Source organism: Gymnodinialimonas ulvae (genome assembly GCF_037543845.1).
GTDB lineage: Bacteria > Pseudomonadota > Alphaproteobacteria > Rhodobacterales > Rhodobacteraceae > Gymnodinialimonas > Gymnodinialimonas ulvae.
Genome location: NZ_JBBIFX010000005.1, coordinates 1 through 54,970, shown reverse-complemented (window position 1 = coordinate 54,970; position 54,970 = coordinate 1). Strand labels below are relative to the sequence as shown.

At 64.8% G+C, this 54,970-nt stretch carries 38 protein-coding genes; 15 read left to right on the top strand and 23 right to left on the bottom strand.

Translation table 11 applies throughout. From position 1 onward, the window contains the following. Nucleotides 1-189: hypothetical protein (locus tag V8J83_RS18940; protein ID WP_339988094.1), on the bottom strand; the 189-nt coding region annotated here is incomplete at its 3' end. 441 nt (nt 190-630) lie between these two features. Then, nucleotides 631-1,563: a sulfotransferase domain-containing protein gene (locus V8J83_RS18935; protein WP_339988092.1), complete on the bottom strand. Its 933-nt coding sequence runs from the start codon at nt 1,561-1,563 to the stop codon at nt 631-633. A gap of 102 nt (nt 1,564-1,665) precedes the next feature. On the opposite strand from V8J83_RS18935, the gene V8J83_RS18930 reads away from it, so the two are divergent. Next, nucleotides 1,666-3,105: an O-antigen ligase family protein gene (locus V8J83_RS18930; RefSeq protein ID WP_339988090.1), complete on the top strand. Its 1,440-nt coding sequence runs from the start codon at nt 1,666-1,668 to the stop codon at nt 3,103-3,105. Between the two features lie 12 nt (nt 3,106-3,117). Here V8J83_RS18930 and V8J83_RS18925 read toward each other — a convergent pair whose 3' ends face one another. The 3 genes from V8J83_RS18925 to V8J83_RS18915 all read right to left on the bottom strand — a co-directional run bounded on the left by V8J83_RS18925 (nt 3,118) and on the right by V8J83_RS18915 (nt 6,582). Continuing rightward, on the bottom strand, nt 3,118-3,987 hold the full coding sequence (locus V8J83_RS18925; RefSeq protein WP_339988088.1) for a glycosyltransferase family 2 protein: 870 nt from the start codon (nt 3,985-3,987) through the stop codon (nt 3,118-3,120). A 168-nt stretch (nt 3,988-4,155) separates the two neighbouring features. Further along, complete coding sequence (locus V8J83_RS18920; protein WP_339988086.1) at nt 4,156-5,187, bottom strand: ParB N-terminal domain-containing protein; 1,032 nt, start codon at nt 5,185-5,187, stop codon at nt 4,156-4,158. Between the two features lie 12 nt (nt 5,188-5,199). Then, nucleotides 5,200-6,582: an AAA family ATPase gene (locus V8J83_RS18915; RefSeq protein WP_339988084.1), complete on the bottom strand. Its 1,383-nt coding sequence runs from the start codon at nt 6,580-6,582 to the stop codon at nt 5,200-5,202. 418 nt (nt 6,583-7,000) lie between these two features. On the opposite strand from V8J83_RS18915, the gene V8J83_RS18910 reads away from it, so the two are divergent. Together V8J83_RS18910 and V8J83_RS18905 are read left to right on the top strand one after the other, a co-directional pair. Continuing rightward, the gene (locus tag V8J83_RS18910) at nt 7,001-8,050 is read left to right on the top strand and encodes a replication initiator protein A (protein WP_339988081.1); all 1,050 of its coding nucleotides are present in this window, start codon (nt 7,001-7,003) and stop codon (nt 8,048-8,050) included. A gap of 158 nt (nt 8,051-8,208) precedes the next feature. Continuing rightward, nucleotides 8,209-8,970, top strand: a complete 762-nt coding sequence (locus tag V8J83_RS18905) for a sulfotransferase family 2 domain-containing protein (protein WP_339988079.1) — start codon at nt 8,209-8,211, stop codon at nt 8,968-8,970. A gap of 42 nt (nt 8,971-9,012) precedes the next feature. Here the strand turns inward: V8J83_RS18905 and V8J83_RS18900 are convergent, their stop codons facing one another. The 3 genes from V8J83_RS18900 to V8J83_RS18890 form a co-directional block, all read right to left on the bottom strand. Next, nucleotides 9,013-9,597, bottom strand: a complete 585-nt coding sequence (locus V8J83_RS18900; RefSeq protein ID WP_339988076.1) for an acyltransferase — start codon at nt 9,595-9,597, stop codon at nt 9,013-9,015. Continuing rightward, nucleotides 9,594-10,724, bottom strand: a complete 1,131-nt coding sequence (locus V8J83_RS18895) for a glycosyltransferase family 2 protein (RefSeq protein ID WP_339988074.1) — start codon at nt 10,722-10,724, stop codon at nt 9,594-9,596. Before V8J83_RS18895 ends, V8J83_RS18900 begins: the two co-directional genes overlap by 4 nt. Before the next feature lie 145 nt (nt 10,725-10,869). Continuing rightward, nucleotides 10,870-12,150, bottom strand: a complete 1,281-nt coding sequence (locus tag V8J83_RS18890) for a right-handed parallel beta-helix repeat-containing protein (RefSeq protein ID WP_339988071.1) — start codon at nt 12,148-12,150, stop codon at nt 10,870-10,872. Nucleotides 12,151-12,254: 104 nt separating this feature from the next. Here V8J83_RS18890 and V8J83_RS18885 point away from each other — a divergent pair, with 104 nt between their 5' ends. Both V8J83_RS18885 and V8J83_RS18880 read left to right on the top strand, forming a co-directional pair. Continuing rightward, nucleotides 12,255-12,791: an acyltransferase gene (locus V8J83_RS18885; RefSeq protein ID WP_339988069.1), complete on the top strand. Its 537-nt coding sequence runs from the start codon at nt 12,255-12,257 to the stop codon at nt 12,789-12,791. Nucleotides 12,792-12,832: 41 nt separating this feature from the next. Continuing rightward, a complete protein-coding gene (locus V8J83_RS18880) occupies nt 12,833-13,546 on the top strand; it encodes an SGNH/GDSL hydrolase family protein (protein WP_339988067.1) in 714 nt (237 codons plus the stop codon). Here the strand turns inward: V8J83_RS18880 and V8J83_RS18875 are convergent. From V8J83_RS18875 to V8J83_RS18855, 5 genes are read right to left on the bottom strand one after another with little or no spacing between them, the layout of a single operon-like run. Continuing rightward, nucleotides 13,516-14,457, bottom strand: coding sequence for a hypothetical protein (locus tag V8J83_RS18875; protein WP_339988066.1), 942 nt, complete (start codon nt 14,455-14,457; stop codon nt 13,516-13,518). The two genes, V8J83_RS18880 and V8J83_RS18875, sit on opposite strands and share 31 nt — an antisense overlap. A 43-nt stretch (nt 14,458-14,500) precedes the next feature. After that, on the bottom strand, nt 14,501-15,961 hold the full coding sequence (locus tag V8J83_RS18870; RefSeq protein WP_339988065.1) for an oligosaccharide flippase family protein: 1,461 nt from the start codon (nt 15,959-15,961) through the stop codon (nt 14,501-14,503). Then, nucleotides 15,961-16,785 (bottom strand): tyrosine-protein kinase family protein, encoded by an 825-nt coding sequence (locus V8J83_RS18865; RefSeq protein WP_339988064.1) that lies wholly within the window; start codon nt 16,783-16,785, stop codon nt 15,961-15,963. Before V8J83_RS18865 ends, V8J83_RS18870 begins: the two co-directional genes overlap by 1 nt. A gap of 18 nt (nt 16,786-16,803) precedes the next feature. After that, nucleotides 16,804-18,369, bottom strand: coding sequence for a GumC family protein (locus V8J83_RS18860; RefSeq protein ID WP_339988063.1), 1,566 nt, complete (start codon nt 18,367-18,369; stop codon nt 16,804-16,806). Then, a complete protein-coding gene (locus V8J83_RS18855) occupies nt 18,366-19,406 on the bottom strand; it encodes an ExeA family protein (protein WP_339988062.1) in 1,041 nt (346 codons plus the stop codon). The genes V8J83_RS18860 and V8J83_RS18855 overlap by 4 nt, the downstream gene beginning before the upstream one ends. A gap of 526 nt (nt 19,407-19,932) precedes the next feature. On the opposite strand from V8J83_RS18855, the gene V8J83_RS18850 reads away from it, so the two are divergent. From V8J83_RS18850 to V8J83_RS18810, 9 genes are all read left to right on the top strand, one after another. Further along, entirely contained in the window at nt 19,933-20,628 is a 696-nt protein-coding gene (locus tag V8J83_RS18850) for a sugar transferase (RefSeq protein ID WP_339988061.1), read from the top strand. Between the two features lie 163 nt (nt 20,629-20,791). Further along, nucleotides 20,792-23,263 carry a tetratricopeptide repeat protein gene (locus V8J83_RS18845; protein ID WP_339988060.1) on the top strand — a complete coding sequence of 824 codons (2,472 nt, stop codon included), beginning with the start codon at nt 20,792-20,794 and terminating at the stop codon, nt 23,261-23,263. Between the two features lie 148 nt (nt 23,264-23,411). After that, nucleotides 23,412-24,029, top strand: coding sequence for a polysaccharide biosynthesis/export family protein (locus V8J83_RS18840; protein ID WP_339988059.1), 618 nt, complete (start codon nt 23,412-23,414; stop codon nt 24,027-24,029). A 27-nt stretch (nt 24,030-24,056) separates the two neighbouring features. Next, nucleotides 24,057-25,487, top strand: coding sequence for a hypothetical protein (locus tag V8J83_RS18835; protein ID WP_339988058.1), 1,431 nt, complete (start codon nt 24,057-24,059; stop codon nt 25,485-25,487). A gap of 2 nt (nt 25,488-25,489) precedes the next feature. After that, on the top strand, nt 25,490-26,146 hold the full coding sequence (locus tag V8J83_RS18830) for a rhomboid family intramembrane serine protease (RefSeq protein WP_339988057.1): 657 nt from the start codon (nt 25,490-25,492) through the stop codon (nt 26,144-26,146). Nucleotides 26,147-26,257: 111 nt separating this feature from the next. Then, nucleotides 26,258-27,712: a UbiA family prenyltransferase gene (locus tag V8J83_RS18825; RefSeq protein WP_339988056.1), complete on the top strand. Its 1,455-nt coding sequence runs from the start codon at nt 26,258-26,260 to the stop codon at nt 27,710-27,712. Between the two features lie 131 nt (nt 27,713-27,843). After that, a complete protein-coding gene (gene xrtD, locus V8J83_RS18820) occupies nt 27,844-29,472 on the top strand; it encodes a VPLPA-CTERM-specific exosortase XrtD (RefSeq protein WP_339988055.1) in 1,629 nt (542 codons plus the stop codon). Between the two features lie 75 nt (nt 29,473-29,547). Next, nucleotides 29,548-30,963 (top strand): mannose-1-phosphate guanylyltransferase/mannose-6-phosphate isomerase, encoded by a 1,416-nt coding sequence (locus V8J83_RS18815; RefSeq protein WP_339988054.1) that lies wholly within the window; start codon nt 29,548-29,550, stop codon nt 30,961-30,963. Nucleotides 30,964-31,022: 59 nt separating this feature from the next. Then, nucleotides 31,023-31,709, top strand: a complete 687-nt coding sequence (locus V8J83_RS18810) for a YdcF family protein (protein ID WP_339988053.1) — start codon at nt 31,023-31,025, stop codon at nt 31,707-31,709. A 70-nt stretch (nt 31,710-31,779) separates the two neighbouring features. Here V8J83_RS18810 and V8J83_RS18805 read toward each other — a convergent pair whose 3' ends face one another. From V8J83_RS18805 to V8J83_RS18785, 5 genes are all read right to left on the bottom strand, one after another. Next, nucleotides 31,780-32,193 (bottom strand): hypothetical protein, encoded by a 414-nt coding sequence (locus tag V8J83_RS18805; RefSeq protein ID WP_339988052.1) that lies wholly within the window; start codon nt 32,191-32,193, stop codon nt 31,780-31,782. 173 nt (nt 32,194-32,366) lie between these two features. Further along, nucleotides 32,367-33,935: a hypothetical protein gene (locus V8J83_RS18800; RefSeq protein ID WP_339988051.1), complete on the bottom strand. Its 1,569-nt coding sequence runs from the start codon at nt 33,933-33,935 to the stop codon at nt 32,367-32,369. 1 nt (nt 33,936) lies between these two features. Further along, nucleotides 33,937-35,412 (bottom strand): phage tail protein, encoded by a 1,476-nt coding sequence (locus V8J83_RS18795; protein ID WP_339988050.1) that lies wholly within the window; start codon nt 35,410-35,412, stop codon nt 33,937-33,939. 18 nt (nt 35,413-35,430) lie between these two features. Next, on the bottom strand, nt 35,431-36,507 hold the full coding sequence (locus tag V8J83_RS18790) for a hypothetical protein (RefSeq protein WP_339988049.1): 1,077 nt from the start codon (nt 36,505-36,507) through the stop codon (nt 35,431-35,433). A gap of 12 nt (nt 36,508-36,519) precedes the next feature. Next, nucleotides 36,520-36,780 carry a spike base protein, RCAP_Rcc01079 family gene (locus V8J83_RS18785; protein ID WP_339988048.1) on the bottom strand — a complete coding sequence of 87 codons (261 nt, stop codon included), beginning with the start codon at nt 36,778-36,780 and terminating at the stop codon, nt 36,520-36,522. A 433-nt stretch (nt 36,781-37,213) separates the two neighbouring features. Between V8J83_RS18785 and V8J83_RS18780 the strand changes: the two genes are divergently transcribed. Further along, on the top strand, nt 37,214-38,050 hold the full coding sequence (locus V8J83_RS18780) for an alpha/beta hydrolase (protein WP_339988047.1): 837 nt from the start codon (nt 37,214-37,216) through the stop codon (nt 38,048-38,050). Here the strand turns inward: V8J83_RS18780 and V8J83_RS18775 are convergent. The 5 genes from V8J83_RS18775 to V8J83_RS18755 form a co-directional block, all read right to left on the bottom strand. Next, nucleotides 38,022-47,348, bottom strand: a complete 9,327-nt coding sequence (locus V8J83_RS18775; RefSeq protein ID WP_339988046.1) for a non-ribosomal peptide synthetase/type I polyketide synthase — start codon at nt 47,346-47,348, stop codon at nt 38,022-38,024. The two genes, V8J83_RS18780 and V8J83_RS18775, sit on opposite strands and share 29 nt — an antisense overlap. Nucleotides 47,349-47,383: 35 nt before the next feature. Beyond that, nucleotides 47,384-51,868, bottom strand: a complete 4,485-nt coding sequence (locus tag V8J83_RS18770) for a MupA/Atu3671 family FMN-dependent luciferase-like monooxygenase (RefSeq protein ID WP_339988045.1) — start codon at nt 51,866-51,868, stop codon at nt 47,384-47,386. A gap of 114 nt (nt 51,869-51,982) precedes the next feature. Next, on the bottom strand, nt 51,983-52,792 hold the full coding sequence (locus V8J83_RS18765) for a hypothetical protein (protein WP_339988043.1): 810 nt from the start codon (nt 52,790-52,792) through the stop codon (nt 51,983-51,985). A 42-nt stretch (nt 52,793-52,834) separates the two neighbouring features. After that, the gene (locus V8J83_RS18760) at nt 52,835-53,608 is read right to left on the bottom strand and encodes a 4'-phosphopantetheinyl transferase family protein (protein WP_339988041.1); all 774 of its coding nucleotides are present in this window, start codon (nt 53,606-53,608) and stop codon (nt 52,835-52,837) included. Next, a partial coding sequence (locus V8J83_RS18755) for a thioesterase domain-containing protein (protein ID WP_339988040.1) occupies nt 53,605-54,970 on the bottom strand: 1,366 nt, incomplete at its 5' end. The genes V8J83_RS18760 and V8J83_RS18755, both read right to left, overlap by 4 nt.

Sequence of the window (54,970 nt, the reverse complement as noted above, 5' to 3'; positions counted from 1 at the left end):
GGACGTGATGTGAACCGGATTCGATCCGCCATTGGTCAGAAAGATCTGATCGTCCGGCGAGAAGTTCCCGGTCAGGTAAATCGTGCCGCCACCGGGTGTGGTGGACAGCGTTGCATAGGCATCTGCGAGTGCAGATTCGGAGTCGACAAAGACGCCGGGCGCCCCTGCAGCTACAGTCGTGAATGGCATGGCGCTAACTATCCCTCATAGCGTTTCGACGTTCGTGTCCCAAAACGTTCCATGATGGCAGTAGAGGTTGAAACAAAGGCCTCAATTAGGCGAAAATTTGCTTGAAATCGAAAGAGTGTGGCGGCAATCCGCCAAATAAGGCACGGGCCTGCTAAGCGCCTGAAAAACGACACGGAATCTTGCGGTTTGAGCCCTAATCAGGGGCCGGATTGCCGCATTTTGCTGCGCTGCAGCGTCCAGATCACGGAATTGAAACAATTATCCCAACGGCTTACGGCACAAGGGAGGCAAGTGGGCATAATCCCGCCACTTGAGCCCGCAGGACGCCCCCCCCCTCAACCTATACGGGCGCGCGCAACACCGATGCACGCCCCCTGCCCGGCCAACAGCAAAGCGGCCGCCGGACCTTTGGCAGGCCAGGACAGGGTCCGGGGACGGCGCTTAATGCGGGTCGTAGTCGAACTTGCGCAGCACCGGGCCAAGCTGCACCTCGATATAGTCGAGATGCTCGGGCGACAGTTCCTCGCGCCACTGCTCCTTGCGGCCCGAGCGGATGTGCTGGTGTTTGGCCTGGGCCGCGTCCTTGTTGCGGCCGGTCCGGCGCTTGGCCTCGAACAGGCGCATCAGCTCGACCCCGATCTCGGCCTGATCCTCGGGCACGCCGAAATGGGCGAAGATATCGTGATAGAGCTGATCACGCCCCTCCCCCATCAGGTCCTCATATGGGACCTCGAGAATATCGGGATTGTCCATGTCCCAGTTCTCAAGCTGCTCACGGTAGAAGAAGATGAAATGGTCGATCTCCATGAACAGGCCGGTGCGGGTGTCGGCCGCCTGCATCTTCTGCTGATAGCTGCGCCCCTGGTCATCGGGGCGATGCACCCAGGTCTCGTTGGTCCATTTGTGATAATGGTAGCCCGACACGATCATGTCGCGCGGATCACGCATCAGGTGGATGCCGCGATACGGCGCCAGCGACGGCAGTTCCATCTTCGAATGGTTCGACAGGAACAGACGCGTGTCGGCGGCGGGCTGTTCCAGGCTGATCTTCTCGAACTTCAACCGCGTGGCATAGGCAAAGAACCGCAGCACCGCGTTGAAATAGGTCGTCATCGCCTTGTGATGGGTGCCGACCCACAACAACGGCTGCCCCTCGGTATGGCCCTGGGCCTGCGCGCGCACGGCCCGCAGACGTGGCAACAAGCGCCAGAATTCCGGATCCGTGGCGAGACCCTTGTTCTTGCGCAGGAACACCGGCAATTGCTTGCGGTACATCGCCAGCTTCGACACCTCGACAGGCGGGCCAAACCCGGCCTCTGTCATGACATCTGTCCGGCCCTGCGATGCATCCCACCGCGCCATGTCTTGCGCCAAAGCGTCGTCCTCCAAAGATTTTTACCGAAACGCCACATCAGGACGATAGGCCTGACCATGCAGCTATGTTAAACGGCGCTCGGTTTAACACAAAGAGACAACGTGACAAGTCAGGTCAACCCACCCGGGCCCTCCCTGCCGGGCCGCTCCGGTGCGCTCAACATAGCGCGCGAAACGCTATCCAAGCCGGTGGTGTTGGCGTTGTTCATTGCCTGCGCGACACAGCCCTATGGCCTGGCGCTTGGCCCGCTGCTGATCGGGCCCTACCGTCTGGTGCTGCTGCTGATCGGGCCGATCCTGATGATTCAATGGCTGTCGGGGCGCTACGGGCGCCTTCTGCCGCCCGATTTTCTGGTCCTGGGCTATGCGACATGGGTTCTGGTTGCGCTGGCGGCCAACGGGCAGATGGGCCGCGTGGTGGAATGGGGCGGGTCGCAATTCATCGACACCTTCTTCGCCTATCTGCTGGGGCGCGCGGCGATCAGGACCAAGCAGGATTTCTACTTCTTCACCCGCGTCTTTCTATGGGTGCTGCTGTTCCTGTTGCCCTTTGCGATTCTGGAAAGCGCGATGGGGGTGGTGATCCTGATCCGCCTGGCCGAGGCCATACCTCTGGTCGAGGCGTTCGGCATCGTCACGCTGGAATATCCGCCGCGCCTGGGCCTGTTGCGGGCGCAAACCGGCGCGGTCCACCCGATCCTATACGGCGTCATGTGCGCCATGGGCTTTTCCTTCGGCCTTCTCGGGCTGGCCCATAGCCCCGGCAAACCGGGCCTTTTCAAGCGGTTTGCCATGACCTCCGGCAGCTATGTCGGCACCTTCTTTTCGCTGTCCTCGGGCGCCTTCGCGGCGGTCGGCGTGCAGGGTTTGCTGATGCTGTGGAACTGGCTGCTGCGCAAATGGAAGGCGCGCTGGAAGGTCTTGGGATGGGGCTTTGTGGTGGCTTATATCATCGTGGATTTCGTGGCCGCCCGCCCGCCGGCGCTGGTCTTCGGGCGGATGATCTCGTTCAGCGGCTCAACCGCGTGGAACCGCTACATGATCTGGCAATTCGGCTCGGCCGAGGTGATGCGCAACCCGATCTTCGGCATGGGCATCTTCTCGGACTGGCAACGCGCGCCGTGGATGCCATCGTCGATCGACAACCAGTGGCTGCAGGTCGCCATGCGCTTCGGGCTGGTGGGAATCGGGCTGCTGATGGGGGCCTATATCTACATCCTGTACAAGCTGATCCGGATCGATTTCTCCAACAACCCCGAGATGGATGCGATCCGCAAAGCCTTCGTCTTCACGCTCATCGCGCTGTTGATTTCCTATGGCACGGTCGCGGCCTGGCATATCCAGTGGTCCATCCTGCTGCTGCTTCTGGGGGCGACGACATGGATCTTCAGCACGCCGCCGGAAGCCCATGGCACAGACGAAGACGAGAACGCAGCCCCCGCCGATGGACGCCGCGGCGCCACGCAGCACGCGCGCCCCATCGACGCCCCGAGATACAGCCGGTTCCCGACGCAGCCCCGAGACAAGCCGCCCGGCCGCTAAGACGCGCCGCGCTCAGATCCCGCGCCCGGCCGCCTGCAGGATCATCCAGACCATCCGCTGCATCCGCAGCCTGAGCAGCGTGCCCGCCGCGCGGCGCTTTTCCAACCCGCTCAGCGCGCCATGGCGCAGGATACGCGGCAGATGCGCCGCCACGCTGACCGGCATCAACAGCGCCTTCAGAAGCCATTTCACCCGACCCATGGGGGCCGCCCGTGCCAGGCCGAAGCCTTCCTCGGTCATGCGCCGCCACTTCTTTTGCAGCGCAGGCCAATCCGGCCGCGTCGGATGCGCCACCACCAGCGCCGGATCATAGCGCAGCGTCGCCCCCGCAGCGACGGCACGACGGCACCAATCGACATCTTCCGACAGGCCCACGACCATCGGGCCGGTGGCCTCGAAGATTGCGCGCGCGGCGACCAGGTTGGCGGTGACCGAGAAGCCGTCCTCGCGGATATAGCGCTCCTGATCGAAGGCAAAGACGGTCTCGAACGCCTCCGCGCCGGACCGTGGGGCCGGGGTCTCGTCAAAGACCTCGATGCGGCCGCCACTGACCACATTCGCATCGCCCGTGGCGATCTCACGGGCGCGCGCCAGCCAGCCCTCGGACGGCACGCAATCGGCATCGAGCAGGAAGATCCACAGCGCGGTGGTCACCTCCACCCCCTTGTTGCGCGCCGCCGCCGCGCCGCGTTCGGGCTGCGTGACGAAGCGCACCTGCGGATAGGTCGCCTGCAACGGGGCCATATCGACGGGCGAGGCATTGTCAGCCACGACAACCTCGGTTCCGCTCAGATCCTGAACCACAAGCGCGGCGAGACACCGTTCAAGACGCTCAAGGTCGTTGAAATGGGGAATGATGACCGCGTAATCGGGCGCTGGCATGGCTGTGGTCTCCGTCGCTCACGTCTGGTCCGGATCAAGCCGTTCCGGGGTGATCCGATGCCACGGTTTCGCGCGCGAAACCACCCTCTTATCAGCGCTTGCGGCGCCGGCTGACCTGACCCGGGCGCGCCCCGCTTCGCGGACCCGGCTTCCTTGTTTCAAAAATACTCAAAATCCCCGGCGGCGCAGCCACTCCGCCAGCGCTTCTTCCAGCGCGCCATCGACGCCAGGACCGCTCAAGGTCAGGCCCGAACGCCCACGTTTGAGCCTGATCCCCGGCACAACCTCCGGCGCGGCATCGCCCCGGGCGGGCCGCGTCTTGGAGGTCGCCTTGGGCCCGGCCACCGAAGCCGCCCCACGGGTCAGGGCGGCCATCTCTTCTTCGGGATTGGCCGGGGCCGCCATTGACAAGGCATCGGTGATCTCGGTGCGCGCGCCCGCCTCCAGCGCGCGGGCCAGCTTCAGACCCAGCCGCTCGGGGATCGCCGAAGGATAGGCCAGCCAATCCTCCAACCCTTCATAGACCCGGACGAAAGACCGGATTTTCGAGCGTTTCGCCTTGGACGCGGCGGCAAACAGCACATCGATGGCGGCGGACGCATCGTCAAACACCCCCGCCTCAGCCGCCCGCGCGGCGACGCGGGCGCGCTCATAATAGCTCAAGCCCACGCGGATCTCGTTTTCCTCGACCATCGCGACATAGGCCTCGGCGGCGGTGTCGGGCTGGCGCAGCATGGCCAGAACGGTGGCAAATTTCTCGTCCCCCGTCTCGGCATGGAGCTCGCGCAGCGCCATCAACCGCCGCCACCCCGAGATCAGCCCATAGCGCGGCCCGAGATGATCGGGTCCCATATCGCGCACCTCGATGGGCACTTGCTGCCCGCGCTGGCGCAGACTTTCGAGAAGGGCGGCGCTATCCTCGGAAAGCGTGCTTTCGGTGGCGGCGGTTGCGGGCAGGCGGTCGCGCAACAGATGCCCCGCCTCCACATCCGCCAGCGGCAGCGACAGGATCAGCCGCCCCTCGGCGCGCGCGGTCTCCATCGCTTGCGTCACCTCGGCAAGGGCGGCGCTGGCGGCGGCGTCGCCGGCCATATCGGCAATGGGCGCACGGCGGGCGCTTCCCGATGCAGATACGTCCCTATCCTGCAGGTTAGGCTCTGCCTGAAGCGCCATCGGGCTCAATCGTTTGCGTTTGGCCATACTCTCGCCTCCCTATTCCGCCGCATCCGCACGCGCCGCCATTTCGCGGTGCCAGATCCCCACCAGAAGCCGTTTGAACCCGGCATAGGTCTCATCGAACGTGGCGCGCCCGCGGGCATAGGTGTCGCGGTTGAAATCGCGGTAATCGGCCTCGTAGATGCCATGGACCTGTTCGCCCGCCTGCCCGATCAGCGCGGTGAAATCCTGCCGGTGGGGGCTCAGCGTGCGGCCCATATAGGCCTGGATCAGGGCCGCCATCTCGGCCTGTTGCCCGGCGTCATAGCGGGTCACGACGGCGCGCACCGCATCCCATTCAAAGCGCAACTCATCCCGGCCCAGGGCCCGTGCGGCCATGTTCTCCCCCTCTTCGATGGAGGCGAAGGTCGTATGCAGCATGTCGAAGAAGCGGCCCGTGGAATCGAATTCCAGAAACGACGCCCCCAGCGGCACCAAAAGGATATCGGCCGCCGCCAGCCCGTTGATCGTCAGGTATCCCAGGGCAGGGGGCGTATCGAGGAACACCAGGTCGTAGTCATCGAGCACCCCGTCGGCCTCGAGACTGTCCGAGAGCGCGTCCCACAGCTTCCAGCCGCGCGCCGCCATGCGCCAGACCGGCACCTGGAACTCGGACCAATAGAGATTGAGCTGCGCCCCGATGAGGTCGATGTTGGGCCAGTGCGTCTTGGTGATGAGATCCTTGGCCCCCATCCCCAGCGCCTCTGTCAGGACCTCGTCCATCGGTTGCGGGGCCTCGCCACGGTCAAGCCTGCGCTGGTTCTCGCGGCGCAAATGCCGCCCGTAATGGCGCGCCAGAAGCGGGAAGACGGTTTGCCATTCATCCTCGATCTTGCCGCCGAAAATCGACGTCATGGAACCCTGGCTGTCGAGATCGATCACCAGCACCTTGTAGCCGTCCAAAGCCGCCGACATCGCCAGATGCGCCGCGGTCGAGGTCTTGCCGACGCCGCCCTTGAAATTGGCCACGGCGACCATCTTGGCCCGCGCGCCTTCGGGGCGGTACGGCAGGTATTCCTTCGCCTTCGAGCCCTCCGCCCCGAAATGCGCGCGCAGCTTCAACACCTCGTCGAGGGTGAACCACTTCGCGCCGTTCTCGGTATCGGAATGGCCCTGGGGCAGGGTGGGGTTCTGGCGCAGGACGCGGCGGAAATGCGCGGGCGCGACAGGGATCAGGTATTTGGTGATCTCCCAGGTCGAGAAACGACGCAGAACCTTTTGGCCGGTTTCATCCAGACCGCGGCCCGACAGATCCTCCCGCCCCCGCGCACAGGCCTCGGCGATGGCGTGGAATCCATCGGTGCCACAGGGGGCGCCAAGCTCACTTGCCGCGAGGCGTGCGTCGATGTTGAAATACGGAGGAAGGGTTTCGCTGCTCATGGCTGTGCCCCTTGTTGTGTTTGATGTTACGCCTTTTCGCCAGTGTGCCGTAAAACGCATCACATGGGAAGATACTCCGAACACTAAAAAATTTTAATATTTTTCAATGCCTTATAGAGGCCTCCTGTCCGCCAGCGCTTCAGCGCCAATTCTTAATGAAGTTATATTTATGTTATTAAGATAGTTACGGATCTGACGGCCTGTCGCCAAAGCCTTGATTAAAAATGGTTTTCTGCCGCTTATCGAAGTCATGGTGACTCTGATCCCACGATAGGGCGACTCTCAAAACCCGAAAGCCCGACTCCGATCCCACGATGTCGGACTAGGCAGAATCGCCGCTGCTGATTAAGCTGGGTGTCAATGAAACGACGAAGGGATCCTACAGGTCCCTCACCCCAGATCACAGGCCCGAGCAGTCATGGCCCCACCTCTTTCGCGCGCCGCCGCTGGCGGTTCCACACGGGCATCCGGGTCCGGGCCAAGCGCCTTTGGCGGCGACCTGTTCGTCTGTGATATCCTCGCCGCCGTGCCCAAGCATGACATCGCCTCGATGGAGCATCCGGTCTTCTCGCTGTCGACGCGGCCTGATCGCCGGGTGCTGGAGTACGACCACCGCGGCACCCAGGTCACGATCACGCCCTCGGTCAAGGGGCGGGCCACGATCTTCGACGCCGATATCCTGATCTTTTGCATCAGTCAGCTGATGGCCGCGATCAATGCCGGGCGGCCGACCTCACGGGTTCTGACGCTGACGGCCCATGATCTTCTGCTGGCCACGGGGCGCGAGACCAGCGGGGATGCCTACCGGCGCCTGCGCGACGCGTTCGAGCGTCTGGCAGGCACACGCATCACCACCAACATCACCACCGGCCCCAAGGATGATCCGCGCGAGGTCACCACCGGCTTCGGCCTGATCGAGGCCTGGGAGATCGTGCGCCGCACGCGGGCCGGGCGCATGGTGTCGGTCACCGTGACGCTGAGCGAATGGCTCTATAACGCGGTGCTGGCGAAATCGGTCCTGACGCTGAGCCGGGAGTATTTCTCCTTGCGCAAACCGCTGGAGCGCCGCCTTTACGAGATCGCGCGCAAACATTGCGGCACGCAGCCCACCTGGCGCATCTCGGTGCCGGTCCTGTGGAAGAAATCAGGCTCTACCTCGCCGGTTCGGGTCTTTCGCGCCATGCTGCGCGAGAGCATCCGCGCCGATGTCCTGCCCGATTACATCTTCACCGAGGAACCCGGCGACATCATCTGCGTCACGCCGCGCGCCGCGGTGATCGAACCGGGCGAGGGGCCGATCCTGTCGCCCGATACGCTGGAGGCCGCGCGCGCGCTGCGCCCCGGCGAAGATGTCTATGCGCTTGAGGCGCGTTGGCGCGGGGTGTGGGCCGCGACCGGCCGGCCCCGACTGCGCGCGCCCGACAAGGCGTTCCTGGGCTGGCTCAAGGCGCCCTCGTCGCGCGGCTAGGGGCGCGCCCGGCGCGCAATCAAAGGCTACGCGAAAGACAGCGTTTCGGCAAAAAGTGACCGATGGTCCGGCTCATGCGTTGACAACAGGGGGGCTTTCCCCTTTGTGTTCAACCTGTTCCGGGGGGCCGTGAAACGTTAAAATGAGCCGTATTATTCATGCCTATCGTTCGTGCTGGCCCGCTTCTGGTCTACTTCGCCCATGTTCCCAAATGCGGTGGCTCTGCCATCGAGGCCTATCTGGCTGAACGCTTCGGGCGCATCGCCCTGCTGGACACGCGCCACCATGCCAATCCCGCCGACAAACGCTGGAGTCGGACCTCGCCACAGCATATGTCGCTTGAGGTGTGCCAGCGGCTGTTTCCCGACGGGTTCTTCGATCACAGCTTTGCCGTGGTGCGCCATCCGGTCTCGCGGCTGATCAGTGCCTACCATTTCCAGAAGGAAATCGAACAGCTCCCCTCGGCACGCGCCGGGTTTTCGCAATGGCTCGACGTGTTGCCCGAGATGATGGACGAAGATCCCTTCGTCTTCGACAACCACACCCGCCCGATGGTCGAACTGGTCCCCGAAGGCGCCAAGATCTTCTATCTGGAGCATGGGCTGGATGCGCTGGTGCCGTGGTTCGATGCGATCACCGGCCGCAAGGATGCCCCGCGCGCCCTGCGCCCGGCCAATGAACGCAAGGGCCGCAAGAGCGACGGGGTCAAGGTCGCCCCCAGCGCCGATGATTTGGCGGTGATTGAACGGCTCTATGCCGCCGATTTCGCGCGCTTCGGCTATACCCCGGGCCAGAAAGCGCCCCATGCGCAGCCACCCGAGCTGAGCCCGGATTTCATCGTCGAGCGGGACGCGGAACTGGCCCGCGCCGCGCGCCCCGGTGCCTGGCTGCGTGAGAAGCTGACCCGCGCGATGCGCTGAGGCCGCCGGGTTTCGCGCGCGAAACCGGGTCTGTCATGTGGGTCAGGCGGGCTTTTGACGCTGACCCACCACCTTGGCGGGAATGCCCACCGCAATGGCATAATCCGGGATCTCACCGGTCACAATGGCCCCTGCGCCGATGATTGCACCGTCGCCGATCCGCGCACCGGGCAACACGATCACCCGCGTCGCCAGCCAGACATCGCGGCCGATGATGACATCGGCCTCGTCCATGGCCTGCTCGGTGACGGGGGTGCCATCGTCAAAGCGATAGCCCGACGCTGTCACCATCACCTCGGGGCCGAACAATACGTCATCGCCGATCACGATACGCCCATGCGCGGGCCCGGCCCACAGCGTCGTGCGCGCGCCGATAGAGGCCCGCGCGCCGATCTCGATGCGTTCGGCATTGGAGAACAGCGCATTGGGCGAGATCTTGGCACCGGCCCCGATGGTCAGTTGGCGGCGCGGCTGCACATGGGAGTAATTGTAGTAATTCACCAGCCGGATCGCATGCAGATAGGCGCGCGGATCGAAAGCCGAGCCGATCAGGCGCAGCGCGCGGGCCAGCGGGGATTTCCGCGCCTTGTGGGCGGGGGCCGGAGGGGGAACGCGGGTGTCGGTCATGGCTGGGTCCTGTAGGGGGCGAAGGCGAGGGCCCGGGCCTCGGGTGACAGGCGGCCGCGCACGGCGGCGGGCGGCGGGCGGTCGAGGCTTCCGGCGAGAAGGGCCGCGGCCTCGGCCCGGTGGCCCTTGAGCGCATATTGTCCGGCCTTGGCGAGGCTGTAGGCCAGTGCTGTCAGCCGCGCACCGGGCAGGTGACGGCGTACGAAGCGCATCCGGCCACGATGTTTGAAATATTGCGAAAACGGCCCCGCGACACGGTCCAGCGTGGGCGAGCCGATCGCGGTGCCTGCGCGGTGATAGACCACGCCGCCCGCGCAATAGGCGTAGGGCAGGGTGGCGGGCCTGCGATAGGCCCAGTCGACCTCTTCGTAGTAGAGGAAATAGTCTTCAGGCATCGGGCCCACGGCCTCGTAGAAGGCGCGGCTGGCCACCATCGAGGCACCGGTGATGAAGTCCATCGTGGCGGGATCGGGCGCATCGGTCGCGGCATGGCTTTGGCCCAGGTGGACATTGCCGGTGACGCCGGTCCTGGCATTCACGGTGCCGCCGTCGATCTGGATCGTGTCGGGGTCATGGGTATAGATCACCCGCCCCCCCATCAGCGAAAACGGCCCCGTCTCGGCGCTGGCGAAGGCCAGCGCGGCCCCCGGCGCTGCGGCCCCATCGGGGTTGAGGATCCAGAAGCGGTCGGCCTGACTATGGGCGGCCAGATGCGCCAGGCCGCGATTGACCCCGCCTGCGAACCCTGCGTTCAGCCCCGTCTCGATGAAGGTGAGCGCGGGGGCCTCGGGCGTGCAATCGGGGCAGGGCGCGCCCTCGGGGGAGAGCCGCACCGGCTTGGCGCAGGCGCTCAGCGGGAAGGGCATGTCGGCGGGGGCGGTGAACGGCGCGGAGCCGTCGGCCCAGGCGCGGATCGCCTCGGGCGTGCCATCGGTGGAGCCATTGTCGACCACGACCACATCAAGGGCCACATCGCCGGCCTCGGCCATCAGGCTTTCGAGGTTCTCGGTGATGATATCGGCGGTGTTGAAGGTCACAACCACCACGCCCAATCGGGGGCGGGGGCCGGTCTGGGGGCGGGGGCCGGTCTGAGGGCGCGGCGCGGCTTGCGTCGGGGTGGCGTTCATTCGGCGTCTTGTCCTGTGATTTGGCGCGCGTGATGCGGTTCGGTCAGGGGCGGTGATACGGGGCTTCGGAGAGAAGTCTAGGGGAGATTTGGCCCGCTATGCCAAGGCTGTGTGGCATCCCTATGGCATGGCCGTGCAGCCGGGTTCAGCCGTCCGGTTGCGAGGCCGGGGCCCCCGTGCCGACCCAAGTGCTGTCGGGCCGCAAGCGCCAACCATTGGGTCCGATATCGCCGCCCTGAACCACATCCATGAAATGGCGGCCCACGAAATTCGGATCCGTCGCCGTCCACGACATCAGGATGTTGTCGGCCAGCCGCACCTGCGGCCCGTGCAGGATACGGGTGGTGATGTTGCCGGTCACGGCGGCGTCGGTGATGTCGTCTGACAGGCGGATACGCGGAAAGAACGACGTGTCGCCGTCTTCCTTGATGGTGACGGCCGCGCGGTTCCACAACAGCGTGTTGTCTTCGATACGCACGTCCTGCGCGCCGGTGACGCCGATGCCGTTGGCCGCACCGGTGTAGATCAGGTTCTCGGTGATGGTGATATCGCGGTAGACATGGGCGCGGTCGCCGCGCGCATAGACCGGGTTGCCGAGCCAGATCGCCTGCACCGCGACGCCATTGCCGGTGTCCATGATGTTGCCGGTGATGGTGATGTCGTGGCTGATGATCTCGGCGTTGCGTGACCACATCTGGATGAAATCGGAATGGGTGAATTCGTTCGGCGTGGCCGAGAAATCGTGCATGTAATTGCCTTCGATGCGCACATCCGAGACGCCCACGATGCGAATGCCGTCGCCCTGGATCGCGGTGATCTCGTTGCCGATCACGCGCAGGCCCACGGTCTCCTGGAAGGTCAAACCCTGCTCATAGCCCGAGATATGGTTGCCGGAGACGGTGATGTCGCGCGCGTGGCGGATCATCGACAGCCGCTCGCCCAGGACCGCCGTCGGATCGGCGGGGTCGAACACGATCGAGCCGTTGGAGGTAAAAATCGAGTTGATGATCTCGATGCGCGAAGATTGGGTGATGTCGATGTCGCGCATGAAATCGGGCCGGGTCGCGCCGGTGCTGTCGACATGCACGCGAGAGATGCGCACATTGTCGACCGCGTCAAAGGCGATGCGACTGACACGCACCGGATCTGCGGGATCGGCGGAGGTGATGTGGACGGGATTGTCACCGCCCTGCTCAAGCGCGATCTCGCCCAGGCGCGGAAATCCGGGGGCGAGGTAGATCGTGCCACCCGCTCCGTCCCAGGCCGACAGATCGAGATAGGCCTGCGTCAGGGCCTGCGGCGTCTCGACGGTGACCTCCGGGCCGGTGGGCTCGGCGGAGATCCCGGCCCGCGCGGGCAGGGGGACGAGGGGGCCGGTGAGGGCGAGGGCGAATACAAACAGCAACGGGAACAGACGCGGTGTCATAGAATGGCCAATTTCCAAAGAATATGTTCAAACACTTCGAGCATAATATCAGATCCGGATGATCCGGATAGACAAAGCCGCTTTTTGCCGCGAGATACCCTTTCATGACTGATCATTCCAATACAGATGCGCCTGACACGGCTGCGCCGCAGCCGCCCCTGAAGAAGGCGCGCAAGCGCGGGCTGAACAAACTGGGCGCGTTGCGCAATGTGCTTGTGGATATGCGCCGGCTTGTCCTGACGCGGGTGTGGGGGATGGATTTGCACCCCACGGCGCAGTTTTCGCTATCGGCGAAGTTCGACAAGACCTTTCCGATTGGCGTGCATGTGGGCGAGAAATCCTATGTCGCCTTCGAATCGCGGATCCTGACCCATGACCGGACGCGGGGGCTCTATCTGCATACGCGGGTCGGGCGGAATTGTTTCATTGGCGGGCGGTCCCTGATCCTGCCGGGGGTGGAGATCGGCGACAATTGCGTGGTCGGCGCGGGCTCTATCGTGACGAAATCGGTGCCGCCGCGCTGTGTCGTGGCGGGCAATCCGGCGAAGATCCTGCGCGAGAATATCGAGGTCGGTGACTATGGCCGCTTCCTTGAGGCGGATCAGACCGAGGCACGCCTGGCAGAGGAGGGCCGGGCCTGATCCGGGCGCTGATCGGCCTGCTGCTGGTGGGAGTGGCGGCTGTGACGGTTTTCTGGGCGGGGCCGTTGTGGCGCGGGCCGGAGCCTGTCGTGGCCGCGCCGCGCGATCTGCCCCTGACCCCGCGCACCCTGCCGGACGGCACAGCCCCCCTGCGCATCGTGGCCCTTGGCACGTCTTTGACGGCGCGCGGGCCCTGGCCGGATCACCTGGCCGCGCGGTTGGCGGCCTGCCTGGACCATTCCGTTGAAATCATCCGCATCGCCCGGCCCGGGGCCAATGTGTCCTGGGCCGCGCATCCCGACCGGATCGCCGCGGTGGTGGCCGAGGCCCCCGATATCGTGCTGCTGGAATTTGCCATCAATGACGCCGATTTGCGCGACGGGCTGGCGCGGGAGGCGGCCGATGCGCTGACCCGTGGGCTTTTGGAAGATCTGGCCGAAGCGGTGCCCGAGGCCGCGCTGATCGAGATGACGATGAGCCCTGCCAGAGGCGCGCGCGGCCTTCTGCGGCCCGGCCTGGCGGCGCGCTACGGTGATGTGGTGGCCCGGGGCGGGGATGCGAACCGGGGGGTGGTGGATCTTTATACGCGCTGGATTGCCCTTCCGCGCCATCAGCGCGGGCTGGCCGACGGGCTGCATCCCGACCCTTCGATTGCCGCGCAGGTCACCGTGCCACCGCTGGCGGCGTATCTGGCGGAGGGCTTTGGTGCCGCCTGCCCGCAGGATCAGCCGTTGGAGCCGTTGCCACCCTCATAAGCCGACAGGTCGATCGGATGCGCTACGATCTCGGCCAGCCGCGCATTGGAGGCGGCGAATTGTCCGCCATAGGTGCGCCGGACATAATCGGTGACGGGCCGTTTGGCCCCGAACAGGGTCGAAAACGGCGGTCGTCGCAGCAGGGAAATCGCCCGCCTGCGCATCTTGAAGCCCGATGGATCGACCGCCAGGAACGGCCCCGGCGTCACCGGGCTGCGGTAAAAGTGGTTGAGCCTGCGATGCACCGCCACGGTATATTCGGGATAGCTGGCCCCGCGCACCTCGCGCAGCGCCTCGGTCAGGCCCGCATAGGCGCTGTTGCCCGCAAAGCCCGCCAGCGCGGTGCAGGCGGCCTCCATATCGGCCTTCAGGCTTTCCTGGGTCATCACATGGACATTCTCGGCCCCGAAGAGTTCCTGATAGAGCGCGATCAGCCGGTCATATTCGAAATGCGTATGTTCGAAGCCGAAGAAGCCGGGCCAATCGGTGCCTTCGAAAAACCGGTCATAGGGCAGGGTCCCGCCGCGCAACACATATTGCATGTAGACCGAGGGCAGGATCTTCAGCTGCGCCCGGATCGAGACCAGGATCTTGGCATCGGGCGCGATCGCCTTGAGCCGGTGGGCATAGGTATCGCTCATCTGGCCGCCGAAGAACGGATGACCCGACAGGATCTCGGAGGAGACCACGGCCACATGCCCCTCGGGCAGGCCGGCGCGGCGCTCGGCGATCAGGGCCCGCATCGCATCGGGCGTGAACGTCAGCCCATGGGGCCGCACCGCATGGGTGAAGATCTCGTCATGGTCGGCGAGCATCCGATACCCCTGCGCGGGCTGGAACAGCTTGGTCTGCATCCAGGTTGTGGCGGTCTTGTGATAACCGATGTGGATCAGGAGCGGCGTGTCGGACATGGGAACTCGTATCGGGTTTGGGATCGGGTTTCGGGGTAAAGCGTCAGGCCGCCTGTGTCTTTCTCTTGCGGGAACTCAGGTAGGCTTTCGTGTCGCGCATCGTCCAGCCGCACAAGCCCAGAAGTGCCACGCACAGCGCCGCCAACGTCCATCGCGGGACGCCCGCAAGTGCTGCGATATCGCCATGGGCGGCAAACAGGGCGGCGGTGATCAGCAGGGCGAGAACGCAGCCGACCACCGGCCAGAGCCGGGCCAGCGCCACACCCGCGCGCCAGCGGGTCAGCACCAGCGAGGCGATCACGCCGCACATCTCGCCCGCCGTGGCGATCCAGATCACCAGGAGCAAATCCCCGGTCTCGACCGCGGCCCACCACGACAGCGGCAGGCTGAGCACGCGGAAGGAATTGGCGACCATGGCGTTTTCGGTCTTGGCGCGGGCCAGCGACACGACCGCGCCGCCGGCCTTGAAGACGCGCATCGCCTGCAGGATCGCCAGCCACACCATCAGCGGCACGAGGGCGGCGTATTTGTCGCCGAGCGCCAGCGTCACGAAGATCTCGCCCAACAGCACCACACCGACGACCAGAAGCGCGCCGTTGAAGAAATTCGCCTCGATCGTGGCGCGGGCGAGCGGTTGAAAGCGCACGTCGTCGTCCTGGAGCTTGGAGAGTTGCGGCAGGAAGAAGCTCTGCACGCTTTTGGCCAGCACCATCGTGGGCGTCAGCGTCAGGGTGAAGCCCATCGCGAAAATGCCGAGGACCGCCATGCCCAATTCGCGCCCCACGACGATTTTCTCGCCATTGAGCACCACGAAGATCAGGATGTTGTTGATCAGGAGCGGCCAGCCGAACCGCACGACCTGACCGATGACACTGCGATCAAGGCTGAGGCGCAGGGCGCGTTCGGCGGTCAGGATCGAGATGACCATCATCAATCCCATCTGGATGAGGATCGCATAGAGCATCACCCGGTAATCGCCGAACATCATGTAGAGCGGCCAGACCGCGATCAGCGAGATCAGCACCGGCACGGTCATGGTCAGGATCATCGGCCCGTAGCGCATCGACCGGTTCAGCCGGTAGATGTCGAGATGCACCAACCCGTTGAGCAATGGTGCGATGGCCAGCACCTGATAGGCCCAGGCAACTTCGGGCACGCCCATGAAATCGGCGATCAGCCCGGCGCTGAAGAACAGCACCAGCGCCGACAGGACGGCGCGGGCGAACTGGAACCCCTGCAGCGCGGATTGCCATTTCGTATCTTGTTGTTTTGATTGAATGACCTGCTGTTGCAGGCCAAAGGCCGACAGCATTTCCACGAAGCTCATGGCGGCGGCAAAGGTGGCTGCGACGCCGTAATCCTCGACCGGGATCAGCCGCGCGATCAGCAGGTTGCGCACCAGCGACAACAAGGAGGAGGCCGCATTGCCCGACAACAGAAGGACGGCTTTTCCGAACAGGCCTCCGCCCCTCTGCGTCGGCGGTGCTTCCTGTTCAACCGACATCAGTAGCCGTAATCATACGTACCGCTGGCGGCATCGTCGCTGAAGTTACATTGGTTCAGGATGATGCCCAGAACATTGGTTTGCTCGGCGGTCTCGCGTTCGCATTGATCAATCTGCGAGACCGTCGATTTCCCGGCCCGCGCCACGGTCAGGGCGCAATCGACATTGCTCAGGAACGCCATCGCATAGGCCCCGGCCAGAAGCGGCGGCATGTCGAAGATGACCAGATCGGGCCGATAGCGGGTCTCGATATCGCGCAGGACATCCTGGGTGAAGGTGTTCAGAAGCAATTGCCCGGGATCCGCATAGGATTGCGTCGCGAGGCTGACGGTCAGGTTGCTGCCGATCCGAAGGGTCTGTTCTTCGAAGGGCACATCACCGGCCAGCACGTCGGCGATGTCGTGCACCGGCGTGGCCCCGATCAGGGCCGCAAGGCTGGGGCGGCGCATGTCCAGCTCGATCAGCATCACCCGCAGGTCGGGCTGCCGGGCGAGGCTGAAGGCGAGGTTGGCCGCAACCTGCGTCTTGCCGCAATTCGGTGTGGCCGAGGTGATCGCCAGACGCCGCCAGTCGTTCTTGCGCATGTGCATGAGGGTCTTGTTGGCCATGCGGTCGAAGGGGATCGCGGCCGGGTTCGCCTTCTGGGTGACAATCCGGCTTTTGGCGAGCGCCTTGGGATTGGGCTCGAACCCGGGCAGCTCTTCCCACAATTGTGTGACGGCGATGGCGGCGGGGGCCGGAACGCGGCGCCGCGTGTCCAGAACGGGCGCGGCTTCACCGCGCTGTGCGCGCGCCTTTTGCAAGGCCAATCGAAGCTTTTCCATTGAAGTTCACTCCTGGGATCACGCGAGGCCGAAACGGGTCAAAAGGCGTTCGGACAATTGATCGAGTGGCATGTAGAATTCATTTACCGCCCAGAGGGCCGCGGGCACGCCGATCACCAGGACGGCGAGTTTGACGAGCATGAAGCTGCGGCGCAGCAGCCGGGAGCCAGCGGTTTCGATGTTGGGCAATGTTGCGAACGGGGTCACGCCGAGGGCTTTGACCAATTCGGTCGGGCGCCGCACCGAGCGGTTCAACAGCTCCATCAGCACGAAGAAGGCCAGCGCCAGCGCCAGCCCCGCGCCCACCGATCCCACGGCGAACAGGCGCCGGTTCGGGCTGGCCGGGCGGCTTGGCACCACCGGCGGCTCCAGCAGGGTGATCCGCTGACCGCGGCCGCCGACTTCGAGCCGTTCACCGATCGAGGCTTGGGCAAGGGCGCGGCGCGCATTTTCGAACTGCAGCTGGACGTTTTCGTAATCCCGCTCCAGCCGTTGCTGCTGGATCGCGTTGAGCGGCGAGCGCGCAATGGCGTCGTTCAGCGTCTCCAGCTCCTGTTCAGTCTGCACAACCGCGTTGTCGAGCGCCTCGATCCGGGTGTCGATCTCTGCCAGTTGCAGGGCCAGCAGGGGGTCGATCGGTTCACTCTCTTCGGTCTCGGGGGGGGTCTCTTCGGTGCCGGTGGTGCCAGCCGCCTGAAGGGCGATGCGTTCTTCGAGTCGGTCGATGCGCCGCTGCAGGATCTGCACCCGGGTGGAGGTTTCCGAGAACACCAGCAGCATCTCGGACAATTCCGCCTCCAGCTCCTGCAGGAGCTGCTGGTCGGGCGGCAGGTTGACCTGCGGCTGTGTCCCGGTTTCAAAGATCTGGATGGTACGTTCGCGGGTGTCGATCAACTCGCGGCGCTCACGTTCGGCGGCGGCGAGGCGTTCTTGCAGAAGCGACTGACGTTGCAGGCGGAAATCCTGATCGTCGGGCAGGGCATCCGCATTCTCGCGCTGAAACTCGGTGATCAGGGTGGAGCGGCGTTCCAGCGCGTCGCCAAGCCGCTGCACTTCCTGTTCGAAAAAGCTGAGGGTTTCGCCGGCCTGACCGGTGCGCAGACGCACGCTCGCGGCAAGAACCTGGGTGACATATTCATTGAGCACATCGGCGGCGATCTGTGCCTCGCGGGCGGTGAATTCGAAGGTCAGCAACACCGGGCTGCCGCCGCCACGCCGGGTCGCGCCGCCCTGGGTGTTGACCGTCGTGGCGCGCCGCATGTTGTCGTAGACCTGGGTCGGGGTCATGTTGGCGAGATCTTCGAACACGTTCAGGCGGGTGGCGATCTCGATCATGTTGGCGCGGGTCAGAACCTGCTCGCGCAACAGCTGCACCTCTTCGAGGGCCTCGATCTGCACCGTTGAGGTGGCGAGATCTTCGGAGATCGACTGCCCCTGCACCAGAAGCCGGGCCTGGCTGACGTAGGTGGTCGGCAGACCGGCCGCGAAAAACAGCCCCGCAGCGGCGGTGACCACGACCAGAAATGCCATGACCGGCATCCGGCGTATAAGCAGGTGCCAGTAGAAGCGCAGATGTGTACTCATTCTGCGGCCTCTTGGGACAAGGTATCGGTGTTCAGGAAGATATCATCTTTCAACACTTCGCCAATGATCTCCTCGGTAACGCTGCTTTTGTCGGCAGCGGCGGCATAAACCATGCCGAACTCAGAAAGCTTGTTGACCATGCGCGGGATCCCTCCGGAGGTCTCATGGATCAGCGCGATGGCCTTTTCGGTAAACTCTTCGCCCGTGCCACCGACGTGACGCAAGCGGTGGCGGACGTATTTCACTGTGGTCTCTTTGTCCATGCCCGCCAGGTGATAGGTGGCGCTGACACGTTGGGCGAACTGCCGCAATTCCGGGCGCGTGATCATGTCGCGCAATTCCGGCTGCCCCAGAAGAATCAACTGCAGCAGTTCGTCCTTGTTGGAATTGATATTGGTGAGCATCCGCAGCTCTTCGAGGCCCTCGACCGTGAGATTCTGTGCCTCGTCGATGACCAGCGTGACCGAACGGCCTTCGGCATATTGTGCGACGATGAAATCCTGCAGCACCTGGAATTTGGTGACATACGGCGCCTCGGGGTCGCTTTCGACATCGAGCGCGTTGAGCACCCATTGCAGCAACTCGCCGCGATTGCCGTGCGCGTTGGAGATCAGTCCGACGATCGTCGTCTCATCGAAATTCTGCAGAAGCTTTTGTAAAAGCGTGGTTTTCCCTGCACCCACTTCCCCGGTGATGATGGTGATGGGGGCCCGGCTCATGATGCCGTATTCCAGGACCGCATAGGCGCGTTTATGGGCGCTGGACCAATACAGGAAATCAGGGTCGGGCAGAAGCGTGAAGGGGCGTTCGCTCAGCCCGAAATGCTTCGCAAAGAATACTGAACCAGCCATGACCTTATCTTCCCGATCCATCGCCAACGCCTGCTGTAGATGCGTGCGGGCCAGTGAAGCCTCTCTATAAGTAAAATTGAGACGTGATGCACGCGACAATCCTGCGCAATCCGCGCCATCGACCGAGCCATCGGCCGACCTTGTGTCGCTGCTATAGCGATGGACGAAAACGGGGGCACGTTTCAAGGGGGAGCCTGCGACGGTTATGCCCCCCTGCCGAAGGGGTCGGGGAGGAGATTGCAATCCAAAGGTCAGGCGGCCCGGCGATCCGCGCGAAGTTTGATTCGGGCGTACAGCCCTCCGGTTGTCTCCGATTTGCCAACAAAGCCGTGCTTCACTGTGGCACTGTTGGGAATTTTATGTGCAAGTCTGCCACATTTTAACCAAATCGCTTTGAAAGCCGGTTTTGGTTAAAAATCCCTATACGACTGTAAAGCAGTAAAAATTCCTGAAAAGTGCGGGAATCCCTGACCCTGATCGGCGGATTTTCGCAAGACAATCGTATCGAATTTGATTAAACAGAGACAACAACTGATGGGGACCGCTTCTGGGGAAGCCCTTCGTCATAGAAAGCCGTCTGTCTGCTCCGGGTCCAAACGAACCCTTCATTTTGCGGAAGACTTGAATTTATTCCCCTCGGCACCGTGTCGAGGCGTCTGTACTTCGTGACGTGTCGTACCGAGCGGCATGCCACATTAACGAGGGTTTATTTATGTCGATTGTTTCGCGTGATCTGACCGGTTCTGTCCCCTCCGAGGTGACGCCCATCCGTGCAAGCCAACACAATTCCGCCGCCGCCTCCGCATATCGTACCGGTGGCAAGCGCGCCCTGGACCTTCTGGTCCTGACGCTGTCGGCACCGTTCTGGCTGTCGCTGATCGGGATCGCTGCTCTGCTGATCTGGATCACCGAAGGCAAGTCGCCGTTCTACAGCCAGCTGCGCGTTGGCCGCGGCGGCAAGACCTTCCGCCTGTGGAAGCTGCGCACCATGGTTGTCGATGCCGACGCCCGGCTGGAGGCCCATCTGGCCGCCAACCCCGAGGCGCGCGCCGAGTGGGACGCCACGCAAAAGCTGAAGAACGATCCGCGCATCACAGTCATCGGCCGCATCCTGCGCAAGACCTCGCTGGATGAGCTGCCGCAGCTGTTCAATGTCGCCCTTGGTGACATGAGCATCGTTGGGCCGCGCCCGATCATGGTCAACCAGCGCGCGCTTTACGTTGGCAACGCCTACTACCAGCTGCGTCCCGGTCTGACCGGCCTGTGGCAGGTGTCGCAGCGCAACGAGAGCGAGTTCGCCGACCGTGTGCGTTTCGACAATGTCTATAACCGGGTTCAGTCGCTGAAGACCGACCTTGGTGTCATGTCGAAGACTTTTGGTGTGATGCTGCGCGGCACCGGCTACTGATCCGTGCGGGGCGCGTGCCGGCCCTGAGGTGCGTTCAAAGCTAACAACACACAAATTGCCAAATCAGGCCGCATCTGTAATGGATGCGGCCATCGTTTTGTCCGGGCCGCCCGCGCCTTGAACGGGCGCAGGACTGGCTTCAGCGCAAGAGTTTAGGAAACCCATGTCTTTACTGGCTGCTCTCAGAATTGTCGTGTTGTCGGGTGCGGTTGTGGCCCTGGCCGCCTGTCAGGATGACAGCGCGCGCGCCGAGGATCATTACCAAAGTGCGCTTGCGTTTCTCGAAGAGGGCGACACGGTTCGCGCCGATGTCGAGTTCCGCAATGTGTTTCAGGCCGATGGCGATCATCTCGAAGCGCGCCAACGCTATGCCCAGATGCTGCGCGAGACCGGTGATCTGGAACATGCCTACCGGCAATATCTGCGGCTGGTGGAACAGGATCCCAGCCTGATTTCCGCGCGCATCGCGCTGGCGGAAATGGCGCTGGAACAGCAGAACTGGGAAGAGGTGCGCTGGCACGGGCAGCGGGTTCTGGAGATGGACCCCGAGGCGCCCGGGGCGCCGGTGATCGCGCTCAACATCGACTATATCAATGCGCTGGAAGCCGAAGACGAGGCCACGCGCCGCGAGATCGCCGCGCGGGCCACCACGCTGTTCGAAGACGATCCCGACAATCCGCTGCTGCGGCGGCTGGTGATCGACACCCTGCTGCGCGACGGTGATTTCGACGCCGCCATCGGGATTGTGGATACGGCGCTGGCCAACACGCCCGAGGCGCGCAACCTGCATGATACCCGGCTGCAGATCCTGGCCGAGTTTGGCGAGCAGGAGCCGCTTGAGGCGCAATTGCGCACCATGTTGGAGCTTTTCCCCGAGGACGATCAGCTGCCCGGCATGCTGCTGCGGTTCTATGTGGCCCGCGATGACATTGCCGGGGCGCAGACGCTTTTGACCGACCTGGCCGGATCGGCCGAAGATGCCGTGGCCCGCGAGGAGGCGTTGACCGCGCTGGTGCGGTTGCGGTTGCAACGCGAAGGTCCCGACGCCGCGATTGAGGAACTGGACCGGATCATCGCCGCCGATCCCGACGCCGCCGCGCCGTTCCGGGCGCTGCATGCGGTGTTGCGCTATGAGGGCGGCGATATCGAGGGCGGTATTGCCGGGATCGAGACGCTTCTGGAGGGCGAGCTGACCCAGATCGAGCGCGGCCGGTTCCAGATCATCCTGGCGCAGATGTTGCTGCAGAACGGCAATCTGGTGGGCGCGCAACGTCTTGTGGATACAGCCCTAGAGGCCGATCCGGGGCAGACCGACGCGCTGAAGATGCGCGCGGCCTGGCTGATCGAGGATGACGATCCCGACCAGGCGATCCAGGATTTGCGCAGTGTGCTTGATGACAATGCCGAGGATGCCGCGGCCCTGACGCTGATGGCACAGGCCTATGCCCGGGCGGGCGACCATGAATTGTCGCGTGATTTCCTGTCGCTGGCGATGCAGGCTTCGGGCGGGGCTCCGGCGGAGACGATCCGCTATGCGGCCGTGTTGCTGGAAGACGAGCGCTATCTGATTGCCGAAGAGGTGCTGATTGCCGCCTTGCGCCTGACGCCGAACGAGCCCGAGCTGTTGCGGGCCTTGGGCCGGGTTTACCTGCAGCTGAGCGATTGGCTGCGGGCCGGTGATGTGGAACGCACCCTGCGCGCGCTCGACACCGAGCCCACCCGCGCCATGGCCGACAGTTTGCGCGCCGCCATTCTGGTCGGACGCGGGCAGGTCGATCAGGCGCTGGAAATGCTCGAAGCCGCCGCCGACGACGGCAACAGCGGGGTCGGCGCGCAGGCCGCCGTGGTGCAGGCCCGGCTGGCGACGGGCGATCTGGACGGCGCGTTGGGCTATGTCGAGGATCTGGTCGCAGAGACCCCTGGGGACATGGATTACCGGCAACTTCTGGCGATGACCTATGTCGCCGTCGGGCGGATGGCCGAGGCCGAAGAGGAGCTGCGCGTTGTCACCACCACCGAGCCGCAGCGGCAACAGGCCTGGATCGACCTGATCCGCGTGCAGGACGCGCTCGACCGCGAGGAAGACGCCCGGCAAACGCTTGTCGCGGCCCGCGCCGCGCACCCGGAGGCGCCGGATCTCATGTGGGTGGAGGCCAGCTATCTGGAACGGGCCGGTGATATCGACGGGGCGATCGGAATGTACGAACAGCTCTACGAGATGGTCCCGAACTCACCGGTTGTGGCCAATAATCTCGCGAGCCTGATCACGACCTATCGCAGTGACGAGACAAGCCTTGATCGCGCCTATACGATCGCGCGGCGCCTGCGCGGGACTGACGTGCCTCCCTTCGCCGATACCTATGGCTGGATCGCCTATCGCCGCGGTGAGCTTGGCGTCGCGCTGGAGCATCTGGAACGCGCGGCGGAAGGTCTGCCGGAGGATGCGCTGGTGCAATACCATCTGGGCATGACCTATCTGGCGCTGGATCGGCCTGAGGACGCGCTGGCGCAATTGAGTCGCGCGGTGGAGTTGGCCGGCCCCGGTGACACGCGCCCGCAGATCATCGCGGCGCAAGATGAGATCGCAACCCTTCAGGCGGCCGGTGTCGGGTCCGAGACGACACAGGATGAATGAGTGAATCCTCTGTTTTTACATGGTAAAAACGGCATCGTGATATGATTGAGACAGAGGCCGGATGAAACCGATAATCTGGTTGCATTTACCTTTAAGATAACGGGGAATCTCGGCAAAATGTAGTGTGTGTCTATGGGGGATACAGCAGATGAAGAGACTATTTCTCTCACTAATGGTGATGTGCGTCACGCTGTTCGCGGCGCAGTCGGTTCTGGCCCAGGATGGCTACCGGATCCGACCCGGGGACGTTCTGTCCGTTGAAGTGGTGCAGGATGCGACCCTGAACCGGGATATTCTGGTCCTGCCCGATGGCAGCATCAACTATCCGTTCGTTGGCACCCTACGGGTGCGTGGCCTGACCGTGGGTCAGGTGCAGCAGCAGATCGCCGCAGGCATCAGCTCGAATTTCGCCGTGCTGCCGGATGTGTTTGTCGCCGTGCGCGAGGTGTTTGTTGCACCGCCGCCGATCGAGCCCCTGCCAGGGCCGACCATCGACATCTTCATCCAGGGCGAGGTGAATGCACCGGGTCTTGTCGAAGTGTCTCCGGGCACGACGCTGGTTCAGGCGCTGGCGCTGCATGGCGGGTTCACCAGCTTTGCCGCAACACGCCGCATTCAACTGCGTCGGACAAATCCGCACACCGGGCATACCACCGTTGTGACGCTCGACTATCGGGTGCTTGAACGGGGCGGCGTCGTTTCGCATGACCCGGTGTTGTCGGAGGGGGATGTCATCCTCGTGCCGCAGCGGCGTTTGTTCGAGTAATCGACACCCTGAGAAGGGTTGGGGGATATGACAGACAGGGTAAAGACATGCGCCGCGGCCGCCTTTTGTGGGCTGTCTGATCGTGCCCCCGGCCTGTGGGTCGGGCCCGCCCGTTTGCGGACGCGTCTGATCGTGCGTCTGATGGGTGGCTGCGCTGTTGCGGCGGGCCTGCTTCTGCCCGGCATCGCCGTGGCGCAGGACGCCGACGACGCGCCGGTGGCCTATGTCGATATCGGATCCTTCCTGCGCTACGAGGAAGACGATCCCGGCGACGAGGAACGGGCGTTCGAGACCCGTCTGGGGGCGGGATATTTCCTGGCCACGTCGGGCCAGCGCCTGAGCTTTGAGGGTGAGCTGCTGTTGCAGGCGCTGGAGGATGAGCCGGTTCTGACCGACCCGGCGGCGACGCTGTCCTATGCGGCCTTCACCCGGGGCACGGAACTCTCGTTCGACCTCAGCTATACGGCGCTGGATCTCGAAGATCGCGATATCGACGAGGATTTCGACGCCGAAGACCTGACCGAGGATGGCGGTCGCCGTGAGCGCATCGAAGCCCGGGTCGGGCTGGTGACGGGACGCGACGCACCGTTTGGCACGGCCACGGAACTCACCTATCGCGACGACAGCTTCAGCGACGGCGCGACCGAGGAGGATGAGACCTTCGTCAGCCTGGGCAGCACCCTGCGGTTCACCATCGACCCCCGGATCACCCTGCGCGCCACCGGCTTCATCAGCCGCGAAGAGACCGACGATGTCCTCGACACGGTCGAGACGATCGAGAGCTACGGGCTTGGCGCGGATCTGCTGATCGACCCGGTCTGGACCGCCAATATCGATATTGGCTACCTGGAAATCGAAACCGACCGCACCACCGGAACGACCGTGGTCGATGGCGCCACGGCATCGCTGCTTCTGACCCGAGATATGCCCAACGGCGAGCTCAGCTTCTCGGCCACGCGCGATATCTCCACCACCGGATCGGAAGATACGTTCCGGGTCCGGCGCGCCCTGACGCTGGCCAACGGGGCCGAACTGGAGGCCTCACTGGGCGCCATCAGCTTTGAAGGCTCTGATCCGATTGCTATCTATGGTGCGTCGTTCGCCACCGAGTTCCGGCCCGGATCGCGCGTCAGCCTGGCCTTCGACCGCAGCGGCGGGGTGACCGATGACGACGAGAATGTCATCCGCACCAGCCTGTCGGCGGCTGTGGCCCATAACCTGACCGAGTCCAGCTCGCTGGCCTTCGACGTCGGCCTCTCGCAGGTCGAGGATGCAAGCCTGACCGGGACCGACACCGCTCGGGTCGACCTGTCGCTGGCCTATCGCTATGCGCTGACCGAAGACTGGACCTTGGCGGCGCAGGCCACGCGCGAGTTGCTGTACGAGGATGGCACGGAGGAAGAGCGCACCACGACCGTGTTGCTTGGTATCGAGCGCCGCTTCTCGTTCCGCCCCTGACCATGACGGACCCGCGCGGGGGACGTCCGGACCGGGTCACCCTGGGTTTGGGGCTTTTCATCGGGCTGCTTCTTGCGATTGAGCTGGCGCTTCTGGGGGCCGATTGGGGCCTCTGGGGGCCGCCGCGCCTGCGCTCGACCATCTATGATTACACCGGCTTCTGGCCCGGCCTGCTTTACGGTTGGCAATCCAATTACCCCGGGCAGGCGTTGGTGATGTTTGTCAGCTACAGCGTCGTGCATGGCGGCCCGGTCCATGCGCTGGTCAATATGGTGACGCTGTGGTCGCTTGGCCGCGGGGTCGCTGATTGGGCCGGGGGGCGGGGTCTGATCCTGGTCTATGGCGTAGCCCTTCTGGGCGGGGCGATAGCCTATGGGCTGCTGACCCGCTCGCCGCAGCCGATGGTCGGGGCCTCGGGCGCGCTCTTCGGGCTGGCGGGGGCGTTGATGATCTGGACCAGCCGCGCCGAAGGCGGCGGTTTGAAAACCTGGCGCATCGTCTTGCAGGTGGTCGGACTTCTGGTGGCGATGAACGTGGCGATGTGGTGGGCACTGGATGGTCAGCTTGCCTGGCAAACCCATCTGGGCGGCTTTGTGGCCGGGGCGCTTGCGGCCCTGTTGCTGCCTCCGGTGCAGACGCAAGGGCACAATGCGCCGTAAACTGCGCCCGCCGGGTCTCAGTGCTGGCGACAGGGGGGCAATTTCCCTTATGCTGGCTCCCAACATCAGGCGCCCCGGACGCGCCGGTCCATTCAAAAAGAGCAGCACGGCATGCACGACGCCAGGCACGTTTCCGACAAACCGGTTCTGGTGGTCGATCTCGACGGCACGCTTGTGCGGTCCGATCTGCTGTTCGAGAGCCTCTGGTCCGCCTTGTCGAGCAATCCGCTCTCGGCGCTGTCGGCACTGCGGTCGGGCTATACGCAGCGCGCGCGGCTGAAGCAGGACCTGGCGCTGAAGGGGCCCGTGGATGTCACCCGGCTGCCCTACAATCCCGATGTGCTGGCGGAGATCGCGAAATGGCGTACCGGGGGAGGGCGAGTGGCTCTGGTGACCGCCAGCAATCAGATCCTGGCCGAACAGATCGCCAGCCATATCGGGCTTTTCGACGAGGTCCACGGCTCGGACGCAGAGCACAATCTGAAAGGCCCGGCCAAGGCGGCCTTCCTGCTCGAGCGCTATGGCGCAAAGAATTATGTCTATATCGGCGATGCCGCGGCGGATCTGCCAGTTTGGAAAGACGCCGCACAGATCGTGACCGTCAATGCCCCGGCCGGGCTGCGCGCCAGGGCCGATGCGCTGGGGCCCGAGACCCGGCATCTGGGGAATGGGGCCGTGCCGGTCTGGGATTGGCTGCGCGCGCTCAGACCGCATCAATGGGTCAAGAACGTCCTGATTTTTGTCCCCATCCTGGCCAGCCACGCCGTGTCCTGGCCGAACCTGTTGACCAGCCTGCTGGCGTTTGTGGCCTTCTGCCTGGTGGCGTCGAGCGTGTACCTGACCAATGACTTGCTTGATTTGTCCGCCGACCGGGCGCATCCCCGCAAAAAGCGCCGCCCGCTGGCCGCAGGCGATATCCCGATCGCCCCCGCAAGTGGCATGGCCGTCGCGCTGCTTGTAGCCGGGTTGGGGCTGGCGCTGATGCTGGGGCCGTTTTTCGCGGCGACATTGGCGATCTATCTGCTGATCACGACGGCCTATTCCCTGTACCTCAAGCGGCGCACCATTGTGGATATCTGGGTGTTGTCGATCCTCTACTCGATGCGCATCGCCGCCGGGGCCGCGGCCACCGGGATCGTGCCCTCGGTCTGGCTGATGGCGTTTTCGATCTTCTTCTTCTTCTCGCTGGCCGCCGTCAAACGGCAGGCCGAGCTTGTGGATACAGCCGACAATGACACGCTCGATATCCGCCGCCGGGGCTATTACCGCGAGGATCTTCTGCTTGTCGCGGTGATGGCGATTTCATCGGGCTATGTCTCGGTCCTGGTTCTGGCACTGTATATACGTACGCCCTTCATCGACCAGCTTTACGGCACACCGCCGATCCTGTTGGGGATCTGCCTTGTGGTGCTTTACTGGATCAGCCGGGTTGTCATGGTGACCCATCGCGGCCACATGCATGATGATCCGCTGGTCTATGCGATGCGCGACCGGGTCAGCCAGATCTGCGTCGCGCTGTGTGTGCTTATCGGAGCGTTTGCCTATGGGTTGGAGGGCTGGATCTAGCGGCTGTGCGCGGGAACCGGTCTGTTTCCGAATAATCCCCGAAAACACCAATATTTGTTTTCGCCAGATAAGGCTGCCTGTTATAAGGCGCGTGTTTTGATGCAGCGCTTTTCTTAAGGATTTCCAGTTTAATGAGTATGATGTCCAGCCAGATGCAGACCAATTTTCGCGGGGCCTTTGAGGGCCGTGTGATCAATCCCTCGGGCTTTGGGCTGTTCGTCGCGCTTGTTCTGCTTTCAGTACCGGTGTTCTGGAGCGGTTTCGTGTCGCTGATCTCCGCCTGGGGCACGCCGGAATACAGTCACGGGCCCCTGATCCCGATCATCTCGCTGTACCTGTTCCTGCGCGAATTGCGCCAGGCCGACCGCCCCGATCCCAACGCCAAGGTGCGCCGTGGGCCCGGCATCGTGGTGCTTGGCGCGGGCCTTTTGCTGGCGCTTCTGGGCAATATCGTGCGGATCCCCGACATCGTGACCTACGCCTTCATCATCTGGGTCGGGGGTGTGGTCCTGACGGTTTATGGATGGGAACGGGGCAAGCGCCATCAGCTTCCGGTGCTGCACCTTGTCTTCATGCTGCCGCTGCCGAACTTCGTCTATTGGCAGATGACCACCTTCCTGCAGGGTGTCTCGTCCGAACTTGGCGTCTGGTTCATCCGCATGGCGGGGATCCCGGTCTTTCTGGAAGGCAACATCATCGACCTGGGTGTGTTGAAGCTGCAGGTGGCCGAGGCCTGTTCGGGGCTGCAATACCTGTTCCCGATCCTGAGCTTTTCGTACCTCTTCGCGATCCTCTATCGCGGGCCGATGTGGCACAAGGCGGTGCTGCTTCTGCTGGCCGCGCCCCTGACGGTGTTCATGAATTCCTTCCGCATCGGCATGATCGGGGTCATCGTCAATTCCTACGGGCTTGGCTGGGTCGAGGGCTTCACCCATTTCTTCGAGGGTTGGGTGATCTTCATCGCCTGTGTCGCGATCCTGTTCCTGACGGCGGTGCTGTTGCAGCGCACGACGCGCAATCCGCTGCCTCTGAGCCAGGCCATCGATCTGGATGCGGCGGGCCTGGGCCGGATCTCCACTCGGGTTCTGGAGCTGCCGCGCCGGGCGGTGACGCTGGGGGCCGTGGCCCTGACCGGGCTGGCCGCGGTGGCAACGTTCGCGGCGCAACCGCCCGCGGCCCCACCACTCGACCGGACCAGCTTCCAGGTCTTCCCGCGCGATGTCGGCGACTGGTCCGGCCTGCGCACCGAGTTCAGCGCCGAGATCGAGGCGGTCCTGCGCGCCGACGATTATGCCAACATCACCTACAGCACCGATCCCGATACCCCACCGGTCAACTTCTTCTCGGCCTTCTACGAGCGGCAGACCGAAGGCTCGGGCATCCATTCGCCCGAGGTCTGCCTGCCCGCCGGCGGGTGGGAGATCTTCTCGCTGGAGGCCCATGAGGTCTCGTTCCCCGACACGCCCTTCGGCACGTTCGAGGTCAACCGCGCGATCATCCAGAACGGCCAGGCGCAGCAGGTCGTCTATTACTGGTTCGAACAGCGCGGCCTGCGCTTCACCAACGATTTCGTCGCCAAGCTCTGGGTGGTCTGGGACAGCCTGATGCACGACCGCACCGATGGTGCGCTGGTGCGGTTTGTCTCGCCCATCGAGCCGGGGGAAACCCCCGAAGCCGCCGACGCCCGGATCCAAGCGCTGATGGTCGAAATTCTGCCACGCTTGCCGCGTTTCGTGCCAGGCATGGACCGAGATCCTTAATCTACCACCCAACAGGCACAGTGGCTTGCCCTCGGCTCCGCTCCTGGCAGGGCCGCTTAGACGAAAGACCCCAACATGATACATCCCGTCATTCTTTGCGGAGGCTCAGGCACCCGGCTTTGGCCCGCATCGCGCAAGGCCTATCCCAAGCAATTCGCGCCGCTTCTGGGGGATGAGACGCTTTACCAGGCGACGTTGAAGCGGTTCTCGGGCGAGGATTTCGCGGCGCCGCTGATCATGACCGCCGAGGATTTCCGCTTCATGGCGATCGAGCAGGCGATGGCAATCGGGTTGAGCGATGCACGTGTGGTGATCGAACCCGTGGCGCGCGACACCGCGCCCGCGATTCTGGCCGCCGCCCTCCTGCTGGCCGCGGATGATCCCCAGGCGCTGATGTTGGTGGCGCCGTCCGATCACGTGATCACCGATCTGCCCGCGTTCCTCGATGCGGTGGCCGAAGGGGTAGGGGCCGTGGGGGAGGGCGCGCTTGTCACCTTCGGGATCACGCCGGACCGCCCCGAGACCGGCTATGGCTATCTTGAATTGTCCTGCGTGCCCGAGGGCGCCGCGCCGGTGCCATTGAAATCGTTCCGCGAAAAGCCCGATGCAGCGGCCGCGCAAAAGATGCTCGATGCGGGCAACTACCTGTGGAATGCGGGTGTGTTCCTGTTCAAGGCGGTTGATGTGATCGCAGCCTATGAAGCCCATGCGCCGGGCCTTCTGGCGCCGTGCCGATCCGCCATCGCCTCCGGCAGCACGGATCTGGATTTCTTCCGCCTCGATGCAGAGGCCTATGGTGCGGCTTCGGCGATCTCGTTCGATTATGCGGTGATGGAAAAGGCCAGCCCCGTGATGGCGGTGCCGCTGGAGTGCGGCTGGTCGGATCTCGGCGCATGGGACGCGTTGTGGCAGATCGTCGACAGCGATGCCGACGGGGTGGCAACAGCGGGGCCGGTCACGGCGATTGACTGCACCGACAGCTACCTGCGGTCCGAGGATGACACGATGCAACTGGTGGGCCTCGGGCTCGACGGGGTTGTGGCCGTGGCGATGCGCGATGCGGTGCTGGTGGCCGACAAGTCGCGTGCGCAAGACGTCAAAGCCGTGGTCTCGACCCTGCGCGCGGCCAAGGTCGCCCAGGCCGACGATTACCCGCGCTTCTACCGCCCCTGGGGCTGGTACGAGACGCTGTGCCTGGACACCCGGTTTCAGGTCAAGCGGATCATGGTCAAACCCGGCGGTGTGCTGAGCCTGCAAAGCCATCACCACCGCTCGGAACACTGGATCGTTGTGGCCGGGACGGCCGAGGTGACGGTGGGCGAAGAGGTGAAACTGGTGACCGAGAACGAGGGGGTCTACATCCCGCTTGGCGCGGTGCACCGGATGGCCAATCCCGGCAAGCTGCCGATGTACCTGATCGAGGTGCAGACCGGCGCGTATCTGGGTGAGGACGACATCGTGCGCTACGAGGATATCTACAGCCGTGCCTGATCAAACGGGGGCCTGATCAAACGGGGATCTGATGAAACGGGGCAGGGGAGGAGACGTCATTGAGGCATCTGCGCCGCCTGGCCCGTCTGGCCGGTTTCATCTTCGGGCTCTGGTTTCTGACCTGGGTCGGTATTCTGGCCACCGGCCTGCTGTGGAAGCATGACGCGGCGCTGCCCGAGGCGGCGGATGCAATCATCTGCCTGGGCGGCGGCATGTCGTATCACGGGTGGGAGGATCCCGGCCCGGCCTCGGCACGCCGCGCGCTGACCTGCGCCGAGCTGGTGCGGGACGGCGTGGCGCCGGTCGCCGTGTTCACCGGCACCGGCAACAGCGTGATGTCGGCCGGCGAGGCAATGGCCAATCTGGCGGCGGAGAACGGGTTGCCGACGGAGGCGATCGTGATCGAACCGCGGGCCCGTTCCACGATGCAGAACGCCGTGTTCTCATACGCGCTTCTGCCCGATGCTCCAGACCGGGTCGTGATCGTCAGCGATCCGTTCCACCTGCCGCGGTCGTGGATCATCTTCACCCTGCTGGGGGCGGCGGAGGTCGATGTCTACGCGGCCCGCATGACCTATTCCTACGACGACGGCCCCGAGGCGCGCAGCTACCTGCAATGGACCCTGCGCGAAGCGTTTGCGGTCTGGGCCAATGTCGCGCGCATCGGAACCTATCTTGCCGGTGGCCTGTTCGGCATAGACCCCCAAACCCGCGCCGCCTGGTTCGAGCCACCCTATGATCTGTAGGGATGTGACGCAGGGGAATGGCCGGGATTGGGCGTTATGTTTAGAGTGGTGCTCGAAACAGACGTTATGTTTACTCATCACCGCTGAAGGTGGAACGTTCTTCAATCAATATGGTCGGCGCACCGCCAACCGGATCAGCTAAAAACTCGATCTCAAGGTAGCGGGTTATGAAGCCCGGTTCCGGATTTGAAGTAATCCCACGGCCTGTATGGCGCTGCACCTGCACAAAGCTGCATTGGTTGCCTTGGCAGTCGAAACCATCCGTCTCCAACTGCTCAGTAACGATCGCAAGCGATACCCCCCTGAAGCGGTCGATGAAGGCTTCTGCTAAGCGCTCTTGTGATGAGGTCGACTGACCAATGCGAGCCGCAAATGCTGACATCCGCAGCTCAGAGAGCAGTGGGCCAGTCGGCGGTATCGGCTCTTGCGCACATCCCAAGAGCAAACCTGACATGCCGATCATCACATAGAACTGAGCTTTCATGCGCATTTCAACGAAGTACAGCCTGGATCAGTAGAGCGCCAGACGCTTGCTGAAGGAATGCCGAGGTGAGTCAGTATTTATGACTGATAATCCGTATTATGTTAAATTTTTATAGCAACGGCCACGCGGTATGGGCGTGGCCGTTGTGGGGTTTGCTCTGCCCAAGGCTGGTTTCAGACCGTGATGGTCTGGACATTGGCCAGGGTCTCGATGCCGCCGCCGGCCTGATAGAGCATGTGGGCGTAATACGTGCCTGACGACAAGGCGACAGCCTGGCTGCCCGAGGCTGCGGTGCCGTCCATGGCGTCGATCTCGAACTTGGTGACAACATCGCCCGTGCCCGCCTGCGCGGTGAGGAAATCGGCCCCCGACATCGGCGTGGCCGAGGTCGACAGCACCACGATGCCCCAGCCCCCGCGCGACGCGGTGAAGCCGTAGCTCACGGTGCCGCCGGAATAATTGGCCGACACCCCCGACAGCGTCGCGGCATCCCACCATGTATAGCCCGACTGGTTGTTGCGGATGGTATATTCCGTCCCCGATGCGCCCGCGATCTGGTTGCTGTTGCTGTCGAACCAATTGTCCTCGATCAGCAATGTCCGACCCGGGTGCATCGCCGCCGTGGTGGCCGTGAAGCTGAGCGGACGCCCCCCGCTGAAGTTGCTTTCGATCTCCAGCGGGCAGATGTTGTGGTGGAAATGCGTGTCACCCTGGCGCGCATTCTGACCGTAGATGTTCTTGCGCAGACCGTTGGAGGCATAGCCGCGCATCCGTCCACGGGACGCATAGCGGCGCTTGCCCTGATCGGCGTTGAAGAAGCAGCCGTAGATCTCCACGCCCGAGGGCGGCGACTGCCCCGATTGGTAGGGATCGGAATGCGGATCGAGGGCTTGCCAGGTTCCATTGGACGAAGTCGCCGAGGAAAAATTCGGCGCGGTGCCGACCGTGCCATCGGCCATGCACAGCTTGATCTGATAGCCGCTGGCCGCGCTGAAGACGATATCGCCCCGGTTATAGACGGTGGAGTTGTTCCACTCGGTGGCATCCTGCGGGATGTTGGTGGCGGGGTCGAAATACAGGTAACGCCATTCGCCCCCGAAACTGCCCTTGATGCCATCTTGGCCGAAGGCCTCGAACGAGCAGAATTCCATCAGGGTGATGAAGGGATAGGAGGAATTGTCACTGGTGCCGTGGTTCATCACGGCGGTGCCGGTGAACGGCCCATCGGCATAGCCCGGCGCTTCCTTGAACCAGCAGCGCGTCATGCGCGCGATGGTGGTCGTGTTGTTGATCCCGAACTCGAACACCGCAGTCGATGCGGCGCCGCTTGAGATATAGTCGATCCGCCCGCTTTTCGGCACGGCGGGGGGCGCGAATGTGCAGTTCGAGATCGTGTCGATGACGCAGCCGTTGGAGAACAGGAACACGGTGCCCGTCGCGGCGAAATCCCAACCATCCAGATCGCCCGCGTTGCCGCTTACGGTCACGGTATTGTTGCCGGCATTGTAGGTGTAGCCGGTCGGCAGGTCTGCGGCATTGGCGGTGAGGGTTTTGGGGGTGCGCCCCTCGCTCCACCAATCCGGCCGTGTATGCCAGCGTTCCCGGGCGAGGCGTTCCACCTCAGCGCGCGCCGGTGCTGTGGGGTTGGCGAAAGCCATCAACGGGAAGTCACCCCCCGTTGGTCCGGGCCCGCCTGTTCCGGCACCGTCGAAGATCGTGTTGACCGTGATATCCAAAGCCATATCAAGCACTCGCTATGTTGAGGGTGATGAGTTCCGCCGCGCGCGTCGTCGTCCAGGTGAACCCGTCGCCGGTCGCACCGGCCGCGACAGGCGCACTTGCAAAGCCAACCGAGATGCCCGCGATACCGCTGCCGCCCAGGGCGGTTGCATCAAGCGTGGTTGCGCCATTGGCGGTGATCTCGCCGGTGTAATCGCCGCGATCCACTGCCAGCACCGAAACCAGGCAGCCGTCCACGGCTGTCCCGCTTGTGCTGAGCTCTGTCGCACCGGTTGTCCCGTCTGCGGTGAAGGGCGTATGCGCAGCGACGGACTGGTTTGCGCCGGTGAATTCGTAAAGCCGGACCTGGCCCGCCGTGACCGTGCCTGCGGCGCTGTTGAACATCACCGTTCCGCTGCCCGAGGGGGCGGCGAGCAGCGCGAAGGCGATCTGCGGCTTGCGGCCATTGGTGTTAGACGGCCCGATAAGCGTCATCGAGGTGCCGGTGCCGAATGTACGACCAGCGGCGCCGAAATCGGCCTGCATGTCGGACAGATCAACCCCGTTGGTCGTCGCGTTCAGGGCGATGGCGGCCACCAGAAGGCGGTCCGATCCCGATCCGATCGCGATGCTGTTGCTCTCGTAGGGGAAGGCGTTCTGGCTGCTGTCGTGGATGAGATCGGCGACCTGTTGGGCCACGGCGATGCTCTGTGACTGGCTGGTGTTGGACACGGTGACTGCAACCCGCTCGGCGGCGCTGAGGTTGTCGGCCTCGTCGTAGAAATAGAGCGTCAATTCCCGTGCGCCGTCCGGCGTGGCGGTCGAGATGGAGATCGTATCGGTGTCCCCGCCGCTTGCGACGTCGAAGTTGCCGGTCTCATAGACCGTGCCTGACCAGCCGCCCGCGACGGTAAAGGTCGGGGTGGCGCCGGGGTCATGGCTGGCCCAGACGGCGCTGGCCGCACCGCTGGCCTCGGTGAGGCCGATCGTCAGGGTGCTACCGGCATAGCTGGCCGAATTGATCACCGGGGCGATGGTGTCACCCGATACGGTGGTCGTGGTCGTCGCACTGGCGGTTGGCGACCAGGGGCCATTGCCATTGCCGTTGACCGCGCGGACCTGCACCTCGACGGTGGTGCCCTCGGCGAACCCCGTCAGGGCGATAGGGTCGCTGACGTCGGTCACAAGGGTCCAGCTGCCGCCGGAGATACGGTGGCGCAGGTCGCGCTGCAGGATCGACTGCCCGCCATCGGCCGGATCAGCCGGCAGGGTGACATCGACCTGGGTCGCGCCGGGCGTCAGGCTCGGGGCCGCCATTGCGGCAGGCACATCGCTGACCTGGAATGTGGCCAGCGCGCCAAGCCTGCCGATCTCATAATCCGTGCCCATGGCAATCCCGAGGGCTGCGGCATCGACGGCATTCAGCGGCAGCGGGCCGGAGAGGAACCGGGCGTTCCCCCAATCCGGGTCGCTGGCGGGTTTGATAACAAAATCTGCCATGTGTTACCTCTTTCGGTGTCAGGCCTGAACGGCAAAGGTGCCGTCGCCGTTGTTGGTGATCTCCGGCGCCGCATCGGGGGGTGGCGCGCTGGATAGGGTGAAGCGCCCGTCGCCGGTGTCGGTGATCTGCCAGGGTTGCGGGCTTGTGGTGGTGACCGATTTCGGCGCGCTGTCGGGACTGGGTCCGAACAGATTTTCAGAGCGCAGGCGCACTGCAGCCGGAACGCCATCGGTAAACAGATCCATCAGATCGTGGCTGCCGGTCGCAGCACTCGGCAGAGGCACCCACGCGCCCCCATCGATATTGTAGAAAATCACCTTCAGCGCATCGCCGCCATCGTCGGGCAAGGCCGTGATGCTCAGGCGGGCATCGCCGCCAGTGGCGAGATTGATGATCGACCAATCGCCGGGCCCGAAGGCCGCAGGTTCCCCCGCCTGGGGCGCATTGGTGGTGAACATGGGCGAGGACACGATGGCGCTGTCCTGACCTGTCGCATCCTCCTGCACGAAATGCAGGTGATAGTTGGTGGCCGCGATCAGGGACGCGCCGCTGACAGACTGCGCACCGATCTGGGAAATGGGCTGGCTGTTGGCGGCTTTCAGGGCGCTCAACGTGGGCGGGGCCGCGGATGTGGACACCCTCCAGTAAAGCGTGCCCGCGCCGGTATCGGTGCTGACCGTGCCGCTATAGCCGGTCTCCCCAACCGGGATGGCACTGGCCCCGCTGAGCTGCGGCAGACCCACGACGGTTCCCGAGGCGATGATCTGCCAGGGGGACCACAGGGCCGGCGCGGCCGTGACCTGCACGCGCAGTTGCATCCAGAACTGGCCACCGGCCGTGCCTGCGGGCAGGTCCAGGCTTGCGGTGTCCGTGGCGGGCACGATTTCAAGGCCATCGATCATCAGCCGGTACTGGCGCTGAGCGACGCTGGCCTGCGCCCCGTCATAGGTCCAGGTGTCGGACGTATCGGCGGCAAGCGTGGTCCCCTCGCGACCATCGCCAGAGACCGCGGGGCCGCTGGCAAGCCACGGCAGGATCAGACCACCCGATAACGGGACGTGCCCGCCGGTGGCGATGTTCAGGCTGATATGCATCGGGGGTCCAACTTAGCTGAGTACGGTGATGCCGCTGGCGGTTGTGCCGGACGACCAGATCCGCGTGGCGCGCACCGGAAAGGCGACCCCGGCCGCGATATAGACGGCCGCGGTCGAGCCCGAGACTGTGGTGATCTGAACCAGACCCGACTGCGCCACGTTGATTGCGCGCGACGCCATCGTCAGGTCACTGCCGTCATTCGGTGTGATTTCCATGATGTGGGAGGCAGGGCTTTCCAACCCGGGGGTGTGTTTGTGGAAGAGATCGGACATGAGGTCACCTTTCACGGCTTGAAGCAGAATGTCGGGGCAACGGAGATCGGATCAGCGCCGCGCGCCCGGACCGATCGGTCGGGTGTCATGGGCCGCAGCACATGCAGCACACGCGCAACCGGGCCGCCGGTAGAGACCGGTGACCTGAACGCAGGAATGTTTGGGTTATGGGCAAAAGAGCACATGACCGGATCTCCCGAGGGACAAGGGAGATGCCGACCGGATGCATATGGCTTGGGCCGACATGCTCCGGGTTTGGTATCAGAGTTTGGAAATCTAGGATGGAAGCGTTAACGAAGGGTTACGAACAACCGAATGCCACCGGGCGGCCTGTTCGAGCCGCGTGCAGAGCCCCGGCCGCGACACTTGTGGTGCCCTGTAACGAGGTCCCGATGCCCTGCCCGCTTTCCTGTCCCGTTCCGGCACGCCTGCCATGATCCAGAGCCTCAAGATCATCGCCCTCGGTCTGATTGCGCTGGCCCTTGTCTGTTTGCTGGCCCTGTGGGCGTTCCAGCGCTTCGGGGTCTATCGGTTTCCGACAACAGCCGAGGTCCCCGCCGATGTCGGGCTGGAAACGGTCGAGGTGGTCGAGTTCACCTCCGAGGATGGCCATCCGGGCCGCGCCTGGGTGGCGCAGGCGGCCCCGGGACGGCCCTGGATCCTCAGCCTTCACGGCAATGCCGCAAGCATCGGCAGATCCATGGCCCAGTTCGCCCCCTTGATCGACGACGGCTATGGCATGGTGATGATGCAGTACCGCGGCACGCAAGGCAGCCCCGGACAGCCGTCGGAGGTCAATTTCGCCGCCGATGCCCGCGCGCTTTATGATCAGTTCGACACGATTGTCGGGGTGTCCGTGCCGCCCGAGGCGCTTGTGTTGCATGGCTACAGCCTGGGCGCGGGGGTCGGCAGCCGGCTGGCCGCGACGCGGCCCTTCGCCGGTGTGATCCTGCAATCGGCGCCGCACCGGACCTGTCTGTTCTTCGAGCGCCGGTATCGCGGCGCGCCGCTTTGTCAGTTGATGTGGCGCGAACGCTATGACGTCGTCGATCACCTGCGCAACATCGAGGCGCCGGTCCTGATCGTGCATGGCCGCGCAGATGCCTCCGTGCCGGTTGAGGAAGCCCGCGCCAATTTCGAGGCCGCCCCAACGCCCTGGGACCTGCGCCTGCTGGACGGGGGCCATGCCGATCTTGCGCGCCATGGCTTGGTCGAGACCATGGCCGAATTCACCGACGCGGTTACGCGTCCGTCGCCTGTGTCCGAGTGAGCGCCTGCGCGATCTCCTCGGACAGGGGGTCCACATGCGGCTCGGTCAGCATCGAGCGGTGATCGCCCGGAACCATGATCAACTCGAACGCCCCATCGGGCACGACATCCTTCCAACCAAGCGAGCGATCGGCCTCGAAAGCGAGCTTCTTGATCGGCGTGACGGGTGACGTCTTGAACAGGCTCACCGGTGCTGAAATCGGCCCGCCGTCATACCCCCGCGCGGCCTTGATCCAGACCTGGCGCATGATTTCGTAGCGGTAATGCGACAGGCTGACATGGCGGACCAGTCCTCGAAGCGGCCCACGCGCCAGAACGGTCGCCAGCTTCGCCTTGGACCGGGTGGCCAGAACCGACAGACCTTCATCGCGCAATTGCGAAACCTCGTTCTTGATCCGCCACCACAGACCCGTCTTCACATTGGGCACGAAATTGGTCGCAAATCCCGGCGCGAACGTGTCGAGCACGACAAAACGCTCCACCATCTCACCGGCGGCTTCGAGCTGACGCACCATCTCGTGGGCGGTCAGCGCACCGCCGGAATAGCCCGCAATCAGATAGGGGCCATGGGGTTGATGGGTGCGGAGGTAACGGATGTTGTCCTCGGCCATCGCCGGGATGTTGTCGAGGGGCCTGTGGCCCATAACGCCGCGGGTCTGGAAGCCGATCACAGATCGCGCCTGACCAAGCCGCTGACCCAGGATGAAGAGGTTGTTCACGTTGCCGCCAATGCCACCGACGATGAAGAACGGCCGCGCGTCGGTGCCCGCAGGCCCGGGATGAATGACCACCGATGTATCCCAAGCCCCATCGGGATCGGGTGCGGTGGCAACGTCGGCGGTGACCGACGGCGCGGCAGGCGTTGGCCCGGGGGTCTGACCCGCTGCCCCTGCCCCTGTAACAACGGGCTGAGCCGGGGCCATATCATCGAGATGGCGCGCCAGATCGCGCAGCGTCTGGTGCTGAAACAGGGTCGAAATCGGCAGATCGACCCCGAACGTGCTGCGGATACGGTCAAACAGCCGAACCGCCAGCAACGAATGTCCCCCCAGCGCGAAGAAGCTTGTGGTTGTTCCGATTTCGCTCATCCCGAGGATCTCGCACCAGATCTTGGCCAGGCGGATCTCGGTCTCGGTTTCGGGCGGACCGCCCGCGGTGTCTTCCAGCATCGGCGCGGGCAATTGGCGCCGGTCGACTTTGCCGTTCTGGTTCAGCGGCAAAGCCTCCATCAGCATCAGCGCGGAAGGTTGTGCGAACTCAGGCAACAATGTGCGCAGATGCGCCTGCAGCGCCGCCACGGTCAGGGCCGGGTCCTCGGCCACCACATGGGCCACCAGGATCCGGTCGGTCTGCCCCTCGGGCAGGATCGCCGAGACCACCGCCTGCCCGACACCCGGATGGGCCTCCAGCGTGCTTTCGATTTCTCCCAACTCGACCCGGAAGCCACGGATCTTCACCTGCGTGTCGATCCGGCCGAAGAAGCGGATCACCCCGGTGCCGGGATCCATGCCCAGATCGCCGGTCCGGTACAATCGCAGATCCGGATCCCACGGCACGACACCGAATTTCTCCGCCGTCAGTTCAGGCCGGTTCCAATATCCGTTCGCAACCCCGCGACCCACGGCCACGATCTCGCCCGGGATGCCGGGCGGCACCGGCCAGCCATTGGCATCGACAAGGAAGATCTGCGTCCCCGCAATGGCGCGCCCGATCGGGATGGCCGCGCCGGAGGCCACATCCTCGGCGGTGATGCGGTGGCTGGTGATGACATGGGTCTCGGTCGGGCCGAAGCCGTTGATCACGATCAGCTCCGGACAGGCCTCCATCACCCGCCCCACATGCACCGGCGAGACCACGTCGCCGCCAACGATCACCTGCCCGACCTGCGCGAAGGCATCGGGCCGGGTGTCGGCGACCGCATGGAACAGACCCGAGGTCAACCACAGCGTATTGACCCGGTGGCTTTCGATCGCGTCCGATAAGTCCCCGATGGATAATTGCCCCGGCGGCGGCAGCACGAGTGTGCCGCCATGCAGGAGCGCCCCGAAGATATCGATGATTGAGGTGTCGAAGGCGAAGGCCGAGGAATGCAGCGTTACCGTTTCGGGCCCCAGATCGATCCAATCGGTGTCGATCAGAAGGCGCACCACCGAACGATGCGTCTGCACCACGGCCTTGGGGGTCCCGGTGGTCCCGGATGTGAACATCACATAAGACGCCGCATCGGGGGCGTTCGCCACGTCCGGCGCGGCCCCGTCCTGCGGGAAATGCTCCGGGCCAAGGACCGGCACGCCGCAGGCCTCGACCGGGTCCAGGCGACCAAGCAGCAGTTTGATCCCGGTGTCTTCGGCCATGAAGCGCAACCGCGCCTCGGGCAAAGCGGTATCGAACGGCACATAGCCCGCGCCCGCCTTCAGCGCCCCCAGCACCGCAATCACCAACTCGGGCCGACGCTCGGACGGAATACCAACCAGATCCCCCGGCCCGATCCCGCGCGCGGCAAGCGTCCCGGCCAGCGCATCGGAGCGCGCATCGAGCGTGGCATAATCCATCGCCACATCCCCGAACCGCAGCGCGATCTTGTCGCGGAATCGCGCCGCCACATCGCGGAAGATCACTGCGATATCCTGAGGGCCCGCAGCGCCGGGATCGTTGAAGCTGCCGCTGGCCGGAACATCGGTCCGGCCGCGCAACAGATCCGACAGGGGCGCGTCGCCCGGCCGGTCGCAGATCTCGGCCAACAGCTGCGCCATGGTATCGGCCTGCAGCGCAATCGCCGCGTCCGAGAACAGGTCCGACAGGTAGCTCCAGGTCAGCTCGACCCGGCCCTCGCCGTCCCAGATATTGAAGAAGATCTCGAAATGCTCATGGCCCGCGGGGTTCACCCGAATGCCCAGGGGCTGGCCGTCGAGCGTGATGGTCTCGGAGGCGAGATTGTCGATATTAACGACCACCGGCACGATCGGAATGCGCGCCGGATCGCGCGGCACCTGCAGATCCCTGACCAGATCCGCATAGGCATAGCCCTGATGATCCGAGGCCATCACAAGGCGCCGATAGACATCGGTAAGATAGCCATCCGTGGTCATCTTGGGGTCGGCTTCGAACACCGGGCACAGGAAATTCACGCTATGGGCCACGACGGAATCGAGCCCATGGACAAGCTGGCCCGCATTGGGCAGGCCAAGCACCGTTTGCGTCTCACCCAGAATGCGGGACAGCAGCAGGTTATACGCCGCAAAGATCACATGCGCCGGCGTGACCCCCGCAGCCCGTGCGCGGCGGCGCAGCGCGGCTTCGAGATCGGGCGGCAGGCGCAAGACCACTTGCCCGGCCTGTGAATTTGTGTGGGCCGTGCGCGGGCGGTCCAGCGGCAATTCCATCACCGGCACACCATCGGCGAAAAGATCATGCCAATAGGCCCGGTGGGCCTGAGCCTCAGTGCTGCCGTCCCAATCGGCTTCCGCCGCAATGAGATCGTCGATCGGCTGCAACGCGGGCAGGTTTGGCGCTGTGCCGGCCGTGCGCGCGGCGTAGAAGGCCACAAGGTCGCGCAACACGGTGGCGGTGGACCAGCCATCGCAAAGCAGGTGGTGGTAGCAGAGCACAATCTCGCTTTGGGTCGGGCCAAGCCGGATCGCCAGGGCCCGGAAGACCGGCCCATGGGCGAGGTCGATAAGGCGTCCGCCCTGCTCGGCCACCAGCGCATCGCGCGCGGCGGCCTGCCCGGGTCCGGTCAGGTGCGAAAGATCCGCCGTTTCCAGCGGAATATTGACCTCCGCCGCGATATCGAGGGCCAGATCCTCAAGATCCACGGTCGCGCGCAGCACATCATGGCGCAGCGCCAGATCGCGCAAGGCCCCTTGCAACGCCCATGTGTCGACGGAGGCCGGGACCTCCAGGCTGAAACTCAGGTTATAGCCACGCGCCGCCTCTGGATCGACGAGGAGGGCGGCGGCGATCTCGCGCTGACCAATTGTCATCGGCAGACGGCGCGCTTGCGGCGCAGGCACATCCTCGGCCAGAACCGCCGCTCCCGCCGCCGCCGATGGGGCAGCGCCTGCATCCTGCGTCGGCGTGCTCCGATCAAGACCGCCTTCCGCGGCCACGACATCGGCCAGGGCAGACAGCGTCGGTGCATCGAAGAGCGTGGCGATGGGCAGGCTTACACCCATGTCGCGCTTCACCCGCCCGAACATGCGCACCGCGTTCAACGAATGACCGCCAAGCGCGAAGAATTCATCCTCCGGCCCGATCCCGGTCACACCAAGGATCTCCGACCAGATCGTGGCCAATTGGGCGGTTACCGGATCGTCGATCTCGCCGCCCGAGCCCTGCGCGCCGTCCTCGGCCTGCATCGGGATCTCTTCCATCGCCAGACGCACGAGATCAAGCGACACCGGCGAGACGATCAACGCACACTCGGGGTGGTCGAAGACGCGGGCGAACACATCGGCGGCCTCGGTCTTGCGGATCCCGGTGGCCAGAAGCTGTGTCGTCAGTGGCGGCAGATCGGTCTCGGCGGCCAGCGCGCCACCAGGCACGGCCCAAAGCGCGAAATCCTCAAGCACCGCGACCACCTGCCCGGTCGCATCGGTGAGGCTGACGGCGAAACGCGCCAGACGGCCCGGCTCTCCGCCGGTGCGCACGGCGCGCGCGGTCACATTTGCGGGTAAGGGGCCTGCGATATGGGCGCCCCCCAGCGACATCGGTACATAGACCACGCCACTCCGCTCGGCCTCGGGCAAGACGGACAGGCCCACCGTCCACGCCATGTCGAGCAGCGCGGGATGTAGCGGATGGGCATCGAGATCGGCAACAAAATCAGGGGCCAGCACAAAGCGGCCTTCGGCGATCGTGCCATCGGGGGACAGGTGCAAATCCTGCAAGGCCTTCCAGCGCGGGCCAAAGTCGATCAGCCCTTCCTGCACCGCCTGATGCAGATCCTCGACCTGGGTGTCGGGGGCGGGACCGACCAGGCTTTCAGGCGGGCTCGGAGTCTCTGCCGCTGCACGCAAGCGCAGGCTGACATGGCGCACGGGATCTTCGGGGCCGACCCGGCTCAGGATCGACGCCGCATAGCCATCGCCCTCGGGCTCCAGCTGCAAGGTGACGCGGCGGGGCAGGCCATCGGCAAAGCTCATCGCCTCCTCAAAGGAGACCTCGTCCAGGGTGATCGGCCCGTCGGGCCAGATCGCGCGTGCCCCGGCATAGGCCAGATCCATGAACCCCGTGCCCGGGAAAATCGGCTGACCCGCAACCAGATGGCCGGTCAGGCGCCAATCGCTGTCGGGATCAAGGCGCGTCTCGAAGCGGATCACGCCGCCCGCATCGTCGTGACGCTGGCCCGGCGGCGGTGCGGCCACCTCTTCGCCGGCGCCGTATTCGCGCGCGGCCATGCCGGTATCGCGCCACACACCCCAGGCAATGGACAGGCCATCAGCGCGGGCTGCGGCCAGTGCCTCAAGCGCTGCATTCGCTCCGGCGTAATCGGCCTGCCCCGCACCACCGATCACCACAGAAGACGAAGAGATGACACAGAACAGATCAACGCTGCCTTCGGGCAGAAGCGTATCGAGATGGCGCGCACCGGTCAGTTTCGGGGCCAGAACCGCCTCGGCCTCGGTCAGGGATTTCGATGACAACGGGCGGTCGTCGATGCGCCCGGCCCCGTGGATCACGCCGGTGATCTCGCCAAAGCGCGCACGCACCGCATCCAGGGCGGCGGCAAGGCTGTCGTGGTCCGTGACATCCGCGGCCACATGCATCAGCGCGCCGCCCAGATCGGCGATCTCGGCCTCAAGCGCGGGATCTTCCGTCGCGCTCCGCGACAGCAGTGCGACCTTCGCCCCGGCCACCTCGACCAGCCAGCGCGCCATCTGTTGCCCGATGCCACCCGACCCGCCGGTCAAAACGTATATACCTCCCTGCCGCAGACGCGCGGGCAAACCCTCGGCCCCGCCATGGGGCGCCGCAGCCCGGCGCCGCAGCGCCCGGGTGCCCTCGGGCCCGAGCCGGACATGATCGGGGGCGGTTGTGCCATCGGCCAGCGCCTCGGCGATGAGGGCCGGGACCAATGCGGCATCAGCCGGGGCAGACAATTCGACCAACGCCGCCGAAAGCCCCGGCACTTCGCGTGGGGCAACCCGCACCGGACCCAGCAGCGCCGCCGCCTCGGCCCGCCCGGCAGGCGCAGCCAGAACCATGCGGCACCCGGCCCCGGCATCGGCCAGTTGCAGCGCACGCGCCAGCAGGTAGACCGCCCCGAAGGGGGCCTCATCGCCAAGCCCCCAGAGCGACAGGATATGGGTCGGCGGCTCGGGCAGCGCATCGACAAGCGCCTCGAAATCCTCCGGCATGCCGGGGTTCAGAACAATCCCGTCCGCACCGTTGGCAAAACCCGCCCCCTGCCGCGCGGTGACGACATGCGCGCCGCCCTCCCGCAGGGCCGCAAGCGCCGCGTCGGACACCGGATCATCGCCCGCCAGCACCAGCCAGCGGGTGCCGGAGAGCGCGGCGGCGGGCAGGGCCGGGCCGTTGTCCCAACCAAGCGCCTCGATCCAGTTCGCCGGATCGGCAATCCGCTCCAGCAGCAGCACCTCATCCGCCGCGTCCTCGGCGGTGGCAGACGCCCCCTGTCCCGGCGCAATCCAGTGCCGGGTCTGATCAAAGGCATAGGTCGGCATCGACACACGCCGGCCCGCAGCCCCGCCCGGAAGGCGCGCGAAATCAAGCGGCCAGCCCTGCGTCCAGAGCCCGCCCGCCGCGGCCAGCGCCACGGCCATTTCATGATCATCATCGCGCGGACGCGGCGCAGATGGCAGGATCGCACGCGGTGGATGGGCCAGATCTGCGGCCTCCACCAGCGGCCCCAGCGTCTGACCGGGGCCCACTTCGATCACCACACAATCGGGCTCGGACAGGGCCGCCTGCATCGCATCGGTGAACCGCACCGTGTGGCGCAGATGTCGGACCCAGTAATCGGCGGAGGTGAAATCATCCCCCTCCCGCGGGCCGCCGCGCAGCGACGAGACCATCGGAATCGTCGGCTCGGAGAAGGTTACACCCTCGAACCCGTCCCGGAACCGCTCAAGCTGACCGTCGAGCTGGCGCGAATGGGCGGCCACATCAATGTGTATACGCCGCGCGTCGTGGCCTTCGCCCTCCAGCCGCGCCTCCAGCGCCTCGATATCCGGCAGGCGGCCCGAAACCACGGTCGAATGGGCCGAATTGATCGCGGCGATATCCAGATCCTCGCCCAGGTAACGCCCGGCGGCCTCGGCACAGAACGGAATGGTTGTCATCGCCCCTTTCGGCGCATCCTCCATGACGCGTCCGCGCAAGCTCACCACGGCCATCGCATCTTCAAGACCCATCGCCCCGGCCACCACAGCCGCCGCATATTCGCCAACAGAATGGGCGAAGATCATATCGGGCGTGATCCCCCAGCTCTGCCAAAGCCGCGCATAGGCATATTCGAGGATGAACAGCGCCGGGATCGCGTAATCGGATTGCCCCAGCTTGTCGCGGGCCTCGGTATCCGACAGATCGCGGTCGAACATCATCTCGCGCAGGTCCTCCGGGGCGAGATCGGGCAGCGCCGCGAAACAGGCCTCCACAGCCTCGGCGAAGACGGGCTCGGCAGCCATCATCTCGGACCCCGCGCCGGGGTATTGCGCGCCGCCACCGGGGAAGAGGAACACGATGCGCGGCGGACGTTCGGCGGCGGTGCCGCTTTGGCGCGCGCCCGTGACCCGCGCGCCCATGCCCTCGGACAGGGCCGCATGGCTGTCGGCGGCCACCGCCATCCGTTCGGGAAACTTGCGCCGCCCTTCGCGCAGGGTGAAGGCGATATCGGCCCCCGCAGGTGCGTCGGGATCGGCCAGGAACCCGGCCCATTTCTCGGCCGTGCGCTCCAACGCGTCGTGGGTGCGGGCAGAGAACGGATAAAGCCGCCAACCCTCAGACGTCGGGGCATGGGGCACGGATCGCGCCGGGGCCTCCTGCACGACGACATGTGCGTTGGTTCCGCCCACACCCAGCGAGTTGATTGCGGCGCGGCGCGGCCCGGCACTGTCCCAGGGGCGGGTATCGGAGACCACGTTGAACGGCCCGCCGGACCAGTCATAGCGGCTGTTGGGGGTGTTGAAATGCAGGCTCGCCGGCAAGGTCTTGTGGCGCATCGCCTCGACCACCTTGATCAGGCTCGCGGCGCCTGCAGCCGTATCGAGATGGCCGATGTTGGTCTTGACCGACCCGATCCCGATGGAACCCGGCGCGGCCTCTGCATAGACCTCGCCCAGGGCCGAAAGCTCGATCGGGTCGCCGATCGGCGTGCCGGTGCCATGGGCCTCGATATAGCTGATGGAGGCCGGTTCCACCCCCGCAATCGCCACCGCTTCGGCGGCGGCCTCGGCCTGACCATCGACGGAAGGGGCCAGGTAGCTGGCCTTGCCCGCGCCGTCGTTGTTGATCGCCGAGCCCAGGATGACCGCCTTGATGTCATCACCATCGGCCAGCGCATCCGCCAGACGCCGCAACACCACGACCGCAGCACCCGAGCCAAAGACGGTGCCCTGGCTGTCATCGTCGAAGGCCCGGCACAGGCCGTCAGGCGACAGGATCTCGCCGGGTTCATAACGGTAGCCCACGTTGTGGGGCAGCTCGATCGTGACACCACCCGCGATCGCCATGTCGCATTCCATGTTCAGCAGGGAATTGACGCCCATATGCACGGCCACAAGCGAGGTCGAACAGGCGGTCTGCACCGCAACCGACGGGCCGGTCAGGTTCAGAAGATACGACAACCGCGTCGGCAGGAAATCCTTGTCGTTGCCGGTGTGGCGCAACAGGAACAGGCCGATCTCGTCGACCAGGGCGGGATTGGACAGCAGATTGAAGGCCATGTAGGCCTGCATGCCCGAGCCCGCGAAGACACCCACGCGCCCGTCGAAATCCTCCGGCATATGACCGGCATCCTCCAGCGCCTCCCATGAGGTCTCAAGGAAATGCCGATGCTGCGGGTCGAGGATCTGCGCATCGCGCGGCGAGAAGCCCCAGAACCCGGCATCGAAGCGATCCATTCCCGGCAGAATCTGCGCCGCCTTGACATAATTTGGATCGGCAAGCGCACGACGCGATACGCCAGCCGCCAGCAGATCACCGTCCGAAAGCCAGGTCGTGGCCGTGCGCTTTGCGGCAAGCATGTCCCAAAAATCGGACACGTTGCGCGCGGCAGGGAACCGTCCTGCACGCCCGACAACCGCAATGCCGTGTTCGGGAACACTTTGATCATTCATCGTTTCTGTACCGGTGCTGTAATGGTCGTCGCGCCCTATCGTTGTCTCATGCGGGCCAAACGCGCAGCGGCCCGTGCCGACCCCCTACTGGCGGCACTGGGCTTATCGACCGAAGACCCCGAAAGGTGTTCGGCCAACGCGCGGATTGTCGGGAAGCGGAAGACATCGGTGATCGCGACGTCCCGCCCAATACTTTCCTTGATGCGCCGCTGAACCTGCACCACCAAGAGGGAATGCCCGCCGAGGTCGAAGAAATTATCGACAACCGACACTTCAGGCAAGCCCAGGGCCTCGCACCAGATCGACGCAATCGAGGCTTCGATATCGCTTTCGGCGGCCACGGCAGGCGCGCGCGCGGTGCTGGCAGTGGGATCGGGAAGCGCCTTGCGGTCGATCTTGCCATTGGGCGTCAACGGCATCTGATCCAGCACCACGATCCGGGCCGGCAGCATGATCTCGGGCAGGCGCAGCGCCAGCGCCGCGCGCAGGGCATCGGGATCGGGGGCGGCCGCGCCGCTTGGCGTGACATAGCCCACCAGCCGCGTGTCGCCCTCGCCGAAGGTCACCGCCCGCAGGGCCGCAGCCGCAACGCTTGGCTGCTCGGCCAGGGCGGCTTCGATCTCGCCCAACTCGATCCGGTGGCCGCGGATCTTCACCTGATTGTCGATCCGGCCAAGGTAATCCAGCGTGCCATCGGGATGGCTGCGCACCAGATCGCCGGTGCGGTAGAACCGGCCCTCGGGTGTTTCGACGAAACGCTCTGCGGTCAGGTCCGGGCGCTGCCAATAGCCCTGCGCCAGACCCTCGCCACCGATCCACAATTCGCCTTCGACCAGATCGGGCAACGCCTGCCCGCCGGGATTGCGCACCGACAGGGCCGTATTCGCAATCGGCTGGCCAAGCGGGATCCGTTCACCCACCTCATCGAGGCGCGCAACGGTGGACCAGATCGTGGTTTCCGTCGGCCCGTACATGTTCAACAACGTCCCCGACATCGCCCCGCGCAGGCCCGCGGCCAGATCCGGCGGCAAAGCCTCGCCCCCCACCATCAGAACCTCAAGCCGGCCAAGCGCCGTGCGCCCGGGTGCATCCGCCGTCAGGAACGAGGCCATCGACGGCGTGCATTGCAGATGCGTGATCTCGCGTTCGACGATTTCCTCGGCGACCGAGGCGCGCCGGCCCACCCCGCCTTCTTCTTCCAGCGCCGTCATCAGCGCGCGGATCTGCGGCAGGTGGTCCATGACCGTGTCGGTGTCGATGCCGAAATCGATCAGGCAGGCGATCTCATCGACGCCGATCTCGGCGACGCGGCGCACGATCTCCTTGGCGCTCTCGGGCGTGCCGAACAGGCCCGAGGTCCGGTAATAGCGCTCGAACGCATGGTCGAGCAGCTGGTCGAGATCTTCGGGCGACAGGTCTTCCTGTTCGAACATCTCCTGCGGGCTGACGCCCTTGCTTTCGGCGCGCTCGACGATGGTCGGGAAGGTCCAAGACGCCCGGCGCACCAGATCGACGGCGGATTTCAGGTAGCCCTTCATCGGTCCGCGCGCGGTTTCGCGCACGAAATCCTCATCGTCGGCCACGAACGTATGCAACATCAACACCACGTTGCCGGTGCCCGGATGGCCCGCCTCACGCCAGGCGACGCGGTAGGCTTTGATCTTCTCGGCCACCTCTTCGAAGGTCTGGCCCAGAAGGTGGGTCAGCACCCCGCATCCCAGACGCGCGGCGGCGGCGAAGGTCTCGGGATTGCCCGCCGCGGTCAACCACAGGGGCATGTTCTCCTGCATCGGCTTGGGGTGGATTTCGATCTCGACCGGCTTGCCGTCATGGCCCGGAAAACTCATCGGCTCTCCGCGCCAGAGCTTGCGCAACGTCTCCACCGCTTCCAGCATCCGGTCCTTGCGATCGGCAAACGCCTCGGGGCGGACGATGAAATCATTGGGCTGCCAGCCCGAGGCGATCGCCATGCCCGCGCGCCCGTTCGACAGGTTGTCGACCAGCGCCCAATCCTCGGCCACGCGGACCGGGTGATGTAGGGGCGCCACCGACGAGCCCGCGCGCAATTGCACGTTTTTGGTCATGCCCGTAAGCGCGGCGGAACTGATCGCGGGGTTGGGATAAAGACCGCCGAAAGCATGGAAATGCCGCTCGGGCGTCCAGATGGCGGAAAAGCCGTTGTTGTCGGCAAAGACCGCGCCTTCGCGCAGCAACCGGTAGGCATGGTGGCCCGTGCCAGCCGCCTCGGAGGCGAAGTAGAACAGCGAGAAATCCGGAAGCTGGCTTTCCGCCGCGCCATCGGTCTGCAACACCAGCGTCGCGCCGCGTGCCAGCGTCCAGAAGATCTCCAGCACCGAGATGTCGAAGCTGACGGAGGTCACCGCCAGAAGCCGCGCGCCATCGGCCAGCGGCACCATTTCATCCATGCCGGTGAAGAAATTCATCACCGTGCGATGCGGGATCATCACGCCCTTGGGCTGCCCGGTCGAGCCGGAAGTGTAGATCAGATAGGCCAGATCGCTTGCCCCGCCGGGGGTAAAGGCCCCCTGCCCTTCGGCACCGGGCGAGATCACGCGGGCCGGGTCCAGACCCAGATGCGCCACCGCACGGTCCGAGGCCACGATCAGCGGCGCGCCGCTATCCTCGATCATGTAGGCGATCCGGTCCGCCGGATAGGCCGGGTCGAGCGGCAGATAGGCCGCCCCGGTCTTCAGAATGGCCAGCATCGCCACCACAAGATCGGCGCCGCGCTCCAGACACAGGCCGACCACGGTTTGCGGCCCTGCACCGCGCTCGGCCAAGGCACCCGCCAGGCTGGTGGCGCGGGCATCAAGCTCGGCGAAGGACATCTTCGTGGCGCCCGCTTCCAGCGCCGGGGCATCGGGCCGACTTGCGGCGATCCGCGCAATCGCGGCCTCGATGCGGTCGTCACGCTCGAAGGCCTCGTCGCGACGCTCGGCAAAGGCCGAAGCGGCTGATAACGGCAGCGCGCCAAGCGACATATCTCCGGCGAAACGGGTCAGGTAAGCGCTTAGATGCCCGGCCATCGCCTGCAGCACCTCTGGCGCGAAGAGCCCGCCGCGCGCAACCAGCCGCGGAACATCCGTGACCAGCGCCAGATCGCCCGCACCAAGGGCCTCGGCATCCGCGCCCGTCTCGGCCCAGATCAGGCGAAGCGCCTGCAGGGCCCGGTCCCGCACATTGCGATCGGGCAGGCGTTGCGCCAGATCCGCCGCCATCGGCGCACGGGTCAGGGCCGCCTCGCGCGCGGCCTTCAGGCCCGCGGTCAGGTCGGCCGCGCTGGTGGCGGGATCCAGCGCCACCGTCACGGGGCGCAGATCCGACAGGGCGGGATGGCCCGTGGCAGGCCCGCGCAACGCAATCGTTGCAGCCTCCGCGCCGCTCAGGCCCGCCGACCAGGCCAGGAAGCCCGCCGCAAGCTGGTCCGCCGGAAGATCGGGGATCGCCAAGCTTGCGCTGATGGGAGCGGTCCCGGGCCCATGTTGCATCGGATAAGGCGGCACGGTCGGAGCGGCCTGCGTCAGCACGGCCTCCCAGATCGCCTCGTCCCGGCCCACCGCGCGCAACAGATCGCTTTCAAGTGCCTCTGGCCGGGTCAGCTCCTGGCCCACGGCAAGCCCCGCTGCGACCGGATCAAACGCAGCGCCTGATAGGGTCGACAGGCCCGATAGGGTCGACAGGCCCGATAGGGTCACCGGATGATCCCCCGCGGCCACAACCAGCGCACCGGCCTCGACCGACAGGATACGACCGGCAGGCCCCGCAACGGAATCCGCGCCGATCTCAAGCCGGGTCACGGTCACCACACCCGCAGGGGTCGCAATCTTCGCCGCGCCAAGCGGGTTCTCGTAGCCACCGAAATCAAGGCCCCGCACCAGACGGCACAGCTCGGCCGCCGGGCGCGTGAAATCCAGAACGCCCAGAGTCTCGGGCCGTTTCGCGCGGCCATACCAATGCCGCTCGCCCTGCATCGGCATGGTCTGCGCGGCACCCGCGATCAGATCGGGCACCAGGGCGCGGAACGTCTCCAGCCCGGCCTCATAACATTTGGCGTTGAGGCTGAAGGCCGTGTCCGTCGGCAGGATGTCGAACGCCGCGCTGCGGTAGATCCCGCCAGCATCGACCTTTTCGACCATCTCGTGCCAGGTGATGGCGTGGCGTGTGCGTCCCTCGATCAGGGCCCAGGCCGGCGCATTGAGCCCGGCCATATCGGGCAGAGGGCCATCGTGGAAATTGATCGCCGCGCGCCGCGCACGGGCCAGCAGATCCGCCGACAGCACCGACAGGTTGGCCACGCTGAACAGGTAATCGACACCCGACGCATCGGCGGGCAAGGCGGGGGCTTCGGGCGTGCCCCAAAGCGGGGTGCCGTTCTGCTCGGCCCAGGACTGGATCCGCATGTCAGCCGAGATGACCGCCGTAACTGTGCCGCCAGCCTCACGAAAAGCCTCCGCACATTGGATCAGCAGGGTACCGTTTCCACAAAAAATCGCTTGCACGTCTTACATTCCTCAGCTTGGGCGCGGTCCCGCGACTTATAGCGCGGCATGCATGGCAATAATCGGGCAAAACCCCGAAAATCGCCATGCACACAAAGGTCTCATGCTATGGCATCAGACCACTATCTGTCTGGTCGCAACCCGGCGCCCGAAAAGCGGCTTCGGACCCTTCACCAGATAAAGCAGAAGCGTGGTGATGAAGAAAGTCACGGCGAAGGCGTAATAGGTAGGGATTCCCCCCGTTGTCGGGGCCACAGGGAACACCAGAAGCCCCGCATTGAACAGAAACTGCCCGATCAGAACCACCAGACCGCTGCGCGTGTGCCAGTACAGGAACGCCGCCACGGCCGCGACGCCGCATTGGTTGATCAAGAGCGCCAGGAACGGCAGATCCGGCAAAATCCCGACGTTGAGAACAACCATCGGCATCCACCACAGGGTCCAGACAACGCCCGTGATCATCGCCGCCATATAGACCGTGAAATGGTCCGACAGCTTGCGCACCGAATAGCTGATCCAGACGATCTCTCCGACGAACGAACCCACGAACAGCGTCAGCAGAAAACCCGGGCGCGTGACCAGGTTGAAATTGGCCGTGACCTCCGACAGGCCATTGCCTGTCACCACGCCCTTGCCGACCAGGAACAGCACCATATTCGCCGCGCCCCAGAAGATCGCCACCAGGTACCAGATCGGCGAGACCCGCCATTTCAACATCGGGCGCAGCAGCTCGCCGATCCCGCCCGCGCCGCGGGCCAGCATCACGATGGCAAACAACACCCCCCCCAGCAAAAGGAAGCGGCCGTGGCCATAAAGGCCCATTGGCAGAAGACCGAATTTGATCGCGCCGACGAAGATCGAATTGGCAAGGACAATGGTCGCGAAAAAGACCCAAATTTCATTTCGTCTGATAAAATCAATCATTTTAAAAACCCGTTATACTTGTTGATGGTACTGTTTTGCGCCTTAGTTCTTTCCTTTTTGGATCAGGGGGATAGAAGGCGCAGGCTCGGGCGCCTGGGCGAGACAGCAGATCGCGTCGCACCCTTCCAGATCGGGATAGATCAGCGCCACCGGCGCCCCCGATCCGCTGTGCTGCGTGTCGCCGGGATCACCGGCCCCAACCGGCAGACCCGCCACAGGCCAGCCTTGCTCTAGCTGCAAGGCAATCTCCAACGGCGGGAGCGACATGCCCTGCCCCGTCCGTTTCATCACCGCCTCTTTCGCGGTCCAGAACGCGAAGAACCGGCGCTGGCGGGCGTCGGGCTCAAGCGCGTCGAGCACGGCACGTTCGGCCGGTAGAAAACAACTCTGCGACAGGCCCGGCACATCAATCGTGCGGTCGATCCGTTCCACGTCGATGCCCACCGGCCCGGCCCGGCTGATCGCAAGCACCGCCAGCGCCCCGCTGTGCGACAGGTTGAACGCCACCGCCCCATCGCGCAACGCGGGCTTGCCCCAGGGGCCGTCGACCAATGGCAACGCCTGCGCGGCACGCCCGGTCACCTCGGCCAGCCGACGACGCATGAACGCGCGGCCCCGAATGTAGCGCTCCCGGTCGCGGTCAAAGTGGAAACGGTCCGCGCGCGCGTGCTCGTCGGGCGCCAGCAACGCCCGGTCCGCGGCCAATCCCGCCGCCCCGCCCGCATCGAGATCGCAGGTGAACAGCGCCACATCAGCCACCCCGGTCAGGTGCCCGACTACAGGCGGCAGCGGGGCAAGCCTCATCGCGGCGTTCATCGCCCTGCTCCCGCGGCTCCGATGATCTTTTCAAGCCGCCGCGCAAGGCTTTCGGCATTGGGCCCCACCAGCATCGAGTTGTGATCCCCGGTGACCATCGTGGCCTGGACCTGACCCGCGCCGGTGACATTGCCCCAGCCAAGCGTCTGATCCTCGGACAGGGCAATCCGGTCCAGCAACCGCCGCGGCGGCGTATAGAACAGCGCAATCGGGGCTTTCAGCACGACCTCGACCTCATAGCGGCGCGCGGCAGCGGACCAGGTCTCTTCCATGACCCGGTGCCGGTAAAGCGACAGGTCATAGCTGCGCAAGAGCCCCTTCAACGGCCCCTGATACAGCTTGAACTGCGCCCATTGCCGCAAGCGGGACAGGAACCGGCCCACACCTTCGCTCTGGATCTGCTGCCATTCATCCAGCAACCGCTCGCCCTTGGTGACGCGGATATTGGGGATGAAATCTTTGGCAAAACCCGGCGCGTAAGTATCCAGCACCAGCATCTGGCGCACCGTCTCACCGGCGGCTTCGAGCTGGCGCACCATCTCGAACGCGGTCAGCGCACCACCGGAATAGCCCGCGATCACATAGGGGCCCTGCGGCTGATGTTGACGCATGTAGCGGATGTTTTCTGTCGCCATCTCTTCGATCGTGTCGCGCGGCGTATGGCCAAGCACACCCCGGGTCTGGAACCCGACAACGGGGCGGGTCCGCCCTAGCCATTGCGCCAGATCATAGAGGTTGTTGACGTTGCCACCGATCCCGCCAACCACGAAGAACGGCAGATCCGCATCTGCTCCGGGGCCGGGATGGATCACCACCGAAGTGTCCCAATCCGCCGTCCGGTCGACCACCCGGGTCGTCGTGGCATCCGCGCCCGTGGTCAGAGCCGTCTCCGATACCGCCGCCACAGCGGGCATCGACAGAAGCCTGCCCAGATCGCGGATGGTCTGGTGCCGGAACAGGGTCGAAATCGGCAGGTCGGCGCCGAATTCGGTCCGGATCCTGTCAAACAGCCGGACCGCCAGAAGCGAATGGCCGCCAAGCTCGAAGAAACTGGTGGTCGCGTCCACCTGTTCGAGGCCCAGGACGCTGGTCCAGATCTCGGCAAGGCGCTCTTCGACCGGGCCCTCCGGGGCTGTGTGCTCGTCCTGCGCGTCACGTGGGATCGCGGGCAGCCCCCTTGCCTCCAGGTCCTTTCGATCGACTTTTCCGTTCTGGTTCACCGGCAGCGCATCCACGCGCGCGAGGCGTTGCGGCAGCGCGTAGTCCGGCACCCGTTCGGCCAGGTGCGCCGACAGCTCCGCCGCCTCCGCCGCACCCGTGTAATAGCCCACCAGCGTCTTGTCCGCGCCATCCGCGCCAGCC

Excerpts from the sequence above, each read along its gene's own strand:
- V8J83_RS18870 (WP_339988065.1), bottom strand. The coding sequence starts at position 15,961 with ATGTCGGTTGAACAGGAAGCACCGCCGACGCAGAGGGGCGGAGGCCTG.
- V8J83_RS18815 (WP_339988054.1), top strand. The coding sequence starts at position 29,548 with ATGATACATCCCGTCATTCTTTGCGGAGGCTCAGGCACCCGGCTTTGG.
- V8J83_RS18865 (WP_339988064.1), bottom strand. The coding sequence starts at position 16,785 with ATGGAAAAGCTTCGATTGGCCTTGCAAAAGGCGCGCGCACAGCGCGGT.
- V8J83_RS18760 (WP_339988041.1), bottom strand. The coding sequence starts at position 53,608 with ATGAACGCCGCGATGAGGCTTGCCCCGCTGCCGCCTGTAGTCGGGCAC.
- V8J83_RS18790 (WP_339988049.1), bottom strand. The coding sequence starts at position 36,507 with ATGCATATCAGCCTGAACATCGCCACCGGCGGGCACGTCCCGTTATCG.
- V8J83_RS18780 (WP_339988047.1), top strand. The coding sequence starts at position 37,214 with ATGATCCAGAGCCTCAAGATCATCGCCCTCGGTCTGATTGCGCTGGCC.
- V8J83_RS18925 (WP_339988088.1), bottom strand. The coding sequence starts at position 3,987 with ATGCCAGCGCCCGATTACGCGGTCATCATTCCCCATTTCAACGACCTT.
- V8J83_RS18860 (WP_339988063.1), bottom strand. The coding sequence starts at position 18,369 with ATGAGTACACATCTGCGCTTCTACTGGCACCTGCTTATACGCCGGATG.
- V8J83_RS18920 (WP_339988086.1), bottom strand. The coding sequence starts at position 5,187 with ATGGCCAAACGCAAACGATTGAGCCCGATGGCGCTTCAGGCAGAGCCT.
- V8J83_RS18835 (WP_339988058.1), top strand. The coding sequence starts at position 24,057 with ATGACAGACAGGGTAAAGACATGCGCCGCGGCCGCCTTTTGTGGGCTG.
- V8J83_RS18765 (WP_339988043.1), bottom strand. The coding sequence starts at position 52,792 with ATGATTGATTTTATCAGACGAAATGAAATTTGGGTCTTTTTCGCGACC.
- V8J83_RS18845 (WP_339988060.1), top strand. The coding sequence starts at position 20,792 with ATGTCTTTACTGGCTGCTCTCAGAATTGTCGTGTTGTCGGGTGCGGTT.
- V8J83_RS18825 (WP_339988056.1), top strand. The coding sequence starts at position 26,258 with ATGCACGACGCCAGGCACGTTTCCGACAAACCGGTTCTGGTGGTCGAT.
- V8J83_RS18830 (WP_339988057.1), top strand. The coding sequence starts at position 25,490 with ATGACGGACCCGCGCGGGGGACGTCCGGACCGGGTCACCCTGGGTTTG.
- V8J83_RS18915 (WP_339988084.1), bottom strand. The coding sequence starts at position 6,582 with ATGAGCAGCGAAACCCTTCCTCCGTATTTCAACATCGACGCACGCCTC.
- V8J83_RS18900 (WP_339988076.1), bottom strand. The coding sequence starts at position 9,597 with ATGACCGACACCCGCGTTCCCCCTCCGGCCCCCGCCCACAAGGCGCGG.
- V8J83_RS18785 (WP_339988048.1), bottom strand. The coding sequence starts at position 36,780 with ATGTCCGATCTCTTCCACAAACACACCCCCGGGTTGGAAAGCCCTGCC.
- V8J83_RS18885 (WP_339988069.1), top strand. The coding sequence starts at position 12,255 with ATGACTGATCATTCCAATACAGATGCGCCTGACACGGCTGCGCCGCAG.
- V8J83_RS18875 (WP_339988066.1), bottom strand. The coding sequence starts at position 14,457 with ATGTCCGACACGCCGCTCCTGATCCACATCGGTTATCACAAGACCGCC.
- V8J83_RS18895 (WP_339988074.1), bottom strand. The coding sequence starts at position 10,724 with ATGAACGCCACCCCGACGCAAGCCGCGCCGCGCCCTCAGACCGGCCCC.
- V8J83_RS18890 (WP_339988071.1), bottom strand. The coding sequence starts at position 12,150 with ATGACACCGCGTCTGTTCCCGTTGCTGTTTGTATTCGCCCTCGCCCTC.
- V8J83_RS18905 (WP_339988079.1), top strand. The coding sequence starts at position 8,209 with ATGCCTATCGTTCGTGCTGGCCCGCTTCTGGTCTACTTCGCCCATGTT.
- V8J83_RS18910 (WP_339988081.1), top strand. The coding sequence starts at position 7,001 with ATGGCCCCACCTCTTTCGCGCGCCGCCGCTGGCGGTTCCACACGGGCA.
- V8J83_RS18795 (WP_339988050.1), bottom strand. The coding sequence starts at position 35,412 with ATGGCAGATTTTGTTATCAAACCCGCCAGCGACCCGGATTGGGGGAAC.
- V8J83_RS18775 (WP_339988046.1), bottom strand. The coding sequence starts at position 47,348 with ATGAATGATCAAAGTGTTCCCGAACACGGCATTGCGGTTGTCGGGCGT.
- V8J83_RS18805 (WP_339988052.1), bottom strand. The coding sequence starts at position 32,193 with ATGAAAGCTCAGTTCTATGTGATGATCGGCATGTCAGGTTTGCTCTTG.
- V8J83_RS18800 (WP_339988051.1), bottom strand. The coding sequence starts at position 33,935 with ATGGCTTTGGATATCACGGTCAACACGATCTTCGACGGTGCCGGAACA.
- xrtD (WP_339988055.1), top strand. The coding sequence starts at position 27,844 with ATGAGTATGATGTCCAGCCAGATGCAGACCAATTTTCGCGGGGCCTTT.
- V8J83_RS18850 (WP_339988061.1), top strand. The coding sequence starts at position 19,933 with ATGTCGATTGTTTCGCGTGATCTGACCGGTTCTGTCCCCTCCGAGGTG.
- V8J83_RS18840 (WP_339988059.1), top strand. The coding sequence starts at position 23,412 with ATGAAGAGACTATTTCTCTCACTAATGGTGATGTGCGTCACGCTGTTC.